The sequence below is a fragment of the Alcanivorax sp. P2S70 genome, from assembly GCF_000475295.1.
GTDB classification, from domain to species: domain Bacteria; phylum Pseudomonadota; class Gammaproteobacteria; order Pseudomonadales; family Alcanivoracaceae; genus Alcanivorax; species Alcanivorax profundi.
On record NZ_AXBZ01000003.1, the window covers coordinates 173,014 to 230,684 of the forward strand.

Annotated in this window: 47 protein-coding genes (2 of these 47 only partly in view); 27 read left to right on the top strand and 20 right to left on the bottom strand. The window is 58.5% G+C overall.

Annotation, left to right across the window (positions count from 1 at the left end; all coding sequences use genetic code 11):
- Together Q672_RS19035 and Q672_RS19040 are read right to left on the bottom strand one after the other, a co-directional pair.
- Window positions 1-758 carry the 5' portion of a cytochrome P450 gene (locus Q672_RS19035; protein ID WP_022983996.1) on the bottom strand. Its footprint begins 652 nt before the window's first position, so the window shows 758 of its 1,410 coding nt (coding positions 1-758); the start codon lies at window positions 756-758; the stop codon falls past the left edge of the window.
- Window positions 759-791: 33 nt separating this feature from the next.
- Complete coding sequence (locus tag Q672_RS19040) at window positions 792-1,112, bottom strand: 2Fe-2S iron-sulfur cluster-binding protein (RefSeq protein ID WP_022983997.1); 321 nt, start codon at window positions 1,110-1,112, stop codon at window positions 792-794.
- Window positions 1,113-1,235: 123 nt separating this feature from the next.
- Between Q672_RS19040 and Q672_RS19045 the strand changes: the two genes are divergently transcribed.
- Window positions 1,236-2,270 (top strand): AraC family transcriptional regulator, encoded by a 1,035-nt coding sequence (locus tag Q672_RS19045; RefSeq protein ID WP_022983998.1) that lies wholly within the window; start codon window positions 1,236-1,238, stop codon window positions 2,268-2,270.
- A gap of 203 nt (window positions 2,271-2,473) precedes the next feature.
- A complete protein-coding gene (locus tag Q672_RS19050; RefSeq protein ID WP_022983999.1) occupies window positions 2,474-2,698 on the top strand; it encodes a hypothetical protein in 225 nt (74 codons plus the stop codon).
- Between the two features lie 117 nt (window positions 2,699-2,815).
- Here Q672_RS19050 and Q672_RS19055 read toward each other — a convergent pair whose 3' ends face one another.
- Window positions 2,816-4,540, bottom strand: coding sequence for an amidohydrolase (locus Q672_RS19055; protein ID WP_022984000.1), 1,725 nt, complete (start codon window positions 4,538-4,540; stop codon window positions 2,816-2,818).
- A gap of 318 nt (window positions 4,541-4,858) precedes the next feature.
- On the opposite strand from Q672_RS19055, the gene Q672_RS19060 reads away from it, so the two are divergent.
- The 8 genes from Q672_RS19060 (at window position 4,859) to Q672_RS19095 (ending at window position 15,949) form a co-directional block, all read left to right on the top strand.
- On the top strand, window positions 4,859-6,499 hold the full coding sequence (locus Q672_RS19060; protein WP_022984001.1) for an acetolactate synthase large subunit: 1,641 nt from the start codon (window positions 4,859-4,861) through the stop codon (window positions 6,497-6,499).
- A 130-nt stretch (window positions 6,500-6,629) separates the two neighbouring features.
- A complete protein-coding gene (locus Q672_RS19065) occupies window positions 6,630-8,060 on the top strand; it encodes an aldehyde dehydrogenase family protein (protein ID WP_022984002.1) in 1,431 nt (476 codons plus the stop codon).
- Window positions 8,061-8,303: 243 nt separating this feature from the next.
- The gene (locus Q672_RS19070) at window positions 8,304-8,807 is read left to right on the top strand and encodes a Csu type fimbrial protein (protein WP_022984003.1); all 504 of its coding nucleotides are present in this window, start codon (window positions 8,304-8,306) and stop codon (window positions 8,805-8,807) included.
- 75 nt (window positions 8,808-8,882) lie between these two features.
- Window positions 8,883-11,366 (top strand): fimbria/pilus outer membrane usher protein, encoded by a 2,484-nt coding sequence (locus Q672_RS19075; RefSeq protein ID WP_081703573.1) that lies wholly within the window; start codon window positions 8,883-8,885, stop codon window positions 11,364-11,366.
- Window positions 11,366-12,061 carry a fimbrial biogenesis chaperone gene (locus tag Q672_RS19080; protein WP_022984005.1) on the top strand — a complete coding sequence of 232 codons (696 nt, stop codon included), beginning with the start codon at window positions 11,366-11,368 and terminating at the stop codon, window positions 12,059-12,061. Before Q672_RS19075 ends, Q672_RS19080 begins: the two co-directional genes overlap by 1 nt.
- Entirely contained in the window at window positions 12,058-13,011 is a 954-nt protein-coding gene (locus Q672_RS19085; protein WP_022984006.1) for a Csu type fimbrial protein, read from the top strand. Before Q672_RS19080 ends, Q672_RS19085 begins: the two co-directional genes overlap by 4 nt.
- A 134-nt stretch (window positions 13,012-13,145) precedes the next feature.
- Window positions 13,146-13,937: an endo alpha-1,4 polygalactosaminidase gene (locus Q672_RS19090; protein WP_022984007.1), complete on the top strand. Its 792-nt coding sequence runs from the start codon at window positions 13,146-13,148 to the stop codon at window positions 13,935-13,937.
- Between the two features lie 59 nt (window positions 13,938-13,996).
- The gene (locus Q672_RS19095) at window positions 13,997-15,949 is read left to right on the top strand and encodes a monovalent cation:proton antiporter-2 (CPA2) family protein (RefSeq protein WP_022984008.1); all 1,953 of its coding nucleotides are present in this window, start codon (window positions 13,997-13,999) and stop codon (window positions 15,947-15,949) included.
- A 9-nt stretch (window positions 15,950-15,958) separates the two neighbouring features.
- Here the strand turns inward: Q672_RS19095 and Q672_RS19100 are convergent, their stop codons facing one another.
- The 3 genes from Q672_RS19100 to Q672_RS19110 form a co-directional block, all read right to left on the bottom strand.
- On the bottom strand, window positions 15,959-16,375 hold the full coding sequence (locus Q672_RS19100; RefSeq protein ID WP_022984009.1) for a hypothetical protein: 417 nt from the start codon (window positions 16,373-16,375) through the stop codon (window positions 15,959-15,961).
- 12 nt (window positions 16,376-16,387) lie between these two features.
- Complete coding sequence (locus Q672_RS19105) at window positions 16,388-17,593, bottom strand: hypothetical protein (protein ID WP_022984010.1); 1,206 nt, start codon at window positions 17,591-17,593, stop codon at window positions 16,388-16,390.
- Window positions 17,594-17,732: 139 nt separating this feature from the next.
- Complete coding sequence (locus Q672_RS19110; protein WP_022984011.1) at window positions 17,733-18,647, bottom strand: glutathione S-transferase family protein; 915 nt, start codon at window positions 18,645-18,647, stop codon at window positions 17,733-17,735.
- A 335-nt stretch (window positions 18,648-18,982) separates the two neighbouring features.
- Here Q672_RS19110 and Q672_RS19120 point away from each other — a divergent pair, with 335 nt between their 5' ends.
- From Q672_RS19120 to Q672_RS19135, 4 genes are all read left to right on the top strand, one after another.
- Window positions 18,983-20,152, top strand: coding sequence for a helix-turn-helix transcriptional regulator (locus Q672_RS19120; RefSeq protein WP_022984013.1), 1,170 nt, complete (start codon window positions 18,983-18,985; stop codon window positions 20,150-20,152).
- A 108-nt stretch (window positions 20,153-20,260) separates the two neighbouring features.
- Window positions 20,261-21,856 (top strand): ABC1 kinase family protein, encoded by a 1,596-nt coding sequence (locus Q672_RS19125; RefSeq protein WP_022984014.1) that lies wholly within the window; start codon window positions 20,261-20,263, stop codon window positions 21,854-21,856.
- Between the two features lie 297 nt (window positions 21,857-22,153).
- Window positions 22,154-24,652, top strand: a complete 2,499-nt coding sequence (locus Q672_RS19130) for a membrane dipeptidase (protein WP_022984015.1) — start codon at window positions 22,154-22,156, stop codon at window positions 24,650-24,652.
- A 37-nt stretch (window positions 24,653-24,689) separates the two neighbouring features.
- A complete protein-coding gene (locus Q672_RS19135; RefSeq protein WP_022984016.1) occupies window positions 24,690-27,719 on the top strand; it encodes a parallel beta-helix domain-containing protein in 3,030 nt (1,009 codons plus the stop codon).
- A gap of 74 nt (window positions 27,720-27,793) precedes the next feature.
- Here Q672_RS19135 and Q672_RS19140 read toward each other — a convergent pair whose 3' ends face one another.
- Entirely contained in the window at window positions 27,794-28,303 is a 510-nt protein-coding gene (locus Q672_RS19140; RefSeq protein WP_160169796.1) for a helix-turn-helix transcriptional regulator, read from the bottom strand.
- A 184-nt stretch (window positions 28,304-28,487) separates the two neighbouring features.
- A complete protein-coding gene (locus Q672_RS19145; RefSeq protein ID WP_022984018.1) occupies window positions 28,488-29,096 on the bottom strand; it encodes a 1-acyl-sn-glycerol-3-phosphate acyltransferase in 609 nt (202 codons plus the stop codon).
- 283 nt (window positions 29,097-29,379) lie between these two features.
- Between Q672_RS19145 and acnA the strand changes: the two genes are divergently transcribed.
- The 3 genes from acnA (at window position 29,380) to Q672_RS19160 (ending at window position 33,177) form a co-directional block, all read left to right on the top strand.
- A complete protein-coding gene (gene acnA, locus Q672_RS19150) occupies window positions 29,380-32,130 on the top strand; it encodes an aconitate hydratase AcnA (RefSeq protein ID WP_022984019.1) in 2,751 nt (916 codons plus the stop codon).
- 147 nt (window positions 32,131-32,277) lie between these two features.
- Entirely contained in the window at window positions 32,278-32,553 is a 276-nt protein-coding gene (locus tag Q672_RS19155; protein ID WP_022984020.1) for a hypothetical protein, read from the top strand.
- Window positions 32,554-32,691: 138 nt separating this feature from the next.
- On the top strand, window positions 32,692-33,177 hold the full coding sequence (locus Q672_RS19160) for a GNAT family N-acetyltransferase (RefSeq protein WP_035481608.1): 486 nt from the start codon (window positions 32,692-32,694) through the stop codon (window positions 33,175-33,177).
- Window positions 33,178-33,743: 566 nt separating this feature from the next.
- Here the strand turns inward: Q672_RS19160 and Q672_RS19165 are convergent.
- Window positions 33,744-34,610, bottom strand: a complete 867-nt coding sequence (locus Q672_RS19165) for an SDR family oxidoreductase (RefSeq protein ID WP_233552481.1) — start codon at window positions 34,608-34,610, stop codon at window positions 33,744-33,746.
- 23 nt (window positions 34,611-34,633) lie between these two features.
- Complete coding sequence (locus Q672_RS19170) at window positions 34,634-35,872, bottom strand: oxygenase MpaB family protein (RefSeq protein WP_022984023.1); 1,239 nt, start codon at window positions 35,870-35,872, stop codon at window positions 34,634-34,636.
- A gap of 91 nt (window positions 35,873-35,963) precedes the next feature.
- On the opposite strand from Q672_RS19170, the gene Q672_RS19175 reads away from it, so the two are divergent.
- The 5 genes from Q672_RS19175 (at window position 35,964) to Q672_RS19195 (ending at window position 40,525) form a co-directional block, all read left to right on the top strand.
- Window positions 35,964-36,581 carry a TetR/AcrR family transcriptional regulator gene (locus Q672_RS19175; RefSeq protein ID WP_031225842.1) on the top strand — a complete coding sequence of 206 codons (618 nt, stop codon included), beginning with the start codon at window positions 35,964-35,966 and terminating at the stop codon, window positions 36,579-36,581.
- On the top strand, window positions 36,578-37,573 hold the full coding sequence (locus tag Q672_RS19180; RefSeq protein ID WP_022984025.1) for an AraC family transcriptional regulator: 996 nt from the start codon (window positions 36,578-36,580) through the stop codon (window positions 37,571-37,573). The genes Q672_RS19175 and Q672_RS19180 overlap by 4 nt, the downstream gene beginning before the upstream one ends.
- A gap of 256 nt (window positions 37,574-37,829) precedes the next feature.
- Entirely contained in the window at window positions 37,830-38,699 is an 870-nt protein-coding gene (locus Q672_RS19185; protein WP_022984026.1) for a fatty acid desaturase, read from the top strand.
- A 130-nt stretch (window positions 38,700-38,829) separates the two neighbouring features.
- On the top strand, window positions 38,830-39,708 hold the full coding sequence (locus Q672_RS19190) for a fatty acid desaturase (protein ID WP_022984027.1): 879 nt from the start codon (window positions 38,830-38,832) through the stop codon (window positions 39,706-39,708).
- 13 nt (window positions 39,709-39,721) lie between these two features.
- Entirely contained in the window at window positions 39,722-40,525 is an 804-nt protein-coding gene (locus Q672_RS19195) for an SDR family NAD(P)-dependent oxidoreductase (RefSeq protein WP_022984028.1), read from the top strand.
- A 328-nt stretch (window positions 40,526-40,853) separates the two neighbouring features.
- On the opposite strand, the gene Q672_RS19200 is transcribed toward Q672_RS19195, so the two are convergent.
- The 9 genes from Q672_RS19200 to Q672_RS19240 all read right to left on the bottom strand — a co-directional run bounded on the left by Q672_RS19200 (window position 40,854) and on the right by Q672_RS19240 (window position 48,912).
- Window positions 40,854-42,158 carry a TRAP transporter large permease gene (locus Q672_RS19200; protein WP_022984029.1) on the bottom strand — a complete coding sequence of 435 codons (1,305 nt, stop codon included), beginning with the start codon at window positions 42,156-42,158 and terminating at the stop codon, window positions 40,854-40,856.
- Window positions 42,155-42,661, bottom strand: a complete 507-nt coding sequence (locus Q672_RS19205; protein WP_022984030.1) for a TRAP transporter small permease — start codon at window positions 42,659-42,661, stop codon at window positions 42,155-42,157. Before Q672_RS19205 ends, Q672_RS19200 begins: the two co-directional genes overlap by 4 nt.
- Window positions 42,661-43,650 (bottom strand): TRAP transporter substrate-binding protein, encoded by a 990-nt coding sequence (locus Q672_RS19210; protein ID WP_022984031.1) that lies wholly within the window; start codon window positions 43,648-43,650, stop codon window positions 42,661-42,663. The genes Q672_RS19205 and Q672_RS19210 overlap by 1 nt, the downstream gene beginning before the upstream one ends.
- 9 nt (window positions 43,651-43,659) lie before the next feature.
- Window positions 43,660-44,511: a TRAP transporter TatT component family protein gene (locus Q672_RS19215; protein ID WP_022984032.1), complete on the bottom strand. Its 852-nt coding sequence runs from the start codon at window positions 44,509-44,511 to the stop codon at window positions 43,660-43,662.
- Between the two features lie 72 nt (window positions 44,512-44,583).
- Entirely contained in the window at window positions 44,584-45,405 is an 822-nt protein-coding gene (locus Q672_RS19220; protein WP_022984033.1) for a rhomboid family intramembrane serine protease, read from the bottom strand.
- On the bottom strand, window positions 45,396-46,445 hold the full coding sequence (locus Q672_RS19225) for an aminopeptidase (protein WP_022984034.1): 1,050 nt from the start codon (window positions 46,443-46,445) through the stop codon (window positions 45,396-45,398). The genes Q672_RS19220 and Q672_RS19225 overlap by 10 nt, the downstream gene beginning before the upstream one ends.
- Window positions 46,445-47,011 carry an elongation factor P-like protein EfpL gene (efpL, locus tag Q672_RS19230; RefSeq protein WP_022984035.1) on the bottom strand — a complete coding sequence of 189 codons (567 nt, stop codon included), beginning with the start codon at window positions 47,009-47,011 and terminating at the stop codon, window positions 46,445-46,447. Before efpL ends, Q672_RS19225 begins: the two co-directional genes overlap by 1 nt.
- 242 nt (window positions 47,012-47,253) lie before the next feature.
- Window positions 47,254-48,039 carry a lysophospholipid acyltransferase family protein gene (locus Q672_RS19235; protein ID WP_022984036.1) on the bottom strand — a complete coding sequence of 262 codons (786 nt, stop codon included), beginning with the start codon at window positions 48,037-48,039 and terminating at the stop codon, window positions 47,254-47,256.
- Between the two features lie 21 nt (window positions 48,040-48,060).
- The gene (locus Q672_RS19240) at window positions 48,061-48,912 is read right to left on the bottom strand and encodes a GNAT family N-acetyltransferase (protein WP_022984037.1); all 852 of its coding nucleotides are present in this window, start codon (window positions 48,910-48,912) and stop codon (window positions 48,061-48,063) included.
- 216 nt (window positions 48,913-49,128) lie between these two features.
- On the opposite strand from Q672_RS19240, the gene Q672_RS19245 reads away from it, so the two are divergent.
- Both Q672_RS19245 and Q672_RS19250 read left to right on the top strand, forming a co-directional pair.
- The gene (locus Q672_RS19245) at window positions 49,129-49,377 is read left to right on the top strand and encodes a CDGSH iron-sulfur domain-containing protein (protein ID WP_022984038.1); all 249 of its coding nucleotides are present in this window, start codon (window positions 49,129-49,131) and stop codon (window positions 49,375-49,377) included.
- Window positions 49,377-50,219 carry a hypothetical protein gene (locus tag Q672_RS19250; RefSeq protein ID WP_022984039.1) on the top strand — a complete coding sequence of 281 codons (843 nt, stop codon included), beginning with the start codon at window positions 49,377-49,379 and terminating at the stop codon, window positions 50,217-50,219. The genes Q672_RS19245 and Q672_RS19250 overlap by 1 nt, the downstream gene beginning before the upstream one ends.
- A 40-nt stretch (window positions 50,220-50,259) precedes the next feature.
- On the opposite strand, the gene ppc is transcribed toward Q672_RS19250, so the two are convergent.
- Entirely contained in the window at window positions 50,260-52,926 is a 2,667-nt protein-coding gene (ppc, locus tag Q672_RS19255; protein WP_152521809.1) for a phosphoenolpyruvate carboxylase, read from the bottom strand.
- A gap of 185 nt (window positions 52,927-53,111) precedes the next feature.
- Here ppc and Q672_RS19260 point away from each other — a divergent pair, with 185 nt between their 5' ends.
- From Q672_RS19260 to Q672_RS19270, 3 genes are all read left to right on the top strand, one after another.
- Window positions 53,112-54,053 carry a hypothetical protein gene (locus Q672_RS19260; protein ID WP_022984041.1) on the top strand — a complete coding sequence of 314 codons (942 nt, stop codon included), beginning with the start codon at window positions 53,112-53,114 and terminating at the stop codon, window positions 54,051-54,053.
- Window positions 54,054-54,138: 85 nt separating this feature from the next.
- Window positions 54,139-55,797 (top strand): S1 family peptidase, encoded by a 1,659-nt coding sequence (locus Q672_RS19265; protein ID WP_022984042.1) that lies wholly within the window; start codon window positions 54,139-54,141, stop codon window positions 55,795-55,797.
- 42 nt (window positions 55,798-55,839) lie between these two features.
- Window positions 55,840-57,671 carry the 5' portion of an acyltransferase family protein gene (locus Q672_RS19270; RefSeq protein ID WP_022984043.1) on the top strand. It continues 124 nt past the right edge of the window, so the window shows 1,832 of its 1,956 coding nt (coding positions 1-1,832); its start codon is at window positions 55,840-55,842; the stop codon falls past the right edge of the window.

Here is a 57,671-nt window from a genome sequence, read left to right on the forward strand (position 1 = left end):
TTCTCATGCCACAAGCTGACAAAGTGCTTCCCGGCATCCGCTGCCGCCGCGAAGATCTCATCCGGGCCAACCTTGCCACCGGTGGTTTCCGGGCTGGCAGTGGATACATCTGACCAGTACACCAGCTTGTGGCGCTGCTCATAAGGAAAATCAAGCAGCGTCGCCAGCATACGAGCCGTCAGCTCAATGGAGACTTGTTGTACCCAGTCGAAAGGCTGGTCCACGGGCAAACTGTCCAGCACTTCCCGGGTTCGCTCACGGATCAGCGATTCCATTTCCTTGAGATTCTTCGGTGCCACCACATTCTGGACCGCCTTGCGTTGCTCATCATGTTTTGGCGGATCCATGGCAATAAAGGTTTCGATTTCCAGCCCTTCCGGAGTGCGCCCAAGGGTAATGATGGGCTCTGCCGAAAACAGCTCGTGATGCTTGTCGACAAACACGATGTCGTCGTAGCGGGTAATGGACCAGAACGGACCAAACGGACTGTTTTTCTGGTAATGCACCGGTCGTTCATCACGCAGCCGCTTGAAATAGGACTCCCATTTCTTCTGCCGGAAAAGGAACGGACTACTGACATCGATATCCTCAATCGCCAGCGTCTCCACGTCCGGAAGCGGTGTCTCGACAAAGGTCGGCACATAAGGCCCTTTGAATACCGCGTTCTTGAGTTTCAAAAAACGGTGCACGGCGCGGATTTGCCAGTGGGCAGGAATCACGGTGGCCGTGACATTCATGGCGGTAGATTTCAGTGACATGGGGGCTCTCCCTGTGAATGACGGTGTCGTGCCTTACATCTGGAATTCAGGCAACTGAACCACCAGACCATCCAGGGCCTCTGAGGCCTCAATCTGGCAGGCTAGCCGGGAGGTATCAGCACGCTCCGGAGTCATACCCAGCATCATGTCTTCTTCGTCACTGGTGGTGCCGGTTTTGGCAAACCATTCGCTGGAGACAATCACATGGCAGGTGCCACAGGCACAGGCACCGCCGCAGTCAGCATCAATACCGGGAATCAGGTTATCCACGGCGATTTCCATCAGCGACTTGCCCGTTTCAATATTCACCTCGTGGGCAGTGCCGCCATGTTCGATAAAGGTCATCGTTGCCATGTCAGAACTCTCATTGTTGTTGTGTGACTGACACAGTGCCGCTGCTCCGCCCCGCTGAGCAGGTCATTTTTTGACAAAGGGGAGTCATAAAAAGACAATAAGCCTTCCCACGAGGAGAACCGAATGGCGCAAGCCCCCTACCCACAACACACCCAGGCAACCAACCCAGCCAGTTACTCACGCCTGATTGCCCGGGAACTGGGGCTTCCCCCCACACGACTGTGGATGCTGCTTCAAGGCACCGAGGTAACGCCGGAACAACTGCTGGCTGAAGACAGCCTGCTGACCACCCAGCAACAAGTGCAAATCCTGCATAACGCCATGGAGATCAGTGATGACCCCACCTTTGGCTTTCGCCTTGGCCACCGCCTGACTCCTGCCACCCACGGAGCCATGGGTTTCCTGACGCTCAGTAGCGCCAATTTATTGGAGGCCCTGCAAGCAATTCACCGCTATGCTCCCACCCGTCTGAACTTCGTGCGCATCGAGGTACAGGATCACGGAGAATGGCTGGGTTGCTACGCTAACTTTGATGCCCCTTTGAGTGACGAGACACGGCGCTGTTTATCCGAAGCGTTCATCATGATGTTCTTCGAAACCGCCCGCTCGATTCTTGGTCGGCCGGCCCACGAGGTGGAAACCTTTTTCAGCCATCACATGCCCGCCCACCACGAGCAATACCCGAAGTACCTGCCGGGGCCTTACCACTTTGGGGCAGAGCATTTCATGGCCAGAATTCCCAAAGCGCTGTGCCTTTTCCCCAATAATGCAGCCAACCATGAAAGCTATCAGCTAGCCCTTCAGCAATGCGAGAAAATGCTCTCGCAACTGGTCGCTGACAGCGACAGCTATCGCTACCGGGTAGAGAAAATGATGCTGTCCTGCCCACCCGGAACACTCACCGAAGAGGAGGCCGCCGCGGCCTTGTTCATGAGCAAGCGCACCCTTGCCAGAAAGCTGGCACTGGAAAACAGTGGGTTCCGGCAAATTCGCGAACAGATTCTGTCCCGACAAGCGGCAGATTACCTGCAAGACCCTCGATTAACCGTCGACAGCATAGCCGCCCTCCTCAACTACCATGACAGCGCCAATTTCCGCCGCGCATTCAAACGCTGGTACACCCTGACACCGGAGCAATTCCGCAAGCATCAGCACTAATTCTGACGATCCGGCTGCCCCTTCCGGCGGCAGACCATCCCGATTTAGCCACCGTTTAACAAAAGCCTGTGACCACCCATCACAAGCGCTCAAACTTTAATCAATTCCCGGGAATTCCCGTTTGTTTTACGCCGACATCGTTGGCAACATGGAAGTGAGCTGTGACGTAGCCCGGCTCTCTCAATACCATCAGGAGGCTTCGCATGAGCGATTACGAAAAAGACGAGTACCTGAAAGAAGAGTACCTGCAAGAAGCCGAGGATCTGCTGGAAACCATTGAGCAGGTGGAAGAGACTCTGACCGTAATGTCAAAGGTCGTGGGTCAGCTGAAAGAACAGGTGGCCTCCCACCTGGACACAGACACCATCGAAATGAGTGCCGAAGAATTTCTGGAGCAATGCGAAAACCTGGAAGGGACCTGGCACTGATACTGATCTCCCGCTAACGGGACATCACGGCGCGGGACACCCCCGCCCCTGACAAGGGCCGCACCGACGGCCCTCTTGAATCGCGACTCGCGACACCGTCGCCGACTCACTGACTGCCTACTGCGCAGACAGTGCCGGATCTTCCACCCCATCCGGGTAGCGGCGTACCCCACCGATCCAGGTGCCTCTCACCTGAATATCTCTCCACTGCGCGATATTGTCCCTGGGATCCCGATCCAGCCACACCAGATCGGCCAACATCCCCACCCGCAGCTGACCGACCCGGTCCTGCACCCCCAGCTGTCGCGCTGCATCAACGGTCACCGCCTGCAAGGCCCGCTCAACATTCACCGACTGGCCCGCCCCCAGCGTTGCCCCCGACGAGGTCTCGCGGTGCACCGCATTCCAGACCATCAGCAACGGCTGATACGGCACGATGGGAGAATCTGCATGCAAGGTAAAACGCAATCCCAACTGCTCAGCCTCTGCCAGCGGGCTGATCCGTCGCGCCCGCTCCGGGCCAAGGAAGATGTCGCGGTGGCGGTCCCCCCAGTAATAGACATGGGCATTGAAAAACGAGGGGATGACCTCCAACGCCTTCATACGCTCCAGCTGGGCCGTTGTGCTGGTCTGCGCATGAATCAACACCGGTGGTTTGCGGATCGTCGGGCACTGCTGTCGGGCAGCGGCCACGGCGTCCAGCGCCAGCGTAATTGCCGCATCGCCATTGGCATGAATCGCCACCTGACGATCCTGACAATGAAAACGTGTTACCTGTTCAGTCAGATCAGCTCCCGACAAGGTCGGGAAGCCCAGGTAATCCGGCGGATAATCCTCCGGGACGGTGTAATAGGGCTCGCTGAGAAAACCGGTATAACCCTGCAGGGAACCATCGGCCACCAGTTTGACCGGCCCAAGATGGATGCGGTCGCTGCCAGGCAGAGTCAGTGCACCCGACCCGCGCAAGGTTTCCGCTTCAGCATCGGGCCAGAGACTCAAACGCAAGGGAATGACCCCCAGCCGCAACGCCGGTTTCAGCGCCCGCAGGCTCGCCGGATCCGCCAGCCCATTCTGGGCAAAGGTAATGCCACGGGCCAGGTACTGGTGTGATGCCCGGTTCAGTACGCGCAAGCCGTCCATGCCGGACAACGCCAGCATCGACGCACGCACCGGTGAAAAGGCCGTTTCTGCCAGCAGGCCATTCAGACGTCCATCTGCGTCGCGACCGTAAAACCCACCCTGCGGGTCCGGTACCTCTTCCGGGATCGACATGGCCGCAAGCCCGGCACTGTTTAACACCCCCAGATGCCCGGAAATGTGCATGACCATCACCGGCCGGCTGTCGCTGACCGTGTCCAGTTCATCCCGGGTGGGGTAACGCTGCTCACCGATAGTGGTGTCATCAAAACCGTAGGCCAACAGTGGCCCCTCTGGCCGGCGCTGGGCCAACAACCGCAAACGCTCCAACAAGGTATCGATGCTGTACAGGTCACCAATGGGTGGGCTATTGGCATCCACCGCCACCGCTGACAGCCCCTCGCCCGGAAAATGACCGTGGGCATCGATAAAGCCGGGCATCAGGGTGCCGCCTTCCAGATCAATCACCTGCACATCACGACTGACCTGCTGACGCAGCACCTTCACCTCGCCCAACGCGACAATCTCGCCACGCTTGACCAGCATGGCTGATGCCTCTGGCTGTGCCGGGTCCATGGTGACCACTGTGCCGTTAAAAAATAGCTGCGCGGGGGGCGCCGGCGGGTTGAACCAGCGGTAAACACCCGCCAGCCCGACCAACACCACCGCCAGCACGGCACCCAGAACCCAGAGCCAGATCTTCATGGGCAATTGTTACTCCGACCAGACAAGGTTGATGCGCAGACTGTGCACCGCCTGTGCGGCGTGCACAACCCGGCACACACATTCCCATCACATTTGTTAATGAAACGGATCAAGCAACTGCATACCGATGAGCATGTCGACGCGCTATAGTGAACCTCGCAACGATCTTGATGCATCCAATTGGTGCGCATTTTGTGCACCAAATAAAGGAAAAGGCGGCATTATCCTTGCATTAACCGCGTTGACACTTGATTGCCACCCTATGTGGAGCCCGCAACGGCCAGGGAGCCGGACGGGTACAACCGGAGACAGAGAAACATGAAAGCATCAGATTTGTTCGTCCGTGCCCTGGAAGCCGAAGGCGTAGAACACGTGTTCGCCATTCCCGGCGAGGAAAACCTGGACCTGCTGGAATCCCTGCGCGGCTCGAAGATCAAACTGGTGATTACCCGTCACGAACAGGCTGCCGGCTTTATGGCCTCCACCTATGGCCGACTGACCGGCAAGGCTGGCGTATGTATGTCGACCCTCGGCCCCGGCGCCACCAACTTCGTCACCGCCGCCGCCTACGCCCAGCTGGGCGCCATGCCCATGGTGATGATCACCGGGCAAAAGCCGATCAAAAGCAGCAAGCAGGGCCAGTTCCAGATCATCGATGTGGTCGACATGATGCGCCCGCTGACCAAGTTCACCAAGCAGGTGGTCAGCGGTGATTCCATTCCCACCCGTATCCGCGAAGCGTTTCGCCTGGCCCAGGAAGAACGTCCCGGCGCCACCCATCTGGAACTGCCGGAAGACATCGCCCGCGAGCACTCCACCATGCCGGTCACCGAACCCAGCATGACTCGCCGCCCGATTGCCGAAGACAAGGCGATCTGCAAGGCCATCGAAGCCATCCAGGGCGCACGCAAGCCCCTGCTGCTGGCCGGCGCCGGCGCCAACCGCAAGCTCACCAGCAAGATGCTGCGGCAGTTCGTGGAGAAACTGGGGATTCCGGTGATTACCACCCAGATGGGGAAAGGCGTGGTCGATGAAACCGGCCCGCACTTCCTGGGCAACACCGCCCTGTCCTCCGGTGACTTTGTCCATCGTGCCATCGACCAGGCCGACCTGATCATCAACGTCGGCCACGACGTGGTAGAAAAGCCGCCGTTTTTCATGCGCCCCGGCGGTGCCGAAGTGGTTCACATCAACTTCAATTCCGCCCAGGTCGACCCGGTGTATTTCCCGCAGATCGAAGTGATCGGCGACATCGCCAACAGCCTGTGGCAATTGAAAGAGCGTCTGGAGCCGCAGGAGCACTGGAGTTTTGCCGATTTCCATCGCATTCGTGATGCGCTGCAACACCACATCCGTGAAGGCATCGTCGACGACAGCTTCCCGATTCGCCCGCAACGCCTGGTCGATGAAATCCGCAAGATCATGCCGGAAGACGGCATCCTGACCCTCGACAACGGCATGTACAAAATCTGGTTTGCGCGCAACTACCCCGCCACCAAACCCAACACCGTGCTGCTCGATAACGCCCTCGCCACCATGGGGGCCGGTCTGCCTTCCGGCATGGCCGCCAAAATGGTCTACCCGGACCGCCGCGTGATGGCCATCGTCGGCGACGGGGGGTTCATGATGAACAGCCAGGAGCTGGAAACCGCGGTGCGCATGAAACTCGATATCGTCATTCTGATTCTGCGCGACGACGGCTACGGCATGATCAAGTGGAAACAAAGCGACATGGATTTCCAGGACTTTGGACTCGACTTCCAGAACCCGGATTTCGTGGAGTACGCCCGCTCTTACGGTGCCAATGGCCACCGCGTGGAATCCACCGATGGCCTCGCCCCCTTGATCGAGCAGTGTTATCAGGCTGGCGGCGTACACGTGATTGATTGCCCGGTGGACTACCGCGACAACAACCGCATTCTCAACCAGGAAATTCGTGAGTTGAGCGGAAAGCTCTGATCTTCATCCCGGACGGCTTAAGCAGCCTGCGCCGTCCGGGGTTTGATTGTAGCGTCGCACGTCCGACGTCCGACGCTTTAAAAGATAGCCAAACACCTCATGGCCCCACCAACGCCATCAAGGAACAAACATGCTAAAAGACGCTTACCCCTACTATCTGGCCAACGAGGCCGTGTTCGCCAACCAGGATCTGGAAGTCACCGACAAATACAGCGGTGATGTTGCCACCCGCGTGGCCATGGCTGATGCCGCCACCATTGATCAAGCCATTGAGGCGGCCGACAAGGCCAGTGCCGCCATGGCCGCACTGGCGCCCTACGAGCGGCAGGAAATTCTCTATCACTGTGTGAAACGTTTTCAGGAACGGTTTGACGAACTGGCCGAAGCCCTGTGCATCGAAGCGGGCAAACCCATCAAGGATGCCCGTGGTGAAGTGACTCGCCTGATCGACACCTTCCGCGTCGCCGCTGAAGAAGCCGTACGCATCGAAGGGGAAGTGCTGAACCTGGAAATTTCCGCCCGCGCCAAAGGCTACCGGGGCATGGTGAAACGGGTCCCCATTGGTCCCTGTTCCTTTATTTCACCGTTCAACTTTCCCCTGAACCTGGCGGCCCACAAGGTTGCCCCGGCCATCGCTGCCGGCTGCCCCTTTGTACTCAAGCCAGCCAGCCGAACCCCCATTGGCGCCATCATCATCGGCGAAGTGCTGGCGGAGACCGCGCTGCCCAAGGGCGCCTTCTCGGTACTGCCCTGCCACCGCGACGGCGCCGACCTGTTCACCACCGACGATCGTTTCAAATTGCTGAGCTTCACCGGTAGCCCGGATGTGGGCTGGGACCTGAAAGCCCGTGCCGGCAAGAAACCAGTGATTCTGGAACTTGGCGGTAACGCCGCCGTGGTAGTTGATGAAGATGCCGACCTCAACGACGCGGTCGAGCGCATTGTGTTTGGCGCTTTCTATCAGTCAGGCCAGAGCTGCATCGGCGTACAGCGCATCATGATCCACGACAAGGTCTACGACGCCCTGAAATCGAAACTGGTGGAAAAGACCGCGTCCCTGAAAATGGGCGACCCGAAGGACGAGGACACCTTTATTGGCCCGGTGATTTCCGAAGGCGAAGCGAGCCGCCTGGAAAACTGGATCAATGAAGCCGTGGACGCCGGCGCCACCCTGCTCACCGGCGGCAAGCGCAATGGCGCCATGCTGGAAGCCACCCTGCTGGAAGATGCCCCGGCCGGCACCCACATTGTGGAAGAAGAAGCCTTTGGCCCGGTTGCCGTGATCAGCCGCTTCAGCGATTTCGACGCCGCCCTGCAAGCCATCAACGATTCCAAGTTCGGGCTGCAGGCGGGCATCTTCACCCGTGATCTGTACAAGGCCCAGAAAGCCTGGGATGTATTGGAAGTAGGAGGCGTGGTGATCGGTGACGTGCCGAGCTGGCGGGTCGACAACATGCCCTATGGCGGCGTGAAGGACTCCGGGCTCGGCCGCGAGGGGATCCGCTGGGCCATCAACGACATGACCGAAGAGCGACTGCTGGTGATTCGCACACCGCAGTAAACGACAGGCGCATCCGCCACTGGCGGGTGCGCCAAAAACTGCACTAAAAAACCGTTAATACCAATAACAACACCGCTTATCCTGAAGTGAACGCCATTCATCTCTGTTTTACACTGTATTAACGCCTATTCCATTTACCAATCCTTACCCAGGCCATATGGTTGTTATCGTTAATTACATCCTGTGACACAAGTCACACTTTTAAATCGGCTACCCCACGCTTCAATGGGAATGGAGAAGAACATGAAAAAGCTTGTTTCTGCCGCAATCACTGCTGCGGCCATGGCGTCCCCCGCCGCCAGTATTGCTGCGACCGAAACGGATACTTTTGAGGTGCTTCTGAACCTGCGTGCATCCTGCACCATTGATCAGGCCACCGATCTGGATTTTGGCAATGCCACCGAAGCGCAAGTCACGACGGGCGGAATTACCTCCACCAGCACCGTCAGCGTCACCTGCTCCAATGGTGCGGCTTTCGATATCGGCCTGAGCGGCACCAATGGCAGCCGTAACATGACTTCTGCCGCGGGTTCTTCTGTTGCCTATGAACTGTACCAGGACAGTGGAAACAGCACCGACTGGGATAACACCAACGTCAATTCGGGCACAGGTGACAGCACCCAGCAGGATTTCACCGTATACGGTCTGATTCCTGCGCAGACCCCCACGATCGCTGCGGGCGACAACATTGATGGTGATACCGGTGTCGATCTGGATGACACTGTCACTGTCACCGTAACGTTCTGAACATGAACAGGGAATTATCGCCCAAAGACAGGCGATAAAGGATGACAAGGATGTATCCGAGTGACAGCGCCAACGATGCAAAAAAGGGTTTTGCCAGGCAAGCAGGAGCGAATCGCTCGCTCCTTCCTGGCAATGCTTTTTTTAATGCATGCCGGTCAGGCGCAGGCGGATGAGAGTCGTTCCATTACTCAAATTGCCGCCCTTCCTGATTCCGTTGCCTCACTGGATCAGCAGTACTCCCAATCGGATATCGCACGTCTGCGCGCCATGGCCTCCGGGCAGGGCAATGCAGCTTACATCGCCTACCCACAACTGATTCTCAACGGTGTCCCCAGCCACCAGACTCTGCCCGTGCAGGTGTACGGCAATGAACTTGCTGTTGACACCCAGGCACTGCAAAAACTCGGATTGAAGTTCCCCTCCCCCCCTCAGGATCAATGGATCACCCTTGACGCGCTGGGGGTGGCGGGGCGTTACGACAACAATAGCCAGCAGATCAATCTGCTGGTACCAGCCAGCTGGCTCCCGGAACAAAGCTTGCGGGCAGGTCTGTTCAATAGTGCAAGTCCGCTGCAACGGGGTCATGGTGCCCTGTTGAATTATGACGCCTACTCTACCCGGGCAGAAAACGGCGACAGCAATACTTCTGCCAGTCATGAGGCACGTTTTTTTGGCGATTGGGGCGCATTCAGCAGCAGCGGCCTGGTTCGCTGGAGCGATGCGGATCCGGACAACAGTGGTAACTATGTCCGCCTGGATAGCTATTGGCGGTATACCGATGCGGATCGCATGCGAACCTATATTGTCGGGGATTCACTGACGGGTGCCCTCAACTGGACCCCCTCCGTCCGGCTTGCCGGTGTGCAGATTTCCCGGAACTTCGCCTCGCGTCCCGATCTGATTACCTTTCCACTGCCGGAGATCAGTGGCTCGGCCACCCTGCCTTCCGCACTGGAGGTGTTCGTCAACGACTTGCGGCTGACAGACCAGAATGTCCAACCCGGCCCCTTTGTTCTTGAAACCTCTCCGCGGGTAACGGGTCTGGGTGAAGTACAGGTGGTCACCACAGACACCCTCGGCAGACAGGTCTCACAAACCGTTCCCTTCTATGTCAGCCCGAAATTGCTGCGCGAGGGGTACTGGGACTATTCAGGGAGCCTTGGCACCCCCCGCCGTTTTTACAGTGTTCGCTCCAATGATTACGATGCGCATCCGGTGGGTACCGGTGTTGCTCGCTACGGCCTCAATGACAAGCTGACACTGGAAGCCAGTACCAGTGCCAGCTCGGAACTGCTGAATACCGGTGCCGGGGTAGTCGCAAGAGCCGGCTTATTGGGCGTCAGTAATCTGGCGGTTGCGCATGGTCAGGATGATGACGAGCAAGGCACCCAATGGGTGATTGGCCATGAATTCCGTACTTATCGGTATGGTATTAGCGGACAATATACGCGCCGTTCCGAAGGCTACCGAGACCTGAGCAACAGCCTGGATGCCGGCCCCAGCATTGAGAGCAGTTTACAAATTAACGGCAGTATCAATCTGGATCGTCATGGCAGCCTCAACGCGACCTATCTGGAAACCTCGCTTTTCAGTGGCGATGACAGCCGCTTTCTTGTGGTCGGACACACACGAAGCCTCTGGCGCCGCCTGTCCATGACACTGAGCCTGAACCAGAACCTTGATGAAAGCGATGATCGCACCTGGCTTGCGAGCCTGAATTACTACATTGATAACATCCGTACCCGTCCGATCCAGGCGGGAGTCAGAGTCGATCACGACGAGCTAAGCGGCGACACCGACACGATACTGACGTTGCAGCAACCGGTGGAGGAGTTCTGGGATGTTGGTTGGGATCTGGCTTACAGTCCCGATCCTGACGGCATTCGCCAAGCCAGTGGTCGCTGGTGGACACCTTATGCCGATTTACAGGCAGGCGTCTTTGGTGACAACAACCAGACCAATACGTTTGCCAATATCAGTGGCTCTCTGGTGACCAATTATGATGATGTCTTTGCCGCCAACACCATGAACAACAGCTTTGCGATCGTTGATGCCGGAGGCTTTGCGGATATTCCGGTGCGGCAATCCAACCGGGTCATCGGCCACACTAACCGCAAAGGCAGACTGCTACTGCCGGATCTGGTGCCCTACACCGAGAATAAGCTGGCCATTGATATTGACGACCTGCCCGCTGATGCACTGGTAGAAGACACCATTCTGAACATAAAACCTGCGGAACTGGTGGGCGTCACTGCTCGCTTTGCCGTTAAGCAGGAGCACAGTGCCGTAGTGGTAATTATTGATCACACCGGCAACCCGGTTCCCCCGGGCAGTCGGGTGCTGTTCGGTGATGCCGATGCCACCGTAGTCGGTTACGATGGGGAAGCCTTTATTCGTGGTCTTGACCCGGGTAACAACGAGATTGGCATCATTCGCAACAACCAGCTCTGTACCGTCCAATTTCATTTTGAACCGGAACCGGGTTCCCTGAAACGTCTGGGGCCCTATACCTGTAAATCGCCTTCGGAATACAGCAGCGACGAGAGGATTTCGCAGTGATGAACGCAATGTTTCGACCCGGAGTGCTTGGCCTTTTGCTGCTGGCATGCCTCCCGCTTCAGGCGGGCCAGTTAACGGTCGCACCTCTGCGCATGCACATCACCCAAACTCAGCCAAACGCCACCTTCTCGCTGAGCAACGGGTCAAGCCGGGATGGTTTCTATCAACTGCAGCTCTTTGCCTGGGAAGAAGTGGATGGTGAATCCCGCTTTCGTCAGCAACAGGATCTTGTGGTCACCCCCCCGGTCACCCTGATTCCTGCGAACGGGCAGCAAGTAGTACGAATCGTACGACAACGGCCCACCGATGCAGACAAGGAACTCAGCTACCGGCTTATCATCAGCGAAGTGCCCGATACCGAAAACGAAGCCGGCGCCAAACTGCGCGTACTGCTACGGTTATCGGTACCGGTTTTTGCTGGCGACAAAGACCAGAGCCCGGTCCTGATTGCAACCCGGAATGAAAACGGGATCGTTATCCACAACAAAGGCGACGCTCATGCCAGGCTCAGTGATGCACACCTGCAAACGGATAACGGCGAGGACATTCTTGTCCAGCGCGGGCTGGTGGGATATGTGCTGCCTGATGGCCAACTTTCCCTGCCACTCGAATCGGTAACGCTGCCCACTGGCAGCGCACTTTCATTCAAATTGAATGGCAAACCCTTCTTACTGCCCGTGGAGGATCAGCCATGAAGACCCGTCGGGTTGTCGTGGCGGGCATCGTCATGATGTTCAGCCCCGGTCTCAAGGCAGCGGTGGAATGCAGCGTGCAGGGCTCGCCGGTGATGGATTTCGGTACGGTTGATCCTTTTACCGGTGGCCCAGTCAGCACCCAGGTCACTGTAAACTGGTCCTGTACCCGCGGTTTCTTTGAATCAACCCAGAATACGCTCTGCCTTCATGTGAATAACGACGATACTGGAGGTATGCTCCCACGCTATCTGGTTCCGTTAAGCAGTCAGCCCCCCTCCCTGCCATTTAACGTCTTCGATGCGGCCAATCATTCCACCGTAGTGGGGCAACCCGGTGGGGCAACCAATACCGGAGTCGGGGTCAATGTCAGCATGCCTTTCTTTACCTTTAGCGCCAGCGGCACCGCCACGTTTTATGGTCTGATCGCAACACCTCTTCCGGGCAACACACGGGCCGAATTGCACCGAGCCCTCATGGCGGGCTCACAAGCCCGGGTCCGTATTAACGGGTTCAATCAGAGCTGCAGTGCGGGAGCCGGGGCGGTAACGGATACCTACACCCTCACCGCTCAGGTCAACATTCCGGATCAATGCCAGGTCTCTTCAACCGATCTTGACTTCGGAACCCAGAACACCCCTTTAGCGCAGGCAGACAGTACCTCCACCATCACCGTCAGATGCAGTAACGCAACCGACTTCGAGGTTGGGTTAAACAACGGCGCCAGTGGTAACCGCACCATGACCAATGGCAGCTATCAAGTCAGCTACGAACTCTATCAGGACAGTGGGCGCACCCAGCGCTGGGGCACAGCCAGTGGAGAACAGCAATCCGGGACAGGGCTTGGCCCTGGCACTGGCCTGTCTTTCACTGTATTTGGTCGGGTCTTTGACGATGCTGGTGCGGAGCCTGGCAGCTACAGCGATACCGTCACGGTGGTGGTGACGTTTTAGCCACTTTATGCATATAGAACAGTTTTGATATTCTAATTAAATAAGCCAAGTAACAAAAATAGCGGAATTTCACCACATTTTTTGTCCCCTTCCGGCACTACCATCGCACTATCAATTTCAGTGGAATCTGCCCGATGAGCTCATCGCTTGGCCTGTTATCAGGAGCCATCACCAGCCTGGTTACCCCACCGGTCGAGGTACCCGTACAGTGGTACCAGCCAGGCATAGAAACGACTTGGCAAATACAACTGCAGGGACCTACCAATAGCGGCTACACCGCTGATCTCTATATTCTCGATCTGTTTGACACTCCACAGTCCGTGATTACAGACCTGCAGGCCAGCGGCCGGAAAGTGATTTGTTATTTTTCTGCGGGCAGCTTCGAAAAGTGGCGAGAAGATGCCAACCGCTTTCTCCCCACCGACAAGGGCCGCCGACTGGGCGACTGGCCTGGAGAGCGCTGGCTCGACACCCGTTCAGCCAATGTTCGGGAGATTATGAGCGAACGTCTGTTGCTGGCCGCCGAGCGAGGCTGTGACGGCGTTGATCCTGACAATGTGGATGGTTACAGCAATCGGACAGGCTTTCCTCTGACTTATGAGGATCAATTGGACTACAACCGTTTTCTTTTTAATCAAGCCCATGCGCTGGGCATGGCGGTGTCGCTGAAGAATGATCTCGGGCAGGTACAGGAACTGCTGCCGCTGGTTGATTTCGCCGTCAACGAATCTTGCCACCAGTGGCAGGAGTGCCATCTTCTGACCCCCTTTATCGATGCTGGAAAACCCGTATTTCACATCGACTATTTGCACCTGGATTCGCAGGCAAGAGCCGCTCATTGTCGCCAGATGGCCGAACTACAGTTTCAATCGCTGACCCTGCCTGTGGCCCTGGACGACAGTTTCCGGTTCGCTTGCAACGACTGACATACGCGCTTCCTCAACTGCTGCTACACTGGGTATTCTGAAAAAGGATATCCAGAAACATGCACGATGCCCTCACGCTGATAGTTGTCCTGCTGGGCTCTGCGGTTGCCGCCGTGGTGCTATTCCGGCGGCTACATATGCCCCCGATTCTTGCCTATTTGATGTGCGGTCTGGCTGCAGGCCCCTTCGGCTTCGGCTGGATCCAGGACCTGGAGAACATCCAGCACCTGGCAGAATTCGGCATCGTTTTCCTGCTGTTCACCCTTGGGCTGGAGTTTTCCATCCCCCAACTCCTGACACTACGACGCGTGGTCTTTGGCGCCGGACCGTTACAGGTGATCCTGACGGGGGGAGCGGTGTTTCTGGTGATGCGAGCCCTCGGATTCTCACCGATCACCGCAGTGATTACCGGTTGTGCGCTGGCCCTTTCTTCCACCGCCATCGTGATACGGGAAATCATCGGCCGCGGCGCCGTCAACACCAGTTATGGTCGCTCCGCGACCGGGATCCTGCTCTTCCAGGATCTGGCGGCAGTGATCATGTTGGTCATGCTGCCCATCTTTGCCCAAGGTGACAGTGACCAGCTGTGGCAGATGACCGGTGTAACGCTGGGAAAATCGCTACTGCTGTTCGCCGGGATCTACATTGCCGGCAAGTGGGTATTGCCCCGTCTTCTGGAGGAAACCGGACGCACACGCTCGGACGAAGTCTTTGTCATGACCGCCTTGCTGCTGGCGCTGGTGGCAGCCTGGGTGACTCACTGGATGGGACTTTCCATGGCTCTGGGCGCCTTCCTGGCGGGCATGATGCTGGGAGAAAGCCATTTTCGTCATCAAATCGAGGCGGATCTTCGCCCCTTTCGAGACCTACTGCTGGGCCTGTTTTTTATTAGTGTCGGGATGCTGGTGGACCCGGATCTTTTTGCAGATCAGTGGCTCTGGATCCTGCTTGCGGCGGCTACCATCATGCTGTTCAAGGCGACCATCGTTACCGGACTGCTTAAGTTGCTGGGGGAAAGAACCGATAACGCATTGCGAAGTGGTCTGGTCTTGTCCCAGTGTGGAGAATTCGGTTTCGTACTGGTGGCACTGGCAGTATCACACCAAATCATGACACCGGGAAATGCCGGCTTGCTGGTATCCATCACTGTTCTCACCATGGCAGTGACTCCCGCCCTGATCCAGAAAAGCGGGCACCTCACACGCGGCATCCTCAGCCCCTGGATGCAGATACCGGACGAACATCCCCTGTCGCCAGAAGTGACAGGCCATGTGATTCTTTGTGGCTATGGCCGCGTGGGTCAGAATCTGATGCGTTACCTGACGCGGTTTCACCATCAAGCCATTGCGGTAGACATGGATCTGGTGCGGCTTCAGGAAGCGGGAGCTGCCGGGGAACGAATCCTGTTTGGCGATGCCAGTCGCAAGGATATTCTCGAAAAAGCCGGGATACACCGTGCCCGGCTGTTGGTGGTGACCTTCGACAACGCCAGGCTGGCGGAACGAATCATCCACACTGCCCGCGACATCAATTCCGAGATTCAGGTATTGGTACGCACCCGTGACGATACGCATCTGGATATACTGACTGGGGCAGGGGCTGCGGAAGTTGTGCCGGAAGTGCTGGAGGCATCACTGATGCTGGTAGCGCATGCGCTAATGATGCTGGACGTCCCCTTTGACCGCGTGCTGGCGATGCTGAGGAAAACCCGCCGTGACCGCTACCGGATGCTACAAGGTTACTACCACGGTGACAGCTTTCCCGCAGCGGACAGTGCAGGCAATCCCTATCGTCTTCTCCATGCTGTCACACTCACCGAACAGGCGCGGGCAATTGGCAAACGGATTGACGACTGCCCACTCAAAGACGTTGAGATCCGCGCGATAAAACGCAAAGGCCAAACCCTTGAAAACCCATCGGAAGAGATCGTGCTGCTTCAGGATGACACCGTCATTCTCTATGGGGCACTGGATTCGGTAGAAGCAGCCGAGAGCAAACTGCTACTCGGCTGACCCGTCCGCCTATCGGATTTCGTACAACACCCGCAGGTTCCCCGACACCTCGCTGGCCGGCAAATATCCGATTCGTTCCGGATTATTTTCCAGCATGACTTTCATGGCTGATACACCCGACACGCTCCGTGGCGGAACACCGCGACCAGAAAAAATCATTCGCGCCCAGTACGACTTCATCTGCGCGGGCGTCTTGCCAACTGCAGCCAAATAAAAACGATCACGCAGTCGGTCCTGCTCGGGCAAGTCCAGGGGTTTGAGATACACCCCGCCCACTTTTCCGTTCCCTTCCAGATAAAGCTGACGTATCTGGGACTGGCTGATAGAGGTAATGGGCGAGTTTTTATCGACGACCACCACAATGTCCGCCAGCGCCAGAGTCGGCAGCAACAGAATCAGGGAGAATAGCCATTGTTGTTTCTTCATGAGCTGCCCCCCTTAAAATACGGCATCAACAGTGATGCGATACACCGTAGGGTCATCGCGTTCTATTGGCCCAGCCATTGTGCTGGTCGTGAACATGCCATTGACGTTACTCCCGCTAGCCAGGAATTTGTCACTGCTCATGTCATAAAACTGCTGGGCTTCAAGCTTGATATCCACTCCTGCCGCCAATTCGTAGCGCAACCCGAATGTCCAGCTCTTTGACCGGATCATGTTGGCCTGAGCCAGGGAAATGCTCACAGGGTCGCCGCCAGAAAACACGTCGGAGTTATCCTGAGAATTTGTGGCTCCCCAAGTCACATGCGGCATCCATTTGCCGAACCGATACCCCGTCGTCACATACCCACCCCAACGCTCGGGAAACCAGGCATGAGGCACCAACGACGAACGTTCGGCCATGAATACCAACGAACCATTATCGTACTGCAAGCCCACACTGTTGCCGTGGATTGGCACACCATCAAGGGAGGCACTGGCAAGCCCTCCTCCTGACAGATCTGCGCTGAGTTCCGCATGGCTGTAACTCAACCAGGTAGAAACATCATGCCAACGGGATCGCAGATTGATACCGACATAATTCCGGCCTTCATAAATGACCGTGAAAGGCAGGGTGTTATCCGGCACGTCAAGGCTGCCGTAAAATGCACTCAGATCATGAGAAAGACTGCCGGTACGGAAACTCCAGGTAAGATCCATTCCATCCATGGTGTCGAACGGTACGATGCTATACACCTCGCTGGGCAGTGCAGCCCAATGATAGGCATAGCCTACGTTCAGATACTGGGAATGCATCGAGTTCGGTAGCATCAAACGACCACCACGCCAATGCAGATCCGGGGTAATCGCATAATCGATATAGGCCCACTGGGCCTCTGCGTCGTAATTGTCGCGGCCTCGCGCCAGAATTTGCATGACGGCTTCTGTGCGTTCATTGATCTCTGCGTTGATCTGCACACCCACTCGGGACAACTCCCGATGGGAGATATCATCGCTGGTCCGTTCACGGTAATAGAAGGGGTCACCGGCGTTGGGATTTGCCATCGGACCAGGGCCTCCCGGGCCCTGATTCTGGTGAACGTTATGGCGGGTCACCCCGTAGGTGATAAAGCCGTTGAGGCTAATCCGGTCGGACACAGCACTCGCAGCAGATGACGCAGAGCTTTCTTCCAGTGAAGCCAGCCGCTTATCCAATGCTTCCATGGTGAGTGCCTGGTCGGCACACACCGCCCCGATGCCGTGAGCGCCAAGGCCCCCAGCCAATCTCGCTTGTTACCCATGCTTTCCTCTTTTTATTGTAGTGCGGTCATGCGGAACCCGTGAAACGATACAAGCCTATCCCTCAACCAGCCTCTAACTGAAACCCCTCTCTGGGAAAATGCACATGGACTCTGTCGACCGCCAGATTATTGATTGCCAGAATCCATTCCGTCCCGGTGGCCCCAACCAGAACCCCTCTTGTTGGAACCTGGGCATAATCGTCCGGGGCGACAACCACCTCCTTGCCCAGCAATACATCGCTACCACTGTCGACCGTTTTCGGAGCGGCCTGACGGGCCATATCCAGCGCCGCCTCTCCCGTCATGCCAATACTGTGCCCATGCCCGAACGAGCGAATTCTCTGCATCCACTCCTCCACGGCAGGATAATCCTTCACCAAGGCACTTTCGGCTACATCCGTCAAAAACCATAGGCCATGGTAGGCACTAAAATCCGCTATAGATGGTGCATCCCCAAACAGCCACGGGTTGCCCTTCAAGCGTGATTCCATTTCTGAAAGATGCTGACAGACCCGATGCCGGGCCTCGCGCAGCCCCATTCGAGGCACAGAAGAAGTTCGACCAATCTGTATCCGGTCGCGAAAAAATCGCAACAAAGACCGCAGAGAGAAATGCCGAAACAGTTTGAGATTCAGTTTGAGGCTGGTCGATGAAAGGATGCAGGCCAGAAACAGTGTCAGGTCGGCCTCCCTCACAAACGCACGCTCCTCCTCACTGACCCCGTCAAGGGTTAGCCGCGGGTTGCCAGACAGCTCCGCGATTTGTTGGGTAATGGTTCGGGTATCGCAAAACACATCGGCTCCGATCTGTGCTACCGGTATTTTTCTATACCCACCCGCTAACGGAGCCAGCAACGGCCGAGGTGGCATTTCGCTGGTGATAACCGAACACCATGGCAACCCGGTATACCCGAGCATGGCACGGATCTTTTCCGAGAAAGGCGAAAGTGGATAATGGTGCAGGATCAGTTCAGACATAATGCTCCCTCAAATACACGCCAAGCGTGGGCTGATGATATTATCGCGTCAATGTCCCTCGCTATCAGCACTTGATCTTAACGGTCATCATGACCCGAGAGGGGCTGCCCGTCGTTGATATCCAGTCCACCAGCCAGCGGCAAAACCTTTCGATAGCGTGCTTCCATCCTTTCCTCGAACGACAGGCTATGCAGACCTGCATTAGGGACAGGCCATTCCAGGTTTGTGGGAGAATTGACAGACAAACGGTGATAAGAAGGGGAACCAGTGTCATTGGCCTTCATTCCATGACAGTTGATAATGTCATCGTCTCCCGCAATTACACTGGACATCAGATGGCATTGGTCTCGACCGATCTTCATGAGTCAGCCCCGGAAGAGGCCACCCTCACATCGCAACAATTCCAGGCCTACAACAAGCTGGTGGGAATACTGTATGCGTGCCTCCATGACAGCCGGGGCTTCCAGCCTTTTTTTGATGCTTTCCAGTCACATTTCAAGGCACTGCAAGGTGGCATCCTGGGTGTCAGCGACAACCCTCAGCGGCTGGTATACGGCTGGACGTTTGGCTACCCGGAAGGCTTCGAGCAGTGGTATATCAACAGCGACCTGCCAGAGCGAGACGAAGCCCTGACACGTTTTCGCCACCTGCCGCCCAGGCAGTTCGATTCCTTCCTGCGCGGCGACGAAAGCCAGACCATTCTCGACATGCTCAATCCGGAAAGCCGAGCCTGGGCAGAAGCCGTGGGGATGGGGGACAGCGCCGGGATGCTGGTCACTCGTCAGGCAGACACCAATGTGGTCTTCATGGCTAACCGCCACAAGGATTTCGGCCCCTACAGCGAGCTGGAAATCCTGCAGATGAACCTGCTGGCCCCGCATATCGAAAATGCCATTACCCTGCACTTCAAGCTCTACCAATCGAGCAGCGATAACGAAAGTCTGGCCATGGCACTGGATCACGTGAACAAACCCATGATCGTATTCAATGCGTTGGCCACCATCGCCCAGGCCAACCAGGCCGCCCGCACCCTGATCGACAATAGCCAAAGCCTGCATATTGGCTCCAATCAGCGACTCACCAGCAGTGATGACCGACTCAGCCGTCAGCTTGCCGACGCCATCACCACCAACCTGGTCAATGCCAATCAGGGGCGCGCCGATACTCACACCCTGTTTGTGGAAAATCGTGATGAACGCATTGCCATCTGCCTCACACCTCTGCAGTCCGAGCGAGCTGAGCATAATGGCTTGCTGGCTGAACTGTTCAACTACCGTATCGACATGACACCGGATCTCGGCAAACTGCAGTCCCTGTTCCTGTGCACCCCTGCCGAGGCCGCCATTGCCGCCGAACTGGTGCATGGTCTGGGAGCAGCAGAAATTGCAGACAAAAATGGCATATCCGTTCACACCGCGCGCCAGCACATCAAGAATCTACTGAGTAAAAACGGCTACAGGAAACAGACAGAGCTGGTGGCAATGCTGGTAAAAACGCTTTCATAACAATTAGTTAATAATATTGACCGACAGCTGACACTTTTTTCTTGCAGGTCTTCCATTCACCCTCTATCTTTGTGAACAACTATTCACAAGGTAGCCGAGAGGTGCCGAATGAAACACCCTGAACCTGTCGAAGTCAGCGGCAAAGACCGCACGCCTAGCTGGCAACCCCTGAATGACTTCGCTACCCAGAAACAGAAAGATAGCGGGCTCAAAGCCTGGATTGCCGTTGTAGAAGGCTGCATCCGTGCGATTGAACGTACCGCCTGGCAAGGCCGTGGACTCGCCGATCAAGCCATCACCGCATGCAAGGCATTCGGCCGTGGCGCCCAGGCCGTCAACGAGGAAATGCAGCTGTTGGCCGATGAGGCCCGCCGCTGGCCAATGCGCCTCAAGCGGCTGACCGTCACCGGCTGGATGCTGACCCGTGTGGTAGCAAGCTATCGCCTGTGGGGCACCCGTTCCGCCTTTCTGCCTGCCAGCATGCGAGACAGTGCCCTTCAGGCCCTGCATCAGCGTAACGCTCGCCGTTTCTGCGAAACCTCCCTGGAGCAAGGTGGCGCCTTTCTGAAAATCGGCCAGCTGCTGTCCAGTCGTCCCGATCTGCTGCCGCAAGCCTGGATCGATGAACTGGCGGTACTGCAGGACCAGGCCTCCCCGCTGCCCTATGAGACAGTCCGTCAGGTGCTGGAGGAAGAATTCGGCAAACCGGTAGAACAACTGTTTGCCCACTTTGATCGTGATCCGCTGGCCGCCGCCAGCATCGGGCAGGTCCATCGTGCCCGTCTGCTGGATGGCCAGGAGGTCGCCGTCAAGGTACAGCGCCCCGGCCTGGACGAGCTGGTGGAGCTGGACATGACCCTGCTGAAAGTCTTCATGGACGCCGTGAAGTCGGCCCTGCCGCCCATGGATATGGACACCATCGTCAGCGAGATTCAGCGCACAGTACGCGAAGAACTGGACTATCACCGCGAAGCGCGGGTGATGCAGCAAATCCGCCAGCAACTGGAAACGGTAGAAGGGATCACCACCCCCTCCCTGATCCCCGGCCTGAGTACCCGGCGAGTGCTGACCACCGGGTTTGTCCAGGGCAACAAACTGACCACAGTGCTCGATCGCCTGCATGACACGCACCCCGAGCGCACCAGCCGTATGCTTGGCAACCTGCTCAATGCCTGGTTTGCCCAGGTACTGCACGGAGGTCTGTTCCACGCCGACCCGCACCCGGGCAACATTATGGTCAATGAGCATGACGAACTGGTACTGCTGGACTTCGGCTGCGCACAGGCGCTGACCGATGACGCCCGTCGCGGTTACTTCCGGGTGTTGCAGGCTTGCGTCGTCGATGACCGTCAGGTGATTGGCTACACCCTGTCGCAACTGGGATTCCGCACCCGCAGCGGCAATCCCGACACCCTGTTGGCCTTTGTGGCGGCGATTCTGGATCAAGTCCGTGACAGCATCATCAATCCGTCCCCGCAACAGGGCTGGCCCAGTGCCGAGCAAGTCATGGAACAGGTCACGGCCCTGCTCGCCCGTCTGGAGCATGACCCCGTGGAAAAGATGCCCGGCGACTTCATCATGCTGGCACGGGTCTTTGGCACCCTGGGAGGACTGTTCCTTCACTACCAGCCTACCGTGGATATCCCTGCCATTATGTTGGGCTACCTGACCCGCCCTCTGGACCCTCCCCGCCTGGCCGCGTGACGCCACTGCGGTGAGCTATACGCGCTTACCGCTTCATATAAAAACGGTTTACATGGAGGGGACGCTCGCTCATGCGCAGCGCGTCCCCTCCACCTATTACGCCCCCCCTGATTCCTTCTCCTCTTGACGCTCATCCCCTTGATCGATGTTGCACCGCTCTTACCGGTGCAAAGAAACACTCACCAACATTGACAATAACGCTACAGCTCCACGCCGCCCCAAAGTTGTACAAACGTACTAATAATTCATAAGACAAGAATGCGGTCCGCGCAGACGGACCCACCAAAGGGGTTAGCCATGCTACAACTCAGCCAGACCTCCACAAGGTCGTTCCTGTATCTGTTGTTTCTGGTCACCACCGCGGGCGGCCTGCTTGCCGGCTGCGGCGGTGATGGCAACAGCGACAGACCAGCGACCGGAAACAACCGCGAACAACCCAGAGATCCGTCACCCGAGCCCCCCGACGACGAAGGGGAAGACGACGCTCCCACCCCGGTCGACCCCACCCCGCTGAACCGCTACGGTTTCGCCAACGGCTGTTACACGCTGCAAAGCCAGGGCAACTTCCTGCAGGCAGACAACGACGCTCAGCGCTACCAGACCACACGCAACGCCAGTGAGGCGACAGCGTTCTACATGAAACCGACCGCGCTGGGGAGCTACCTGCTACTCTCCGACTACCAGCGGGACAGCGGCAACAGCGGACAGAAACAACTGCTGGGCATCAGCGACCCGGCCGGTGAATTCCTTGATCAAAGCGGCAATTTCATCGGCGAACTGAGTTACCTGGTCTCCGGTCTCGGCGACACCCTGAATCTGGTACTGGATCCGGTCGCCCCCCTGGGTGGGCTGTTGCGCGAACTGGGGGAATCCCTGGGCGGGATCGGTGGTGGACTGGGGGACATCACGGTTCAACCCCGCCTCGGGATCGTTAATCAGGCCAGCGATCTGAGCGTCTGGAACCTGAATCCCGGTGACGAGGCGCAATTCACCCTCGCGTCCCAGGTCACCGGTCTGTTACTGACCGCCACCGATGACGGCCTTACCCTGACCTCCCCCGGCCTGGAAGCAGAAAACACCCGCTTTACCCTGCACGCCGCTGACGGCTGCGCCAACTACCCCGAAGCCAGCCTCAGCGCCAGTGTCGATGCCGCAGGCCCCGCCATTTACCTGAAAGACGTTGCGCGTTTCCAGCAGACCGAAGGCATCGATGACGACGACCTGTTTGGCTACGTGGACGCCCACAGCCATATCTCCGCCTATGAATTTATCGGTGGCCGTATCAATTACGGTGATCCGTTCCACAAGTTCGGGGTGGATCACGCGCTGCATGATTGCGCCGAGAACCATGGTCCCCAGGGCCTCACCGGGGTACTGGAGCAAGTGACCAGCACCCCCGGCCCCCACGAAACCCGTGGCTGGCCGGATTTTCCCTACTGGCCAAGAAGCAATTCCCTGCAGCACCACCAGAGCTACTACAAGTGGATTGAACGTGCCCACCTGTCGGGCTTGAAAGTGCTGGTCAATCACCTGGTGCACAACGAGATTCTCTGTCAGCTCAACCCGCAAAAGCAGAATGACTGCGACACCATGGCGGCCATCGAAATGCAGGCCACGCTGATGCATGACATGCAGGACTATATTGATGCCCAGAACGGCGGCCCCGGTGAAGGCTGGTTCCGTATTGTCACCAGCCCCAGCCAGGCCCGCGAGGTCATTGAAGACGGCAAGATGGCCGTCATCCTCGGGGTCGAGGCCTCCAAGGCACTAAACTGTGGAGAGTTTCTGGGTGTCGCGGAGTGCTCCCGGGACGAGATCGTGACTCGGCTGGATCGACTCTATGCCATGGATGTACGCAGCCTGTTCCCGGTGCACAAGTTTGATAACGCCTTCGGCGGCCACCTGCCAGACCTGTCCAGCGGCATTGGTATCGGCGCCATTCTCTACGGCGGCAACCTGCTGGAAACCGGCCATACCATTGAGTTCGAAAACTGCCCGGATCACCACCACAGTGATAACGAAAACCCGCTGGCCGATGCCCTGCAGCCACTGGGCATCCTCGACCAGCTGCTGTTCCAGATTGACTATATCGGCGACCGTTTCCCCGCCACCCCTGAAGGGCTGGCGGAATACGACCCGCGTCGTGGCACCGACCACCTGTGCAACACCCGCGGCCTCACCGACCTGGGCTTCTTCCTGATTGAGGAGCTGACCAAGCGCGGGATGATGATTGAAACCGATCACATCAGTCGCAAGGCCGCCACCGAAATCCTCGATCTCACAGCACCGCGCGGGTATCCGGTCATCAACAGTCATGGCGGCTGGGGTGGCACCGAAGCGTTGCGCGACCGAGTTGCCAACCAGGGAGGGATTACCGCCTCCTTCGGCAGCGTCCGCGGCGATTGGGTGGACCAGCTCACCCGCGACGGCAACCGCCCCCGCCCGGCCAGTTACAAGGTCGGCCCCTTTGGCGGAGCCGCCTTTGCGTCAGACGTCAACGGCATTGCCAATTTGGCCGGTAACCCCGGCACGCCCGATCAGGAAAACACGCTTTATCCATTCACCTCCGTGGACGGTCGCGTGGTGTTCGACAAACAACTCACCGGTGACCATGCCTTCAGCCTGTACGAAGGCCGGGGCGTGGCGCACTACGGGCTATACCCGGACCAGATTGCCGACATGGTGGCCAACAGCGACCGGTCGCAGGAGCAGGTGGACGATGCTGTGAACCAGTTATTCACCTCGGCGGAAGCCTACATACGGATGTGGGAACGACTGGAGCAGGCCGTTCGCTAACGAACACCTGCTGATTTCATAATGAGGGGAATCCATCATGAAAAATGACCTTTGGCGCGCGCTGGCAATATCCATGCTGGCAAGCACCCTGACCCTGACTGGTTGCGGCGGTAGCGACAGCAGCAGCCCGACAACCAGCAACACCCCCACCGGTAATACTGGTGATAACGGTGGAGACAATGGCGACAACAACGGCGGCGAGGATAACGACGGCGAGACCCCGCCCGACACGGTCGGCCGTATTTTCCTGATCAGCCCCGGCGACAATGCCACCGATGACATGATCAATGCCATGGTGCAACTTCGCCCGAAAGATACCCTGCAATTCGAGTGCGGGTACTTCGAGCTCGACCAGGGGTTGTTGATTCAAGCCACCGAAGACGTGCTGATCAAGGGCTGCGGCAAGGACGAGACCATTCTGTCGTTCAAGAACAGCGTCAACGTCACCGGGCTGGAAGCGTTGAACATTCGCGGCATTACCGTAGAAGACCTGACCATCCTCGACTCCCCCGGCGATGCCTTTAAATTGAAGAGCGTCAAATGGGGCACCCTGCGTAATGTGCGAGCCATCTGGTCCGGTGGTGGCGAGCCCATCACCGCTGATAATTATGAGGAAAGAATCCACGTTTCCTGTACCAATCCCCCCTTCAATGAAGGCGACCCCACCCCGGACTATGTGCCCAGCTCCGCCAGCGGCCGCTACGGCATCTACCCGGTGGAATCAGAAAACATTCTGGTCGAAGGCAGCGAATCCATCGGTGCCAGTGACGCCGGGATTTATGTCGGTCAGACCAACACCGCCATCATCCGTGACAGCCGTGCCGCCTATAACGTCATGGGATTTGAAATCGAAAATGTTCAGGGCGGGGAATACGACAACAACCTGGCGGAATGTAATACCGGCGCCTTCCTGATCTATGACCTGGAGAACATCACCCGTTACGGGGATACCTCGGTGATGATCAATAACGTGGCACGTAACAACAACACCTATAACTTTGCCCACAGCGGACTGGTTTCCGCGGTGCCAAGAGGTACCGGATTTATCACTCTGGGCTATGACAACATCGAGGTGCTGAATAACACCTTCGAAGATCACAGCACCGCTGCGGTCATCTACGTCAGCTATGAATTAATCGATGGCAAGGGGAAAACCGCTGACCGCAAACTGGACCCCTATACTGAGGGACTTCACATTCACAACAACGTGATGAAAAACTCCGGTTACGACCTGCCACCACCGGACCTGGAAAAGGTCGCCAACGGCGAAGTCGAGAGCGTTTTGCCATTCCTTATCGGCCTGAAAAACCTTCCGACCCTGAACGATCCAACCCAGTTACTCGGCAGCCTTACCAATGTGCTCAATCAAGGCAAGGGCGCTCATATTGTCTGGGATGGTCTGCGTGACGAACTGGATGAAGACTGCCCTTATCCAGTTGACAGCAATGGCGATCCGGTACCGATGTGGGACAGCGGAAAACCCGTCCACACCAATGAGCATCCGAATCCCAGCTGTCACTACAACGCCTACAAGTTCGACGAAAACAAGCAACGTATCCAGCCGGAATGGGGCTCCTGCATTCACAGCAACGAGCTGTCTGAAGACAGCGCCCCTTACCTTAACTTCCACGGCACCGACGGCCTGGAACTGGTACTGGCCATTGCCGACCAGGATCTGTCGATCCTGTCGCCTGCCGGTCTGCTGGACGTACTGGAAGGGTTGCTCAATATGCCGTCGGATACCCGACTGTCTGACCATGACTGTCAGGCCCGCTTTGGCAAAACACTGGCCCCGCTGCCGCGGGTTGACATTCCCCCCTTCGAGCCCAGCGGCGAATTCGATCCAGCCCCCTCCGATGAAGTGGTCGATTTCTATTGTTCCGCCGACGTGGCAGAAGGTGAAATCAACCGCGAAGCGCTGAACTACAACTGCCCGACACTGGACCAGTACAACCTGTTTGCCGATCCGCAAGACCCGCGCAGCTTGCCAAACGAAAGCGGCCAGCCCTTTGTCCTGAACAGCAAACTGTTCTCCGACTACGCCACCAAATACCGGGTTGTTTTTGTCCCGCCCGGTGAACAAGCGGTGTATCGCGACGGCCAGCAAGGGAATAACCCCAATGGAAGTATCCATTTCCCGGACGGCACCGTCATCGCCAAGACCTTTGCCTTTACCGATGAAAGCAATGGCACAGAGGTGCCGGTGGAAACCCGCCTGCTGATCAAACGCAAAAACAGCCAGGGCAGTGCGGTCTGGACTGGCCTGCCCTATATCTGGGAAGAGAAGGATGGCAAGCAGGTTGCCCGGCTGACCATGAATGGCGGCACCGCATCGGCATCCTGGCACTACCGGGATGCGGATTCCGGCACCCTGCTCACCGGCAGCACCGCCAGCTATAGCATTCCCAATGCCAACCAGTGCATCACCTGTCACGGCAATGATGACCAACCTGCCGGCAGCGCCCCGATTGGTCCCAAGCCTCGAAACCTGAATCGCGCTTATCAGCCGGAGTCGGCGTTCATGGGCAACAGCGGCCAAGGGGGATTCCCGCAGATCAACCAGCTCAAACAATGGCAGGATCTGGGCATATTGAGCGGCGTACCGACCCTGACCATCAGCAATGGCGTTGCCACCAATATCGAGCATCTGCCGCGCTGGAATGTCCCGGGTGACAGCGGTGAGACCGCCCACTCAGCGGCGGATATCGAGAGCCGGGTCCGAGCCTATCTGGAGGTGAATTGCCAGCACTGCCATAACGACAAGGGCGCCGCCTCCAATACCGGTTACTACCTGGATCACTTCCGTGATGTGAATGCCAGCTACGGCGTGTGCAAGAAACCCACTGCCACCGGCGGTGGTTCCTGTGGACGTCAGCATGTACTGGTACCCGGTGATGCCAGCGCCTCCATCGTTTCCTGTCGGCTCGCCGCAGAAAACGACCCGCAACGGATGATGCCCCCCATCGCCCGCAGCGTGACACACAGCGAAGCCAGTGTTCTGCTGGATCAGTGGATCGATAATGTGGTCGATGGCAGCTACACCAACGCCAATGGCTGCAGCAACTAAACGTCCGTTACCCATCCCCCTCCGCCTCCCGTTCGCGGGAGGCAACCTTCCCTCCCCGCTTGCGGGGAGGTTTTTCAGTACCCTCCCAGCAAGGCAATCAATGCAGCCTGACGGTGGACTCCCGTTTTCTGCAGCAAGGACTTGATCTGACTTCTTACGGTTTCACGGGAACTGCAGCGCAGTGCGGCAATCTCAGCGGAGCTTCTGCCGTGTAAAAGATGACGGGCAATATCCATTTCAGCCGGGGTGAACTGGTACTGTTCCGCTGCCAGAGCGAGCGCTTGCGAAGCATTGGCGCCCCCATCACAAGACACCAACCGCAACCAGCGCTGTTGATCATCGAGAAAGTCGACCCGAAACACACAAACCCGGTCAGCCGTCTGCAACTTGAGACGCTGAGATTGTGCCGCCGTTGTTCGCAGAGCGCGAACCGCGCGTTGAAAGCGCACCCCATTGGCGGTGCCGGCATGCCCGATCGAGATGTCGAGCAAGCCAGGGTTCAGTTTTTGCTGAGCGGCCTGGTTGGAATACTCCACGTTCCCGGCGCGATCACAGACAATCACCGCCCTGGAAAAACTGTCCAACAGTGCTTCCAGCAAAGCCAAATCTTGATTGGAAGTACGGTGATGATGGTTCGCGGTTGATCTGACAGCAGTGGCAACTTGCATGCGCGTCCCCCTCTCGTTGATGTCATTCAATGAGAGGGACAACGGCCAGGAATTCGACAATGAGCCGAATCCAGAACGCGTATTGACGGAGCCGAACGTCTTACCGTTGTTTTTCGCGCAACGCTTTCAACGGGGCGGACAACTTATCCGGGTGTCGAGGATGAACCAAAGCATAGGTAGAAAAGATCGTGGCCAGATCTGCATCCAGATCATCACCGGGCTCCACCACCAACGGAAAATCGATTTCCTTTTTTCGGTAATCGGCCGTCGCAACGATGATGGGTACACCCGCCTGATGAGCGATACGATGAAACCCGGTTTTCCATTGTGTTGCACCACCGCGCGTGCCTTCCGGGGCCACCACCATGAACAATTGCTCAGCGCCGTTGAACTGGGCGACCGTCTGCTCGACCACGCCCCCGGCCTTGTTGCGATCAATGGGCAGGGCTCCCATCCAGCGTAACAAGGAACCCAGCGGTCCCTTGAAGGCACTGTCCTTGATCATCACATGCGCATCCAGGCCCAGTTGCATCATGGCGGCCAGGGTCACAATGCCATCCCAGTTGGACGTGTGCGGCCCGCCAATAATCACCGCCTTGGGCAAGGCCGGTAACGGACTGACCACCTTCCAGCCAATCAGCTTCAGGAAACCGCGCGCGCACGCCCGGGAAAATGCATTACCGCGACGCGGGTAATCGCTGGTGGCCATAAACAGAATCCTCGACAAAAGTGCCGCGATCATACGCAGGGCGCCGATGACTCTCATTGACCTTGAAGACCAACGTGCGCCCCAGTGGACAGGCGGTGCCCATGGTCTATGACAAAGATTGAAAAACCCCCTTCGCCACACATTTCATGTGGACGCCATAAGCGCGTAGTATGAGGGTATTCATAACGCAGGGTCCTGGTGTCATTGTGTTATGGGCCCTGCGGTCCCGCTTTACGCCGTGACACCACGGCGGCGAGCCCATTCTCGACCCAGGAGGTGTGCAGTGACACGGATTGGCCAGGACACCCTGAACAGCAAGTCATCGCTGACAGCCAACGGCAAGACCTACCATTATTTCGACCTCAACGCGGTCGCCGACAAGGGCTGGGGTGATCTCAGCAAGCTTCCCTTCTCGCTCAAAGTGCTACTGGAAAACCTGCTGCGCTATGAAGATGGCGAGAGCGTCACCGTGAATGACGTGGAAGCGGTCGTGCGCTGGCTGGACAACAAGCGTTCCGACAACGAAATCAACTACCGCCCGGCCCGGGTCCTGATGCAGGACTTCACCGGCGTCCCCGGTGTAGTCGATCTTGCCGCCATGCGCGATGCCATCAGCAAGGCCGGTGGCGATCCCACCCGCATCAACCCCCTGTCACCGGTGGATCTGGTCATCGATCACTCGGTCATGGTGGACAAATTCGGCAACCCGCAGGCCTTTGCTGAAAATGTGGATATCGAGTACCAGCGCAACCGTGAACGTTATCAGTTCCTGCGCTGGGGCCAGAAAGCCTTCAATAATTTCCGGGTGGTGCCACCGGGCACCGGCATCTGCCACCAGGTCAACTTGGAATACCTGGCCAAGGGTGTCTGGTCCGAGCCGGCCCAGGATGGCAACACCTATGCCTACCCGGATACCCTGGTGGGCACCGACTCCCATACCACCATGATCAACGGCCTCGGCGTATTGGGCTGGGGTGTGGGCGGTATCGAGGCCGAAGCCGCCATGCTCGGCCAGCCCATCGCCATGCTGATCCCCGAGGTCATCGGCTTCAAGATCAGCGGCAAGCTGCGCGAGGGCATCACCGCCACCGATCTGGTACTCACGGTCACCGAGATGCTGCGCCGCCGCGGGGTAGTCGGCAAGTTTGTGGAATTCTTTGGTGACGGCCTCGCCGACCTGACCCTGGCCGACCGCGCCACCATCGCCAACATGGCCCCCGAGTATGGCGCCACCTGTGGTTTCTTCCCCATCGACGAGCGCACCACCGAATACATGGAACTGTCCGGCCGCGACCCCGACACCATCGCGTTGGTCGAGGCCTACTGCAAGGCGCAAGGGCTGTGGCGCTCCAGCGACGATCCGGACCCGGAATTTACCGATGTTCTGGAACTGGATCTGGGGGATGTGGTGCCCAGCCTGGCCGGCCCGAAACGCCCCCAGGACCGGGTTCCCCTCACGGCCGTCAAACGCACCTTCATTGACGTAGTGACCGAGACCCTCAAGCTCAACGACGATGAAATCAGCAAGCTGGAAGGGGAAGGCGGTCAGACCGCCGTGGGCAACCACGAGCCCAGCGGTGGTGACGTTCCCGTCACCATCGACGGCCAGAAACACCACCTCAGCCACGGCGATGTGGTGATTGCAGCTATTACCTCCTGCACTAACACCTCCAACCCCAGCGTCATGCTGGCGGCCGGTCTAGTGGCAAAAAAAGCCGCCGAAAAAGGCCTCAACCGCAAGCCCTGGGTGAAGACCTCACTGGCCCCCGGCTCCAAGGTGGTGACCGACTATCTGGACGTCACCGGCCTGCAGAAACCCCTTAACGACATCGGTTTCGACCTGGTCGGCTACGGCTGCACCACCTGCATCGGCAACTCCGGCCCCCTGCCGGACGCCATCGACAAAGCCATTGCCGACGGCGATCTGGTGGTGGCCTCAGTGCTGTCCGGCAACCGTAACTTCGAAGGCCGGGTCCACCAGAGCGTGCGCACCAACTGGCTGGCCTCACCGCCGCTGGTGGTGGCCTACGCCCTGGCCGGCACCGTGAAAATCGATTTGGACAAAGACCCTATTGGCAAGGATAACGATGGCAACCCGGTCTACCTGAAGGACATCTGGCCCAGCTCCGATGAGATTCAGGCAGAGCTGGTCAAGATCAACAACGACATGTTCCGCAGCCAGTACGCCAGTGTCTTTGACGGTGACGAGACCTGGCAGAGCCTGCCAATCCCGGATTCCCAGACCTATGACTGGGACAGCCAATCCACCTATATCCAGAACCCGCCTTTCTTTGACGGGCTTACCGCCGAAATCGATGATGTGACCCCGGTGAAAGACGCCCGGATTCTCGCCTTGCTTGGCGATTCCATTACCACCGACCACATCTCTCCTGCCGGCGCCATCAAGGCCGATTCCCCCGCTGGCCATTATCTGCAGGGCCACGATGTGGAACCCATCGACTTCAACTCCTACGGTTCGCGCCGGGGGAATCACGAAGTGATGATGCGCGGCACCTTCGCCAATATCCGTATCCGCAACGAGATGACCCCGGATATCGAAGGCGGCTTTACCAAACACCTGCCCCAGGGCGAGGAAATTTCCATCTACGGTGCCGCCATGCGTTACCAGAAGGATGGCGTTCCCACCGTGGTGGTCGCCGGCAAGGAATACGGCACCGGCTCCAGCCGCGACTGGGCGGCCAAGGGCACCAACCTGCTCGGGGTGAAAGCGGTGATTGCCGAAAGCTTCGAGCGTATTCACCGCTCCAACCTGATCGGCATGGGGGTGTTGCCACTGCAGTTCCCGGAAGGCACCGACCGCAAGACCCTGAACCTGGACGGCAGTGAAATCGTCGATATTCCGGAGTTGGGCAACGGCCTGAAAGCAGGGGAAACTGTAAAGGTGGTGTTCCGCCGTGATGGCAAGGAACAAACCGTGGAGGCGCTCTCCCGTCTCGATACCGCCGCGGAAGTGGAGTACTACAAACACGGCGGCATTTTGCACTATGTGCTGCGTCAGATGATGAAGGGATAACCCGACCCTCTGCTGTGGGAGCGGAGTTCCACCGCGATGTCGGGCCACCGTGGCCTGCCCCGCTCCCGCAATCACCACCGGGCTTTCCCTTCCGAGCCCGGTTTTTGCTATGCTGACTCTGCTTCACAACGAGTTTTGGGGAACTCCGTGCGCTCTGTACTCCTGATCTTCTGTTGCGCCCTGGCACTGCCAGCGGCGGCGCAATCGTTTGACGACAGCGACCTGCTCACCGCCGAGCAGCGCGATGCACGCCTGCGTGAACAACAAGAACTGGGAGCCAGGGAGCAAGACCTTCTGCAGCAGAAGGAAACCACCCAGGAACTGCTTGAGCAGCAAGATGCTTACCTGGAAGCACTGAAAGCCCAGATCGATGCCATGAAGCAGCCCTCACAAGAATCACAACAACACGGGACACCACGCTGATGCTGCAATGGTTACGCCGCCTGTTTCAGGGCCCGGCAAAAGACGCGACGCCTCAGCAGGCACCCCGCCCCGAAGACGATGCCCCCCCCCGTGGAAACGCCGCAATCTGAGGTGCCAGCCCCTCCGCCTGCCGACCCGATGGCCCCTTTTCTGCCGTTCCAGATCCGGCCGCTGGAAGTGGCCGACCTGAACCGTCTGCTCGGCGTCTTCCGCGATGCCATACAAGTGGGCAGTGCTGGCGAATACGATCAGCAGCAACGTGATGCCTGGAGTCGTGGCCAGAACTACGACAGCCTGATCTCATTGCTGAGTGAAGGGGAAACCGTGGTGGCGCAGTGGGATGATGAACTGGTGGGGTTTGCCCAGCGCATTGCCGACAACATCAATATGGTTTACGTGCACCCGGACTCCGCCCGGGTGGGTATTGCTACCCTGCTCTACCAGCATCTGGAAGACAGCGCCCGGGTCGAAGGCATCCCCAGCCTGACCACCCACGCCAGCCTGACCGCACTGGAATTCTTTCGCTTCATGGGTTTCGACAGTGAAGGGGAGGAGCAAGCAGATCGGGGTGGCGTCAATCTGAAACGCCACCTTATGCGCAAATCATTGGGCAATTTTCAGTAAATAAACCGAACATTCATCAAAAAATCTGATCAAACCCGCCAAACCGGTGCCATGGGTTCGGCCTCCCCGTGCCACTAGAATGATTCCATCGGCAGCGCAGAATGCGCGGCCTACCCAACACCATTTGCGCTCATTCTGAACACCCGGGGTCACGGATTGGCCCCACACTTCCCCCCTTAAGGCCGTCCCCCCGACGGCCCTTTTTTTGTGTCGCGACACGGGCAATTTTTAGGGTACATCGCGGATTTCCGTGAAAGGCCCGATTTACCCCCCACTTGCCGCAGGAGCGTCGGTTATTTGCTCCGCTCACCCTTCGGGCCGCCCTGCGGTCGTTCCTTCGCTACGCTCGGTGGCGACGCGATACCAAACCAGGATCAAAAGCATTTTCATCACAGAGGGCACAGGGCTCACTGGGGAGGACGGTTTTCCTCTGTGAACCCTGTGCCCTCTATGGGAAATCAGTCTTTAACGACGTGGGTTATCGCGCCGCGAGCGACGCTCCTACGGAAGGGGCTCTTCTGTGGACGATTCCCTCGAATCCGCGAAGAACCCTTTTTCTGTAATGCTCAGGGCTTGTACAACAAGCGCCCCACGCTGTTGAACGCTTTTTCGGTAAGACTCATGCGGATCATGGCACGGAACAGGGTCTCTGGCAGCAACCGGCGGGCCAGCAACAGCATGCGGGCATCGCTGCCGACACTGTAGCGCAGGCGCTGGCTGCCATCGGTGGAGGCCTTGTAGATGACGTCCGCAGCCTCTTCAGGCGTCGAGCCCCCTGGCCCGGTCTTGTCCATCACCCCAAACTGGTCTTTGGAATAAGTCTCGTAGGTGGACACCCCGGTGCGATTTTCGCGGTCGGCGGAACGCCCGAAGAAGGCCGTATTCACCGCCCCCGGCTCAATGATCTTGATGCCAATGCCCAGCGGACAGAGTTCGTACACCAGCCCTTCGGTGAACCCTTCCACCGCCCACTTGCTGGCGTTATACACACTGTACAGCGGCAGTGGTACCCGCCCGACCATGCTGGCCACGTTCACGAGTACACCGCTTTGCCGCTCGCGAAAGTGGGGCAGCACGGCCCGACAGGTCTCCATCAGTCCGAACACATTGGTCTCGAACTGCCGTTTAATCTGTTCTTCATCCAGGGTTTCAAACGCGCCCATCAACCCATAGCCGGCATTGTTCACCAGCACGTCAATCGCCCCGAAACGCTGGATAACGGCTGCTACAGCGGCGTGAATGCTGTCACGGTCAGTGACATCCAGACGGGTACACATCACCCCCGGCAGTGCCGCCAGCTCATCCGCCTGGGACGGGTCTCGCATGGTAGCTGCCACATTCCAGCCGTTGGCCTGAAACAGTTTGGCGGTGGCGTAGCCGATGCCGGACGACGCCCCGGTAATCAATACCGTCTTGATCGCAGATTCAGTCACACTCATTTCCTGCTTTATCGCTTTCAGACATGCCCCGGGTGCGAAGCATCCGGGCGAATCAGGTCTTGCTCGGATTCCCCGAACATCTGGGCCAGCACCTGCAATTGAGCCTTGCGGCCCGTACGCTGCTGTCGCTGACGCAACCCAGGTAAATAGCGCTGACCGGCATGCAAGGCAAACCGCGGCCCCAGCGTGAGCAAGGGGTACCAGGACGACACATCCTCCGGCAGGCCCAGTTGCGCCATCTTTTGCTTGTCCAGAAAAAAGCGGCTGACACTCAGATGCTTGTTGTAGGCAAGCTTGCGCTGCAGGGATTCAAAACGGCCGAACTTTCGCTCCAGAGGCTCTTGCGCCAACGCCATGCCCAGCTCACGGCTGGTCCAGTCCGGCTGGCTCTGGGTCATCAGGGTGTGGTGCAGCAGCACAATCCCGTCGCGCTCGCTGTCGACCAGCCAACGCTCATCCACGCCCATCAACCAGCCGGCGTATTTCCACAACTGCATCACGCCACGGGACTCACGGGGCGTTACCGGCACGCCCATCTTGCGCAGGCCACCCAGCATCACCACGCAGAACCCCAGATAGGTCGCCACCATATCTACCTGACTGAGCGGCTTGCCCCACTGGCTCTCATCCCACTCGTCCCGGGAGGCCAGGTTGCGGCGCACCAGCGAATGCACCATGCGCACATGCAAGGTGCTCTTGAAGCCTGCCCCGAAACGCTCCAGCCCGCCCACCTCCGTGCAGTCGATCCACCATTTTCCGGTCTCGGCCACTCGACGGGACGCGCCCTTGTTGAGGGCGCCGGTCAACACCAGGGACTGGTTGAAACCGGACAGCAAATAGCCCCCCATCAACGCCAGATCCCGCAACACGTACGGCGCTGTCATGCCAGTGGAGTGAATAAAGCGGGCACCGTCCTCGATCAGCTCGAAGTCCACCCAGGCCGGGCGTTTTTCCAGCCGTTTGATGAACAAACGCAATGGTTCCGGGCAATCCGGCACCGCGTTCAGCCCCTCATTGACGGCCTTTTCGAACAGCGCACGGGCCTCACGTGGGCCGAATGCCACCATCCAGTCCACCAGCTCGTCCATGGGCTGATCACCTTCCCACAGGGCGGCGATCACCTCATCAAATTCTGCGCGACTCGGCGCCAGATCACGGCCCAACAGGGTACGCAGCAACACTGGCGTGGCTTGCTGGGTCTTCTCAAATGGGCGAGCCCGGCGGGGCGCGGGCTGAATGTGTGCCTGAGCGGTCATCACAACCTCCTGGGTGTGCTTGCAATAGCTGTCACCCTAATGCGAATATGTATTCGCATTCAATTCGCATTTTGCCGATACAGGTTCCGCCATGCGTAAACGCCCCCAACAACAACGCTCCCGGGAAATGGTCCGCGCCTTGATCGACGCGACCGCCCAGGTCATCCAGCAGCAGGGGCTGGACAACACCACCACCGCCAGGATTGCCGAGGTAGCCGGCGTCAGCGTGGGCTCGCTGTATCAGTATTTCGGTGACAAGGATGGGTTGATCGAAGCCCTGATGGAGAGTCTGGCCGAGGATATCGGGGTCGGTCTGAAACGACTGCCCATCACCGACAATGTGGACATCAATGCCATGGTCAGCAGTGCCATTCGCTTCGGCTTTGCGGTGCTGCATTCCCGCGACGGCCTGTACCTGGAACTGGTACGCAACTGGCATCGACTGCCCACCAACCGGGTGGTGGAAGTCCTGCAACAACACTTCATGGATCTGGCCCGGATGTACTTCCTGCGCCATTATCGGGACAACCCCATCCACAACCTGGAGGTGCGGGTGTTTATCGTCACCAACAGCGTGCTGTTCACCATGGTGCGCTACATCAGCCAGCACGGCGGCATGATTCGCGAAAGCGAGCTGGCCGATGAGCTGACCCGCATGGTCGCCAGCTACATCGCCGAACCGCCTGCCAGCGAGGAAACCGTTCGATGAAACCCGACCTGGCTCTGGCCTACTGCCGCATGATCGCCCAGACCCTGGGGCTTGATCAGGATGGCCTGGATACCCTGGTGGCCAACACCGGGATCGACGCCCACACCCTGCAGACCAGCGATGGGTTCATTGACTGGCCCGGTGCCTGTCAGCTGATTGCAAACGCGCAGCACATGAGTGAAGCGCCGGATCTGGCCCTGCAAACCGGCCTGCGCGCCCTGCCTGCCATGCATGGCCCCATGGGGATGGCCGCCATGGCCAGCCCTACCCTGCGCGATGCCATGCGGGTCTTTGCCAGTTTTACCAACACCCGCACCCGGGTGTTTCTCACCGAAATGGAAGAAACTCCCGACACCATCACCCTGCACCTGAAATTCGCTTATCCGCTGGATGATGCCATTCGTTTCCTCACCGAATCCGCCATGGGATCGGCCTACGCCTGTCATGTGGTCCTGCGAGGCAAACCCATCGAGGATGGCACCGCCAGCTTCAACTACCCGGCACCGGCCTGGGCCGAATCCTACAAAAAGATCTTCCGGGGGACCGAAGTGGTCTTTGATGCCCCCGGTGTGTCGCTGTCCCTGCCTGCACGCTACGGCGACGAGGTATTAGCCAGCCACGACCGGGACTTGCTGTGGCTGGCCATTCAGCAGTGTGAAGCCCGCCAGGAAGCCCTGCGCAAGCAAGGCACGGTAACGGATCAGGTGCTTGCCCTGCTTCACCAAAGCCAGGGCCAGGCCAGCCTCGATGCCGTGGCAGACCGTTTGCACATGAGCCCGCGCACCCTGATCCGCAAGCTCAAGCACGAAGACACCCGTTTTCAGCAACTGCGTGACCAGACCCTCAGCCGCCGCGCCACCCAGCTGCTGAGCCTGCCCCACTACACCGTCGCAGCAGTGGCAGAAGACCTGGGCTACACCGACGTGGCCAGCTTCCGCCGCGCCTTCCAGCGCTGGTTCGGCACCAGCCCAGGGCGATTCCGGCAGGAATAACCTGTCGGTAGGAGCGTCCTTGGCGGCGCGATAACCACCTGGAATCAAAAGCTTCGCTACCGCAGAGTTCACAGAGGCTAAAACTGTCTTCTTCCCAGTGGTCTCGGTGAGCTGTGCGGTACGTTTGGCTTATCGCAGCGACACCGACGTCTCTACAGCCCCTGTCATTTTCTATCCCCCCCTTGTCAGCATCCGCGCTTACCGCTGTTCGCCATTCCGGCAACACTGAAAAAAAGCACCATTGGAGACTGGCGCAATGAGTCACGCCGACAACAACAATGAACTGGCCCGCCTGAAGGTGTCACCGCCACTGGCCTTGCCCACGATTGCCATTCTGATCGTGTCCCTGATCAGCATCGCCCTGAGCTGGGTACTCGTCATGAACGACATCTGGCCACTGTGGCTGGGCATGGTCATCAACAGCATTGCGGGCTACGCCCTCTTTACCCCGGCTCACGAGGCCATCCACCGGGCAGCAGCGCAGAAGTCGTCTACCAACGACTTTCTGCTGTCTGCCGCCACCTTCGTGGCCGTGCCCTTCGGCAAGGGGAAACTGTTCCGCCTGCTGCACATGCGTCACCATCGCTTTGCCAACGACCCGGAAAACGACCCGGATCACTGGATGGCCAGCAGCCTGTGGACCATGCCGCTGTGGGGTCTGTGGCCGTATTTCTATCTCTACAAGTTCCTGCGCAACCCGGCCATGCTGCCCAATGTGAAGGTGTCCGAGATCGTTCGTGAGATCGTCGTGGCCGGGATTATCTTTGGCGCCCTGATTGCCTGGGAACCCTTCTACATGCTGACCCTGTGGCTGATCCCCACCTACTTTGCCTTCTTCCTGATGTGCCTGGTGTTCATGGTGCTGCCGCACTACCCCCATACTGGCCGACAGGATGAAGACCCCAACACCACTGCCCTGATGCGCATGGGCGGCGAGTGGTGGCAGACCCCGGTGCTGATGTACCAGAACTACCATTTGGTCCATCACCTCTATCCCACCGTGCCGTTCTACCGTTACGGCAAGGTGTGGAAGGCCCGGGAAGCCCACCACATGGAAAACTCCGGCAGCATGATCATTGGCCCCTTCGGGCTCGGCCCGGACAGCGACAAGGCCAACGCCGCCTGACGCCTGCATCGGGGCGGCCGGCCACGGCGCCCCGATGACACTATTTATCCCCTTTTTGGCATTTTCCGCGCTTAACTTTCTTTCCCGTTCAGTAAACACTGTGTATCTGGACCATGCAGGAGACTGCCCAATGACGACAACAACCGAAGCAGAAGAACTCAAGACACTGGCCAAACTGAAGGTATCGCCGAAGTTTGCCTGGCCAACCATTGCCCTGATGGTGCTGTCCCATGCGGCCAACATCAGCAGCTGGATCATGGTCATCGGGGGCTACTGGCCTGCCTGGGTCGGCCTGGTGATCAACAGCATCGCCGGCTATGTCATGTTCACTCCTGCCCACGAATCTATTCATCGTGCCGCAGCGCAGAAATCAGAACACAACGACCTTATCCTCTCCATTGCCACCTTTGTGGCGGTGCCGTTTGGTAAAGGCAAGTTGTTCCGCATCATGCACATGCACCACCACCGCTTTGCCAATGATCCGGAAAAAGATCCGGATCACTGGATGGCCAGCAGTCTGTGGACCATGCCACTATGGGGTTTCTGGCCCTTCATTTACCTGATCAACTTCATGCGCAATCCGGAAAAGCTGCCCAATGTGGCCATGTCCGAAATCCGCCGTGAACTGATTGTCGCCGGCATTGCCCTGACCGCCCTGTTCATCTGGCAACCCTACGTGACCCTGATGCTGTGGCTGATCCCGTCCTACTTCTCGTTCTTCCTGATGTGTCTGGTGTTCATGGTGCTGCCGCACTACCCGCATACCGGCCGCCAGGACGTGGATCCGAATACCACCTCGCTGATGCGCATGGGCAAGGAATGGTTGCTGACCCCGATCCTGATGTACCAGAACTACCACCTGGTTCATCACCTGTACCCCACCGTACCGTTCTACCGGTATGGAAAAGTGTGGAAAGCCCGCGAGGCTTACCACCGCAAACACTCTGGCAGCATGATTATTGGCCCCTTTGATCTGGGCCCGAAAGACCAGCCCGGCGACGCCGCCTGACAGGAGCACAACAATGACAAAAACCGTACTGATCACCGGCGGCGCCGGCGGCATTGGCCGTGAATTCTGCAAGCTGTTCAACAACGATGGCTACAATATCGTGGTCTTCAGCCTGCTGCAGGACGAACTGGATCAGCTGGGTAACGACCTGAAAGCCCAGCGCAACGATGTGGTTTACCACGGCGTGCAGATGGACCTGTCCCAACCGGATGCCGCCGAGCGCATCGTGCAATGGCTGGACCAGGAAAACATCACCCTGGACGTGCTGGTCAACAACGTGGGCTTCGGCATGATGGGCGAGCACGTTGAGCAGGACACCCGGAAACTGGAGCGCATGCTCACCCTCAACAATATTCTGCTCAGCAAACTGTGCATGCTGGTAGGCGCCAAAATGAAGGCTCGCGGCCAGGGCAAGATCATGAACATCGGTTCCCTCGCCGGGTTCTGCCCGATGCCTTTCTTTGCCGCCTACAGCGCCAGCAAGGCATTCGTGATCAACCTCAGCGCCTCCCTGCAGGAAGAGCTCAAACCCTATGGCGTGCAGGTCACCTGCTTCTGCCCCAGCACCACCAAGACGGCCTTCCTGGATACCGCCCAAAGCGCACACAAGTCGTCCAGCGGCATCACCCAATTCGTCTCCGCGCAGATCGCCACCCCGGAAGAGGTGGCCGCTGCCGGCTACAAGGCCCTCAATGCCGGTAAGCGTTACGCCCTGCCCGGCCTGTCCGTTACCCTGCAAAGCATCTGGATCCGCATGATGCCACTGCGGGCAATGGCCAGTTTTGTTTATAAGCAGTCGGTTGATAAAAGCAGTTAACAGTGAACAGTTAATAGTTAACAGCTGCGCGGGGGAGGCATGCCTGTCCCGCAACCACAGAGGCCGCGCCCGGACATTGGGCGCGGCCTCTTTCGTTGGAAAACCTTTTGGAGCAGTAGGGGGCCGCGATGCGAGGGTTAGCGCATTGCGAAAGGCAAAGGGAAAACCTACCGTCTGCGGGCCTTGGGGTTGGCCCTTCGACACTTGCTGCTCGTTCCTGCAAACGAAAGAGGCCGCGCCCAAGCCTGGGCGCGGCCTCGATACTGTCTGTCTCTGCCACGCGTTTCACGCGCCGTTATTCACTGTTAACTGTTAACTATTCACTGCCTTACCGAACCAACCACAAACTCAACTGCGGGATATAGGTAATCATCAACAGCGCCACGATCAGTACCAACATGAACGGAATCGTGGAGGCGAACAGTTCGGTGACTTTCTTCTTGAAGCGATAGCTGGCGATGAACAGGTTCATGCCTACCGGCGGAGTGATGTAACCGATCTGCATGTTGGCCACAAAGATCACACCCAGATGCACCGGATCGATGCCGTAGCGCAGGGCCACCGGCAGGATCAGCGGCACCATGATCACCAGTGCCGCGAAGATATCCAGCAACGCCCCCAGCAGCAGCAGCAGGATGTTGAGCAGAATCAGGAAGGTGATCTTGCTCTCCACGTGGGTCTGAATCAGGGTGAACAGCTGCTCGGGCACCCCGGCGTAAACCAGGTAATCGGTGAAGGCCAGGGCCACCGCCAGAATCAGCAGAATACCCCCTACCATGATCATGGAATCACGCATGATCGACGGCAATTTACGCAGCGAAATTTCCTTGTACAGGAACACCTCCGCCACCAACACATACAGGGCCGTCACCGCGGCGGCTTCACTGACCACCAGGAAGCCCGAGAAAATACCGCCCAACACCACCAGCGGCAGCGGCAGCTCCCAGCGGGCTTCCCACAGGGCATCCACCAGCTCACGAAAATCAAACGGCTGACGCGGCACCGCCTTGCCATTCATGGCCGAGCCACGGGTTGCCCATACGCAGTAGCCATACAACAGCACGATCATCAGCAGGGCAGGCACCAGCCCCGCCAGGTACAGATCCACAATTTCTACCGAAGGCATATCCAGCTGCTGGGACATCTGCTGGGCAATAATGCCGTAGATCAACAACGGAACCGACGGCACCAGCAACAGGCCAAGACTACCTGATGAGGTAACCAGGCCAAGGCTGAACTTTTCCGGATAATTACCTTTCACCAGCGCCGGCAACAACAAGGCGCCGAGAGCCACGATGGTGACACCGGAACCGCCGGTCAGGGCGGTAAAGAAGGCACAGGCAATCAATGACACAAAGGCCATACCACCGGGCATCCAGCCAAAGGCCGCCTGGCTCAGGCGGAGCATGCGGTCGGCAGTTTTCGACTCACTCAACAGGAAACCGGCAAAGGTGAACAATGGCAACGCCATCAGCACCACGGAATTGCTGAGCTGGTAGATATCGATATGAAGCACGGCCAGCTCGATTTCCAGGGTGTAAAACCCGAGAGCCGCCGCGCCCAGAATAATCGCGTACAGGGGCGCGCCCATCAGGGCCAGCACCACCAGCAAAATTATCGCTGCGGTAATCATGCCACCGGCTCCTGCAGTTTCGGCCGCTTACCGATCAGGCCCAGCGCAAACAACACCACATAACGCACCGCCATCACGGAAAAACCCACGGGGATAATGGCCTGCAACAGCCAGCTCGGGACACTGCCAAATGCGGGGGTCGCATACTCGTATTCCTCGATCACGAACCCCACGCTATACCAGGCCACCAGCACGCAAATGAACGCCGTAAACAGGTCCACAGCGACGGTCAGGAAGGGGTGATACTTTTCCGGTAGAAGAGCGGAGGCCACATCGATACGAATATGCTCGTCATTTCTGGAAGCAATCATCGCCCCCAACAGGCCGATCCATAACACGGCATTTTGTAGTAGTGGTTCAATCCAGATCAGGCTGGTGCCAAAGAAATTTCGCAGAATGATCTGCGCCACCGCCAGCAGGATCATAAACAAAAGGACGGCCACGATAAGGCCGTCCTCGAGTTGATGCAGAAAGCGGTGCAAACCGCGTAGCAACCCAGCCATTACTGACCTGCGCGCTGCTTGGCGAGAATTCCGTTAAGGCGATCAAGCATGTCTTGGCTGACTTCGCCCTCTTCTACCAACTCGGCAGTGGCACGATCGGCGTAGTCTTTCCATTCAGCACGCTGGTCTTCTGTTGGTTGAACCACCTCAAGCCCCTGTTGTTGCACGGCCTGGAAGGCGCTCAGATTTTCCTTGCGGCTTTCGGTATCCAGCGTATCGAAGGTCGCACCCAACACGTCACGCACGACTTTCTGATCTTCCGGGCTGATACGCTTGAAGTATTTTTCGTGAATACCCAACAGGCCGAAGGTGTACAGTAAGGGCATATCGGTCACGTAGTTCACCCGCGAGTACCACTGCAAGGTCAGTGCTGCCACTGGCGGCGCCGCGAAGGCATTGATGGCACCGGTCTGCAGGGACGTCAGCACAGCACCGATGTTCAGCATGATCGGCGACAATTCAAAGGCCTTGGAGGCCTTGGCAGATGCTTCATCATTGGCTGGCAGCCACAGTTTCTGGTCACGCAGGTCATCCAGGCTTTTTACCGGGTTTTCCGACATGACGTAGGCAAAGCCACCATCCACCAGACCGAAGCTGACCCAGCCGCCCTGTTCCAGACCCTGCTCGATCACCGTGTCCAGTTCCGCACGCACCGCATCCACTTCATCGTAATTGTTGAAGGCCAGTGGCACGTTGAGAATCTGGCTATCCTTGTAGGCCGAGGCAAAGGCCCCGCCTTGGGCGATCATGCCATGCAGCTGGCCGATGCGGATCTTGCGCTCCACTGCCCGGTCATCGCCCATCACCCCACCGGGGTAGATCTTGAGCTTCACGCGGCCCTCAGTCTTGTCGGCAATCTCCTTGCCGGCATTTTTCAGACCGGTGACGATAGTCGTGCCGTCCGGGTACAGGGTGGAAATCTTCAGCGTGGTGGCGGCGCTAGCCACCAGCGGCAGCAAGGCCACCAGTACAGTCGCGAGACGCAACATAATTAACTCCTAGAAATAGTCATCGGCGTCGGCAAGCAGGGCCTTGGCCTGCTCCTGCGCGTAGGTATTTTGCAGGGTCAGGCCATGAACGTTCGGGTCGGCCTCCAGCACCGCCTTGAGAAGGCGGTCATGCAATTCGCGGTCGAATACCAGGCGGGCATACTTTTCAGCATAGAGCACTGGCGCCAGCAGATTCTTGCCTTCCGACAGGCTCATGGCCTGCTCGAAATGGGCTTTGGCCACCTCAGGCTTGCCGCCCAGCGAGGCCGGCAGAATGCTGTTAAGCACGCCCAGGTACATGTGTGCCTGACCGTACTGGTAGCCTTCTTCCAGCTCGGTCACACGCTTCATGGTGGCTTCGACACGGCCCAGTTCGGCGACAGCGTTCCAGTCGCTGGTATTCTGCTGGATATAGCCGGCCCAGGCTCCACCCAGGGTAAACAGGACAGGCACATCGCCCTTGCCTGCCTCGGCCAACAGGGCCTCGTATTCCGGCACGCTGAGGCTGCGCAGATCGCAATAATCCCCATCGTGGGCACAGGCCGCCCGGAAAGCATAATTCAGGGCCTTGTTACTCAGCTTGCGGGCACGGGTCGGATCTTCCACAAACAGGCCGGCATAGGCGCCATAAAGGTCCGCACCGCTGGCCAGCAAGGATTCGCTGTCCGGCCAGTTTTCGATCAGCCCATCGACCATCAACAGGTAGGTCGGCAGGCCGTCCTCGACCAGCTGCAGATCATTGTTGTTGAGTACCCCGTAAGGCAGGTTGTCATCGACTCGGGCCAGAGAGCAGCCCTGTAGCGCAAGTATCGCTACGCAAAAGAGTGAAGGGACCAGCCCGGGGAGGAAGCGCCACTGCATAGGTCGCTGATATCCTTTCATTAATATGACCAATTGTTTTGGCTGTCTTTATAGCAGTCCACCGGGGCTAACTCAAACGCCCCCGTGCCCCTTGCCCCGCGCCATCAGTCCAAAAATGCCACCCAGCAGGCAGCCACTGACCAGCCCGGCCAAATGGGCGGCGTTGGCCACCACAGACGACAGCCCCACAAAGCAGATCACCATCCACACCAGCATGAACAGGACGATTTCCCGGCGCAGGGCATAGCCGGCGCCCGGGTTGAGGCGCCCGTAAATCCACAGGTAACCCAGCAACCCATACACCACTCCGGACAGCCCGCCGAACAGGGGCCCACTGTGAAGGAATTGCGCCACATTGGAGATCCCTGCCGTCACCAGAGTCACCAGTAACAGCTGGGCCGAAGACTGGTGACGCTCAATCAATCGCCCCAGATCTGCCCACCACAACAGGTTGAAAATGATATGCAGAATGGAAAAGTGCAGCAGCATGGGGGTAATCAGGCGCCAGGGCTGGCTGGCCAGCCCTTCCAGGGACGAAGGGAACAACAGGGCACGGTACACCCCTTCGCCGAGCAGGTACGGGGTCAGGAAAATGGCCACGCACAGCACCAGACCGGTTTTGGTCACCCAGCCCATGCTGGCCAGCCAACCGCCGGACAGCAATGGCTGGGGCTGCCCGGTCAGGGGCTCCAGCGGATGGCGTCCCTGGCCCCGCTTGAGATCCGCGATCAACTCTTCGGTAAGCTGACGGGCATGGGGGTACTGCCCGGGGTCCGGGATCACCAGCACACATTGCTCATCAGCTTCATGACGCTCCACCTCAAAACCATTGCGCGTCAGGGTGCGTTCGATCAGGTCTGCCAGCTCAGGCTGGGGTGTACGAATCAATTCCATGCCAGCCCCTCCAGGGCCTGTTTGCGTTGTGTCGGGTTCAGGTCAGCCAGGTTATCCACCTGCTGCCAGAAACAGTCCCACTGCTGCTGGCACTGCGAAAACAGCCGGGCAAAGGCCGGCACATAGGCATTGTAATCACTGACACCGTTAAGCTGGGCATTGTTCAACGGCCCGTCGAAAAAACGCTGGTAGCCTTTCAGGCCCTCAATGCGCTCACGGTCTGCCGCGAAGCGCTGCCGAGCCTGCTGCTGGATACGGGCCTTTCCGGCGGCCAGTTTCTGTTTGTCACGCTCACGGGTATACAGCTCGTCCAGCGCCTCACGGGCATCGCCGATAATGGCCAGAAACGCCGCCTTTGCCCGATCCCGTTGAGGCCAATAATCGTCAGGCAGCGGCGCCTTTATGAAAGCAAAATATTGCACCGCTCCCTCTCGCCCCACCATGGTGGCCAGAGATTCGTTAAAGCGGGTGTCACCCTTGATATAGATCCGGCGATGGACCAGCTCATGAATCAGCAGCTCAGCCAGGGAGGGCCGGGAGCGCTGAATCATCGGGGTGGTCAGCGGGTCAGCAAACCAGCCCAGCGTAGAATAGGCAATCGCACCGCCTACCCAGGTATCAAACCCTTCGTCCTGGAGCGCCGCCGCCTCACGGTCTGCCCGCTCGCGGTCAAAGTAGCCCCGGTAGCTGACACACCCTACCAGCGGGTAACACCAGGTTTTGGGGGTCAGTGACCAGGCCGGCGCGGCCAGCACATTCCAGACCACCGCCTCCTGCTCCAGCGACACATACTGGTGGTAGACATCCTCGGCCGGCAAATCCAGGTGGTTCCCCGCCCAGTTCACCACCTGTTGACTGAATTGCAGTTGGCGCGCCACCGCCGGCGGTGTGTCCGGGTCCGCCAGCACCGAGTCCACCGGCTCGCGCTGGCTCATCAATGACCAATGCCCACCGATCGCCTGGCGGTAATAACCCAGTTGGCAACCGGCCAACAGCCAGGCCAGCAAACAGAGAAGAAAAAAACGGTGGCCGCGTCGCATCAGGCCCGTGACATGAACTTGCGTTCGGCGGTATTCACCCGCACCTTTTCGCCTTCCACAATGTACTCAGGCACCTGCACCACCAGGCCAGTGTTGAGGGTAGCCGGCTTGGTCCGGGCCGACGCTGACGCCGCTTTCATGGCCGGGGCCGTTTCGGTGACTTCCAGCACCACTGACGCCGGCAATTCGAGCCCGATAACCGCATCATCCACCTTCAGGGCCAGTACCCCTTCCGTGTCTTCGGTGATAAAGGCCAACTCGTCACTGATGTCATCCTGCTTGAGCAAGTATTGGGAAAAGTCCTCGTTGTCCATGAAGATGTAATCTTCGCCATCCACATAGGAAAACTGCACGGGACGACGCAACAACTCTACCGTGGTCACATCCTCATCACCCTTGAAACGTTCTTCGAACTTGGGCCCGCCCCCCACTGCACTGGCCTTCACACGGTACAGGGTGGCAGCCCCACGGGCAGACGGGGACTGCACCTCGATCTGGCGAATGGCATAGAGGGTGCCGTTGACTTCGATAACGTCGGATTTCTTGAGTTCGCTGGCGCGGGTCATGGGAGAGGCGTTCCTGAAATTTCGATGCGCCAATACTACAACAAACACTCCGCGCAAGCTTCACACCGGCACACCGGTGAAAGCTCTGCCTATTGGTGGCACGAGTTGCAAGCATGCTCGCACCGGAACTGTGGGGACGGTGGTTTCACCGCGAATGAAGGAGTATCGCGCACGGACGGCCGCTCCCTGCTCAGCAATGGCAAGAATCCAATGTGGGAGCTGCCTGCAAGCGAAGCCTCTTGTCAGTGGGACAATTGCTCCGCGATACGAACACGCGCCTGCTCACACAGAGCCTTGCGGTCTCCGTGCTCCGTCAACGGCGCGCAGAAATGCAGCCGCACGCGAATCTCCCGTCGCAACAGCATGGCCCACAGATGATGATGGAATTCATCGTCCCCAATGAACGCCATGGCCCGGTCCGGGGCGCCCATGCTATCCAGGTAACGAATCGCCAGCGGCTGCACCGGCACCTTTGCCTGTAGCGGAGCGTCAAACAGCTGGGGAAAGAAACGGCGCAGCCCGGTGCCGTCGGTGGTGGTGCCTTCCGGGAACACCAACACGGTATGCCCCAACTGCAGCCGGCCGGCGATTTCACCCGCCTTGCGACCCGACTCGCCACTACCGCGCTGGATAAACAAGGTGCCAACGGCCCGGGCAAGATGACCGATCAGCGGCCAGTCGCCCACTTCTGCCTTGGACAAAAAGTACAGGTGCCGCTGACTGGCAATCACCGGAATATCCAGCCACGAGACATGGTTGCTGACCAGGAAAACCGGGCGCCCCAACGGCTCACCCGTCACCGTGAGGCGCACCCCGAGAATACGCACAAAACGCTGACACCAACGCTGTTTGGCGGCCAGTACCGCGGGCCGTTGAGGCCACCAGAATGCGCCCAGCACAAACGCCAGCACAAATCCCCACAGTAGATGAACGACGATGCGCAACACCCGCCACACACGGCGAAGTTGGGGCCAACTGCGGCCTTGCGCAGGCGCATTAACGCTGACGCTCTCGCTCATTTCATTCATTCGGGGCATCCGTTAACCACGTTATACGGCCTGGGCAGGCTGCATGAAATGCTGAACGTAACGGGCGGGCAGATCGTTCACATCCATCAGCACGAAGAAATCCAGACAATTGAAATCCGGGTCCCAGCAGGGCTCACCACAGATTTGCGCCCCCATGCGCATATAGGCTTTAAGTAGCGGCGGCATTTTGGCATTGGTTTCCGTGCTGTCACCGGGCAATTTGTGCAACCGTAAATGGGGAATCACACGGTGCTGGCCAGCGCTCAGGTGCTTCTCGTTAATCCGCTGCTGTACCCCGGCCACGTTGTACCCTTCGCTCAGCGCGATACTGGCACAGCCGAGCAGGTAACGGACATCATTCTCGATCATGTACTGGGCCAGCCGGGCCCACAGCACGGTGATCACGGCTCCGCTGCGATGCTCAGGATGAATACAGGTGCGGCCGATCTCGGCCAGGCGCCCCTCCAGATGCCGCAACATGGACAGATCAAATTCGCCGCTGGAGTAAAAACCGCCCGTCCGGTTCAGGCGGTCCCCTGGCAGCACCCGGGTGTAGCCAACGATCTCAGCATTGCGGGTATCTTTTACCACCAGATGCAGGCAATGCTTGTCATAGCGGTCCCGGTCCAGACCAAACGGGGCACTGAAACTGGCCCCATACTCCTGAGAGAAAATACGGTAGCGCATGCGCTGCACTTTAAGAATTTCTCGGCGAGAGCGCGTAAAGTAGGCCACAAAGCGGCTCTGGTTTTCCGCCTCATTCAACTCACGGGGGAAACGCAGAATATCCGCTGTCGCGGCAAACGGTTTAACCAGGGCTCCCTTGAGTTGGGGGCTCAGTGCTTTGATCTTTCCTGCGGCTTGCGCAAGCATGGCGTACTCCACTGGCAGTTTCGGCCAGTGTCACCAACCCCGGTGGCAACGCAGTGACATTAGCGTGACATTTCCAAGACAAGGGGAAAGGCAACTAACAGTGAATCGCTGCGCGGAAAGCCCATGGCAATGCCGCAACGCATCGGGGCCGCGTTCACGGTTGGGTGAGAACAGGCCTTCCGGGTGTGTGCACCAGGGATGACGAGGGAATAAAGGATGAAAAAAGCGGTGATTGCAGCGCGGTTACCCTTTCCCATGGAAGTGAAAAAAGGGGAAACCGTGCAGTGGTGTGCCTGCGGGTTGAGCCAGAGCCAGCCCTGGTGTGATGGCAGCCACCGGGGCACCGACTTTGTCCCGGTGACCTTCACTGCCCGCCGCAATCAGATCGTATTCTTCTGCGGTTGCAAGCACAGCAAGCGCGGGGAAATCTGTGATGGCAGTCATGCCCGGCTGGAGCGGTCCTGATGCGCCTCGGCTGGCTCCTGCTGCTGGTGCTGTGCGCCCCTCTGGCGGCAGACCCGGTACCCCTGCCCCTTGCAGTGCCTGCGGATGTCTACCGGGATTATGAATGCTGGCTGGGGAAACGCACGCTTGCCACCATCTCTGATTATCGCGGTCCCTGTTTACGGCGCGATGTGGTGGAGGTGGCCCTGTTTCAACAGGCCCTGATCGCCGCCGGTTATGCCCACGCCCCGCAATGGGAAATCATCAACAGTTACCAACGGACCTTGCTTGAGCTGTCCCACGGCAAACTTCCCGCGGCGGCCACCAGCCTCTGGCTGAAGGATATCGAAGCGACACCCGGACTCACAGCCAGCCGCGCCGTGCTTCCCGTCGGCAGCAATCTGGCACAGCTGTATGGTCGCGAACCGGTGGCCGGCATCCCCCCCCTCACCCGCCTCCAGCAGTTGTCAGAGTTTCGGATCGTCAGTTCCAGCCAATGGGACACCGACTGGCAGCTGCTTAAGACATTACCCCATGCCGAGTTGCTGGAAGCCAATCACTGGAAAACTATGGTCCGTTGGGTGAACCATGGTCGCGCAGACCTGTTATTGGCCCCCCCACTGCAACACGACCGCCAGCATTTGACGGTCGATGCCATCAGGCTCGCCCCCGTGCCGGGCGGCATGCTATGCCTGCCGGGGAGCCGCCATTTTGCCATCTCGCAACAGTGGCCTGAGGCAGAAAAATTGCGACAAGCGCTGGATCGCGGGCTATCGATTCTGGAAAAGGAAGGCCGCCTTCAGCAGGCCTACCAGCAAGCCGGTCTGATGATGAAAACCCCCACCCTGAACGCCTGCGACTAGCAAACACCGGGCAGGCTGCTGGCCGGCTTTGCCAGATCCACTACCCGGTGTTACGCAACCCGGCAGCAATACCGGCAATGGTGACCATCAAGGCACTTTCCAGGGTTTCATCACCGTCCTGCTCCCGCAAACGGGCCATGAGTTCGGCCTGCAGCAAATGCAGCGGGTCGGTGTAGGGATCACGCACCCGGATGGACCAACGCATCACCGGATTATTATCCAGCAGATCTTCTCGCCCGGTCAGGGCGCTCAGCGCCCCGACCGCGCCGGTCAGTCTTTCCCGCAGGGATTGCCCCAGCGCCTCCAGCCCGGCATCTCCACCAGCCAGACGCTGCTCATACCAGGCCGCCACGTTCAGGTCGGCCTTGGCGAGCACCATCTCCAGCATATCCACCACGCCCTGGAAAAACGGCCAGTGCTCTGCCATCTCCCGCACCAGAGCACTTTGCCCGGGATCCTCATTGGCCGCTTCCAGTGCCGCACCAGTGCCCAGCCAGGCTGGCAGCATCAGCCGAATCTGGGTCCAGGCAAAGACCCAGGGAATGGCGCGCAAGGAACCAATCCCCGCATCTTTCTTGCGACGCGCCGGACGGCTGCCCAGCGCCAGCCGTGACAGCTCGGTTTCGGGGGTAACGGTACGCAGGTATCGCACCAGCTCCGGCTCCTCTTTGACCACTGAGCGATACCCCGTCACCGACACGTCGGTAAGAATCTGCATCTGTTCACGCCATTGTGGCTTGGGCGCGCGGGGTGGCAACAATGTTGCCTCCAGGGTGGCCGCCACATACTGGGACAGATTGAACACCGCCACCGCCGGACGACCGTACTTGAAACGAATCACTTCCCCCTGCTCGGTCACCCGGATACGGCCAGCCACCGATCCCGGCGGCTGGGACAACAACGCCATGCGAGTGGGGGAACCACCGCGGGAGATAGAGCCCCCACGGCCATGGAACAGGGTGAGCGGAATCTGGTGCTCGGCGAACAAGGCAGTCAGGGCTTCCTGGGCCCGGTACTGTGCCCAGGCCGCGCCGAGAAAGCCGGCATCCTTGGCCGAATCGGAATACCCGATCATGACCTCCTGCCCACTGGCCACACGCTCCCGGTAGAACGGCATGGCCAGCAGCGCGCGCATGGAAGCCTCCGCGCCTTCCAGATCATCCAGCGTCTCGAACAGCGGCACCACTCGCATGGGCTCACGCACGCCTGCGATCTTCTGCAACAGCATGACCGCCAGCACATCCGAGGGCGTGGTGGCCATGGAAATCACATAGGCACCGAGCCCTTCACTGCCCTGCTCGGCAATCACCTGGCAGGTATCGAGGACTTCCCGCACTTCCGGGGTACACTCATCCGCAGTGCGGAACGCGGCATCCACCAACGGCCGGCGCGCCTGCAACTCCTCGACCAGAAAGGCCTGCCGACGAGACTCGTCCCACTCGCCGTAACGGCCCAACTCCAGATAACGGGTAATCGCATCCAACGCATCCCGGTGGCGGGTCGATTCCTGGCGGATATCCAGCCGCAGCAGGGTAATGCCGAAACAGTTCAGGCGCCGCAGGGTATTTTTCAGATCGCCATCGGCAATATCGGCCAGCCCGGTTTCCCGCAGCGAACGGTCTATCAGCAGCAACGGAGACAGCAGCTGCTCACGATGAGTGTAGCCATCGCCATCCGCTACTGGCTGATTTTCAATGCGGGCCTCGAGCTGGCGACGGGTCAGCTTCAGGCGACTACGCACGTCGCGCAGCAACACACGGTAGGGCTCATGACTCGGGCCCGTCACCGACAGCAACTCATCACTGGCCATCTCCATGGACAGATCCGCCAGCAGCTCTTCGATATCCCGCAAGTAGAGATCAGCCGCCATCCAGCGGGCCAGCAACAACACCTCACGGGTCACCGTCGCGGTCACATTGGGGTTGCCGTCGCGATCGCCTCCCATCCACGACGCCAGTTTCACCGGCGCCCAGTCTGCCGGCGGTTGCGGCAGCCCCTGCTCCATCAGTTGACGCTCAAGCTGGCGGACCATGTCTGGCACCGCCTGCCACAGAGACTGTTCAATGGTGGCGAAGCCCCATTTGGCTTCATCCACGGGGGTCGGCTTTTCGCGGCGAATCTCATCCGTTGTCCAGGCCGCCAGAATCACCCGGCGCAGGCGTGCTCGCAGGGTCGCGCGCTCTTCATCATTAAGATCTGCACGATCCAGCTCGCCCAACAGGTCCGCGATTTGATCGTATTTACGGATCAGGGTGCGACGGGTCACTTCAGTGGGGTGTGCCGTGAGCACCAGCTCCACAGACAAGCTTCGCAGGGTATCGGTAAGGGTCTCGGCCGGGATCTGCTGCTGGGTCAGGCGCTCCAGCACATCACGCAGCCCCTGGTCACCTCCCGGATCACCCGGGTAGCGCTGGTGCTGACGATGCAGTCGTTCACGGTGGTGCTGCTCGGCAATGTTGCTGAGATTGAGGAACTGGCTAAACGCTCGGGCCACTTCCAGCAGGGTGTCATCATCCAGTGGCGAGAGCAGGTCCCGAAGGGACGTCAACGGTGCGCCACTCTCACTGCGCGTGGCCACAGAGGCCTGGCGGATCTGCTCAATGGTGTCGAACAGGCCATCGCCCGCCTGCTGTCGCAGGCACTCACCCAGCAGGTCGCCCAGCAAACGAACATTGTCCCGTAATGGTGCATTCACACTGTGGTCCACATGGCCTCCCATACTATTCCGGCAGCGGTGTTTACCGCACACAACGTTATCTGGCTCTCCGAATCCCAGGCAATGACGATCAATAAAATGAATATACCAGTTTTAACAAGATTACCCGTGTGGGCATCTTTATTCCGGCGCCCGGCTATCGCAACATAGGCGCCTCAGACACAGGGACCCCCATAATGAGTACAAACAGCCGCTTTACTTCTGACCAGGGCGTATTGCTGATGCAGTATCTGGCCCGTGGACTGTTTGCCACCCTGGCCGTGATTTATTTTCACAACACCGAGCAATTCTTTTTCAGCGCACCCAAGGCTACGCCCTGGTTGCTGTTTATTGCCTACGTGGGCATCCAGTTGATTCTGCTGTTCTGGCGTCCCGCCAATGCCGATGCATTTTCGTCTGCACTGGACCTTGTCACGCTCGGAATCGTGATGCTGTTTGACGCCGGCAATCCACCGCCCACCATGGCCTTGCTGTTCGTCGCGGTACTCAGTAATGGCATGCTGCATGGCCTGAAACGGTTTCTCATCATGCTGCTGGGCGCCGAAGTGGTGCTGGCCATCGTGCTGCCAATTCGATTGAGTTATGCCCCTGTGGCTGACAGCTCCGCCAGCCTGTTTCTGGTCGCGGCACTCACCGCCTGCATGCTGTATTTCGGCTTGATGATCTGGCGCAATCAGGTGCTCGCCCGCGCGGCCCTGGAAGCCACCTGGCGAGACCCGGATACGGACTTTATCAGCCGAGAAGCGCTGGTCAGCACTGCCGGTTGGTTGGTGCCCCTGCACGACCGAATTTCATCGCCCCTGACGCTGGCACTGGTAGAACATCACGATTTGCCGTTACTTGCTGACCGGGTAGCCCAACGCATTCGCCGCAGCGATGTGGCGGCCCGCTACGATGACACCCATCTGGCCCTGCTGCTGCCCTGCACCGCCACGGCCGCCGCCGAACAACTGCTCAATGACCTGCGCGACCGCCACCCCGGCCTGCGGGCCGCCGTAATGACCCTGACCGATGGCGATGCGGCACTGGAACAGGCCCTTGGCCACCTGCAGAGCACCATGGCCCGTACCCGTGAAGATGACGATCACTGGCTGGCCCATGCAGCACCGATGCACTGATCGGCGAACGAACAAAAGAACACACCTCTTCACAGCCCAGGGAAGGCAAACGGTTTACACTGCAAGAAAATTGCCGGGTTCCATAATGCTGCATCCCCGTATCGCTCTCTGCTTCCTGTTGCTGGTGGCCTGCCATGCCGCCAGCAGCCAGACTGCCACACCGCGGATTGTCGGAGGCTCCGACGCCCCCCCCACCCGGTGGCCATGGATGACCCAGGTTGCCATCAAGGATCCGACCTTGAGCAGCGGTTATCTGCTGTGCGGAGCCAGCCAGATCAGCACCCGCTGGGTCCTGACCGCAGCGCACTGCCTGGAATACAGCAATGGTGCGCCCGCAGCCCCCAGCAATGTTTATGTGTTTATCGGCAACACCGTTCGAAATAATGTCCCGGAAAGCGGCACCCAGGCAGAAAAACTGTTTGTGCATTCACAGTACCAGAATCTGGAGTACGACCTTGCCCTGATCCAGATCCCCGAAACAAGCAATACCGAATGGCCAAGCATCATCACCCTGGCCACCTCTAATTCCCTGGAAACCGCGCCCTTCAGTGAACGCGATGAAGCCGTTACTGCTCTGGGATGGGGAGAAACAGGCAGCGGCTTGAGCGCCACGCTGCAGGAAGTTCAGCTCGATTACCTTCCCCGTTCGCAATGCCGTAACCTGAGCCCGTTGAGCATTGCGGACTTCGTCATATGTGCGGCCGAACTGAACCCGGTAAATGGCAACAATCAGGACAGCTGCTTCGGTGACAGCGGCGGCCCGCTGTTTCTGGGGCGTGATCCGTCGCCGAGATTGGTCGGCCTCACCAGCTTTGGCGAAGAAGAGTGCGCAACAGGATCACCGGCTGGGTATACCCATCTGGCAGCCGAAACAGATGAAATCGAAGCCCTCACCGCAGCAGCGGGACTACCTCTGGTGGACCTCGCACTGTCCTGGAGTGGCTCTCCCGCAGAGCGACTCTATTCCCTGCCGGCGGATGACGTCACGCTTCAAATCCAGGTAGACAGCGCAGAGAATCGCGCGACCAACCCTACTCTCGATGTTGCCCTGTCCGGTAGAACAACCGCCTCGGCACAGTGGCAAGGCTGCAACTCAACCCTGCCAGGTAACCGCTGCACTCCAACGCCATCTTTGAACGGCAGCCTTCTGCAGTCACTGCTGATCTCAGGTAACAATGGCCCCGATCAGGTGGTCACCGTTACCGTGCAAGGGCGAGCTGACGAGGAAGAATTTCGTCGCCAGAACAATCAGCTGGCACAAACAGTGGTGTTTTCCAGTAACCCGGACATCACCCTTGGCGCCAGCCAGACCCTGAGCAGCGCCAGCCAGGCGCGTGTCACCGTCACCCTGAGCAACCGGTCGCCGTTTAACAACGCCAGCAACGCCGAAATCCGTTTCAACCTGCCCCCCAGCCTGACATTGACCAACAGGGAAATCCTTGGCTGCACCGGCACCACCCCGGTACTCTGCCCCGTGGGAAATGTATCAGCGGACTCAGTGCAGACCATGTCCCTGGACTTTGCTTCAGACGATCGCCAGTCCCGCAACCTGTCGCTAACCGGACACATCGATGAGAGCGATGTTCCCAATGGGGATACCAGCACTTCATTAACCCTCAGCTTCAATGATCCGCCGGCCAGTCGCTCCAGCGGCAGCAGTGGCAGCGGCGGCAGCCTTCCCGCCACGATCCTGCTGGCGAGCCTGTTGTTGGCAATCCGGCGCCAGTCTTGTCCCACCTGCTAAGCCCCTATATTCTCCCCGCTTTATCTGTCTGTCGGGGACATCATGGTTAACAGCAAACCGGGCTACCGCGCCGACATTGAGGGCTTGCGCGCGCTGGCCGTGATTCTGGTCATTCTCTATCACTTCGAAGTGCCAGGTATCACGGGCGGCTTTATCGGTGTCGACGTCTTCTTTGTCATCTCCGGGTTTGTGATTACCCAGCTGCTGGAACGTGCTTTTGCCAAGGGAACCTTCCGCTTTGCAGACTTTTATGCACGCCGTATTCGCCGGCTCGTTCCCGTCTTTCTGCTGGTCTCCACCGTCACCTTTCTGATGATTTCACCGTTTTACATCGGTGACGCCTATTACATTTTTGCCAAGAGCTGGCTGTCATCACTGATCGGCATCAGCAACCTCTACTATTTCACCGAGCTGACGCAGTATTTCGCCCCAGAAACCCGCTCATTGTCGCTGCTGCATACCTGGTCACTGGCGGTGGAAGAACAGTTCTATCTGATCTGGCCATTAACGCTCTACCTGGCCTACCGTTTTGGCAAAGGCCGCTCGGGTCACTGGCCGTTCCGAATAACCCTGCTGCTAACTTTTGCCCTGTCGGTCTACCTGGCCAGCCGCTGGCCAGCCGCGGCCTACTACCTGCTGCCTGCGCGGCTATTCGAATTCATGCTCGGCACCGGCGTTGCCCTGTTTGCCAACCGGCTACCCCGCTTATCCCGCACGGCAGCGGAGAGCCTGTCCCTGGCAGGACTGGCCATGATCATTGCCACCGCCCTGTTGCTCACCAAACATGATCACTTCCCCGGTTATAATGCCCTGTGGCCTACACTGGGCACCGCCCTTGTGATCTACGCGGGCCTTCATCAACCGGGCACGGTGGCCGGACGACTGCTGAGCCTGCCAGTGATGGTCTTTCTCGGCGGCATTTCGTACTCTCTTTACCTGTGGCACTGGCCGCCAGTCGCACTCATGCATTACCAGTTGGTGGAGCTGACCGCCTGGAATCGCATCGCACTTTTGGCAGGCGTGGTCGTGGTCTCGTGGCTGAGCTACCGCTACGTGGAGAATCGCTATCGACACCGGCCCTGGAGCCTGAAGAAGTCCTTTATGGTGTTTGTGCTTGGCCCGCTTATTGCCATCTGGGCGATTCAGTCCACCATCCGCATTGCCGACGACCTGAGCTTCCGGATCCCTGAAGAACGCCGCGAACTCTATACCATCATCGCCAACAACAACCCCGCAGACCTGTACAAGCGCTGCTTCAAAGGGGACCCGGTGGAGTTCAACACCGGCAACGCCTGCCTTTTCGGGGCTCCCGCAAAGGACGGCAAGCCCAACAGCATGCTGATCGGGGACTCCCACGGTATTGCCCAAATCGGTTTTGTCGAACAACTGATCGAAGGCAAGGGGTATTCCCTGTTGATGGTAACCCGCGCATCCACCCCCTTCCTGCCAACCCCCATCGCCGAAAAGGTACAAGCACGCGACCCCACCCAGGTGGCCCGCAATCACGCGCTGACAGAGTATCTGGAGCAACACCCGCCCATGACGGTGTTTCTTGGCGCATGGTGGAACTCCTATTTGAGAAATGAGGCGTATCAGCAACACTTCCTGCGCACCCTGAACTGGCTAATCGACCAAGGCCATACCGTGGTGATCTTGGAAGATGTCCCCGAACTGCCCTCTTCGTCCTATGCGGAGTGCCTGCTCAAGAACATGGATGACTGCACGATTGATGCGACAGAAGTCGAGCAAAACCTGATCAATTTCTATCGCTTTAAAGAAGCTGCCAGGGCACAGCATCCAGAGATTCTCTGGACCAATCCCCGCAAAGTTCTGTGTGACGAGCAACGCTGCCAGACTGTCCTCAACGGCATTCC

Coding starts and splice junctions, on each gene's coding strand:
- Q672_RS19040 (WP_022983997.1), bottom strand. CDS start 1,112: ATGGCAACGATGACCTTTATCGAACATGGCGGCACTGCCCACGAGGTG.
- Q672_RS19045 (WP_022983998.1), top strand. CDS start 1,236: ATGGCGCAAGCCCCCTACCCACAACACACCCAGGCAACCAACCCAGCC.
- Q672_RS19050 (WP_022983999.1), top strand. CDS start 2,474: ATGAGCGATTACGAAAAAGACGAGTACCTGAAAGAAGAGTACCTGCAA.
- Q672_RS19055 (WP_022984000.1), bottom strand. CDS start 4,540: ATGAAGATCTGGCTCTGGGTTCTGGGTGCCGTGCTGGCGGTGGTGTTG.
- Q672_RS19060 (WP_022984001.1), top strand. CDS start 4,859: ATGAAAGCATCAGATTTGTTCGTCCGTGCCCTGGAAGCCGAAGGCGTA.
- Q672_RS19065 (WP_022984002.1), top strand. CDS start 6,630: ATGCTAAAAGACGCTTACCCCTACTATCTGGCCAACGAGGCCGTGTTC.
- Q672_RS19070 (WP_022984003.1), top strand. CDS start 8,304: ATGAAAAAGCTTGTTTCTGCCGCAATCACTGCTGCGGCCATGGCGTCC.
- Q672_RS19075 (WP_081703573.1), top strand. CDS start 8,883: ATGCAAAAAAGGGTTTTGCCAGGCAAGCAGGAGCGAATCGCTCGCTCC.
- Q672_RS19080 (WP_022984005.1), top strand. CDS start 11,366: ATGAACGCAATGTTTCGACCCGGAGTGCTTGGCCTTTTGCTGCTGGCA.
- Q672_RS19085 (WP_022984006.1), top strand. CDS start 12,058: ATGAAGACCCGTCGGGTTGTCGTGGCGGGCATCGTCATGATGTTCAGC.
- Q672_RS19090 (WP_022984007.1), top strand. CDS start 13,146: ATGAGCTCATCGCTTGGCCTGTTATCAGGAGCCATCACCAGCCTGGTT.
- Q672_RS19095 (WP_022984008.1), top strand. CDS start 13,997: ATGCACGATGCCCTCACGCTGATAGTTGTCCTGCTGGGCTCTGCGGTT.
- Q672_RS19100 (WP_022984009.1), bottom strand. CDS start 16,375: ATGAAGAAACAACAATGGCTATTCTCCCTGATTCTGTTGCTGCCGACT.
- Q672_RS19105 (WP_022984010.1), bottom strand. CDS start 17,593: ATGGAAGCATTGGATAAGCGGCTGGCTTCACTGGAAGAAAGCTCTGCG.
- Q672_RS19110 (WP_022984011.1), bottom strand. CDS start 18,647: ATGTCTGAACTGATCCTGCACCATTATCCACTTTCGCCTTTCTCGGAA.
- Q672_RS19120 (WP_022984013.1), top strand. CDS start 18,983: ATGGCATTGGTCTCGACCGATCTTCATGAGTCAGCCCCGGAAGAGGCC.
- Q672_RS19125 (WP_022984014.1), top strand. CDS start 20,261: ATGAAACACCCTGAACCTGTCGAAGTCAGCGGCAAAGACCGCACGCCT.
- Q672_RS19130 (WP_022984015.1), top strand. CDS start 22,154: ATGCTACAACTCAGCCAGACCTCCACAAGGTCGTTCCTGTATCTGTTG.
- Q672_RS19135 (WP_022984016.1), top strand. CDS start 24,690: ATGAAAAATGACCTTTGGCGCGCGCTGGCAATATCCATGCTGGCAAGC.
- Q672_RS19145 (WP_022984018.1), bottom strand. CDS start 29,096: ATGGCCACCAGCGATTACCCGCGTCGCGGTAATGCATTTTCCCGGGCG.
- Q672_RS19160 (WP_035481608.1), top strand. CDS start 32,692: ATGGCCCCTTTTCTGCCGTTCCAGATCCGGCCGCTGGAAGTGGCCGAC.
- Q672_RS19170 (WP_022984023.1), bottom strand. CDS start 35,872: ATGACCGCTCAGGCACACATTCAGCCCGCGCCCCGCCGGGCTCGCCCA.
- Q672_RS19175 (WP_031225842.1), top strand. CDS start 35,964: ATGCGTAAACGCCCCCAACAACAACGCTCCCGGGAAATGGTCCGCGCC.
- Q672_RS19180 (WP_022984025.1), top strand. CDS start 36,578: ATGAAACCCGACCTGGCTCTGGCCTACTGCCGCATGATCGCCCAGACC.
- Q672_RS19185 (WP_022984026.1), top strand. CDS start 37,830: ATGAGTCACGCCGACAACAACAATGAACTGGCCCGCCTGAAGGTGTCA.
- Q672_RS19190 (WP_022984027.1), top strand. CDS start 38,830: ATGACGACAACAACCGAAGCAGAAGAACTCAAGACACTGGCCAAACTG.
- Q672_RS19195 (WP_022984028.1), top strand. CDS start 39,722: ATGACAAAAACCGTACTGATCACCGGCGGCGCCGGCGGCATTGGCCGT.
- Q672_RS19200 (WP_022984029.1), bottom strand. CDS start 42,158: ATGATTACCGCAGCGATAATTTTGCTGGTGGTGCTGGCCCTGATGGGC.
- Q672_RS19205 (WP_022984030.1), bottom strand. CDS start 42,661: ATGGCTGGGTTGCTACGCGGTTTGCACCGCTTTCTGCATCAACTCGAG.
- Q672_RS19210 (WP_022984031.1), bottom strand. CDS start 43,650: ATGTTGCGTCTCGCGACTGTACTGGTGGCCTTGCTGCCGCTGGTGGCT.
- Q672_RS19215 (WP_022984032.1), bottom strand. CDS start 44,511: ATGCAGTGGCGCTTCCTCCCCGGGCTGGTCCCTTCACTCTTTTGCGTA.
- Q672_RS19220 (WP_022984033.1), bottom strand. CDS start 45,405: ATGGAATTGATTCGTACACCCCAGCCTGAGCTGGCAGACCTGATCGAA.
- Q672_RS19225 (WP_022984034.1), bottom strand. CDS start 46,445: ATGCGACGCGGCCACCGTTTTTTTCTTCTCTGTTTGCTGGCCTGGCTG.
- efpL (WP_022984035.1), bottom strand. CDS start 47,011: ATGACCCGCGCCAGCGAACTCAAGAAATCCGACGTTATCGAAGTCAAC.
- Q672_RS19235 (WP_022984036.1), bottom strand. CDS start 48,039: ATGAATGAAATGAGCGAGAGCGTCAGCGTTAATGCGCCTGCGCAAGGC.
- Q672_RS19240 (WP_022984037.1), bottom strand. CDS start 48,912: ATGCTTGCGCAAGCCGCAGGAAAGATCAAAGCACTGAGCCCCCAACTC.
- Q672_RS19245 (WP_022984038.1), top strand. CDS start 49,129: ATGAAAAAAGCGGTGATTGCAGCGCGGTTACCCTTTCCCATGGAAGTG.
- Q672_RS19250 (WP_022984039.1), top strand. CDS start 49,377: ATGCGCCTCGGCTGGCTCCTGCTGCTGGTGCTGTGCGCCCCTCTGGCG.
- Q672_RS19260 (WP_022984041.1), top strand. CDS start 53,112: ATGAGTACAAACAGCCGCTTTACTTCTGACCAGGGCGTATTGCTGATG.
- Q672_RS19265 (WP_022984042.1), top strand. CDS start 54,139: ATGCTGCATCCCCGTATCGCTCTCTGCTTCCTGTTGCTGGTGGCCTGC.